Raw genomic sequence first — 54596 nt, forward strand, 5'->3', positions numbered from 1 at the left:
TGAACAATTGCTCGCCGGGGATCGATGAGGCCCAGGCCAACGGTTTGAAAACATGACTGCCAAGAACAAGTTCCAACGCCATGCGATCGCCGTCCATCTGGCACAGCAGCTCGCCGGACCGGCGCGGGCAATCTCAGGATTTCAGGAGTTGCTGACCGAACAGGTGCAGGATCTCGGTCTGGTCCACATGACACCGGATCTGGAGAAGGTCAGCGCCGCTGCTTGCGAATTGAATGGCCTGATCGACAGCTTGATCTATGGCAAAGCCGACAATCAGAACCGGGCAGGGGTCGAGATCGAGGCGAAACTGCGCCACGACTTGCGAACGCCGCTCAACGCGATCATCGGCTATTCCGAAATGATTCGTGAAGAAGCCGAAGAATTGCACGAATACGCGCTGGAAGAGGATGTCAGGGTGATGCTCGCCGCGGCGGCCGAGTTGTTGGCGCATGTCGATGCAATCGCCGGCCTCTCGCGCGCACCCGACAGCGAGGAACCGCGGACCACGGATCAGGCTGAGATCGATGCGGCAGGACTCGAACGGGCACTGATCAAGACGGAGCACCCCGTAAGCTCCGGCTGTGGCCGCATACTTGTCGTCGACGACATCAGCAGTAACCGCGGTCTCCTCTCCCGCCGCTTGCAACGTGACGGTCATCAGGTAGTCACTGCCGAGTCCGGTCTGTCAGCGCTGGCTCACCTTGCGGAACACGAGTTCGACCTGGTTCTGCTGGACCTCCTGATGCCGGACATGAACGGCATCGAGGTGCTCTCACGATTGAAAGCGGAGCGCCGATGGCGGCATATCCCTGTCATCATGATATCGGGGTTGGACGAAGTGGACGCAGTGGTCCGCTGCATCGAGGCGGGGGCCGACGACTACTTGCCTAAACCTTTCAATCCAGTCCTGCTGCGCGCCCGGATCAACTCGAGTTTGGAGAAGAAGCGTTGGCTTGACCGCGAGCACCAGTATCTTCAGCGCATCGAGGTGGAGAAGGGGCGGGCTGACTCGCTTCTTCATGCGATCCTGCCCGGTCAGATCGTGGCACGGCTGCATCGGGGCGAAGAGTTCATTGCCGACCGGTTCGATGAAGTGACCATTCTTTTTGCCGATATTGTCGGTTTCTCGAGCATAGCGGCAAGGTTGCCGCCGTCGGACCTGATCAAGCGCCTCGACAGGCTATTCGGCACGTTCGACGTCTTGGCGGAGAAGCATTCCGTCGAGAAAATCAAGACCATCGGAGACGCCTATATGGCTGCGAGCGGTGTTCCCGAACCGGCAGCTGACCATGCCGACAGGATCGTGGCACTCGGGAAATCCATGCTGGACGCGTTGAAGCCCTTAGCTTGGGGTAACGATAGCTTTCGGATCCGCATTGGCGTGCACACGGGACCGGTGATCGCGGGCCTGATCGGCCGGCATCGGTTCGTCTACGACCTCTGGGGCGAGACCGTGAATATTGCAAGCCGGCTCGAGTCCCAGGGCGTGGCCGACCGCATGCAAATCTCGGAGGCAACCAAGCAGGCCCTGCGCACCTCCTGGAAGCTCGAACCGCGCTGTAATCTAGAACTGGCAGGTGTCGGCAGGATCGAAACCTATCTCGTTCAACACTGATCGGAACAATGTCTGACTGCCCTTAGGGAAATTTCGCGAAGCGATGCTCTGGGTCGCAGGGATCGGCGGTGTGTGCTCGGACCGCCGGCGCTCCGCAGCGTGGCATCAAAAGCGGCCCCTGGCCAGTGCAATCACTAGGGTTAGCCCTGTGACGAGGGCTACATCGCCACACCTGCTACCCGAGATGAGATAGTGGGTTTGAGGAGCGCTACCGCCTTTCGGCTTCGGCTATTCCAACACGGCATGCGTTGACGGAAGGGAGAGTGTGAGTTTGAAGACGCAGACTTCTCAGTGGCACTCCGTCTGGCTTCAACCTGAAAATGTCTCAATCGATCAACGCTCAGCAGTGAGATTCGCGGCAAGTGGTCTCAAGACAGTCAACTGTCAGCGGCAAGCTGGGTCTCGAGATCGCCTTCTGAATTCGATATCAGGCGAGAGAACACTCGTTAGTCCGAATTGGCGGGCGCGGAGGAATACTGGTTTTTGCCTGTTGCCCTTGCTCGGCCCCGCCAATGCGATCCGTCGGGAAGTTTAGCCGATAATTCGCCTTGAGTCAGTGCGGCGACAAGTAGAGAGCAATCGAGTTCCTCAAGGAACGGAACCTTCAGGTCACTCTGAGCTGCCATCCGAAGCGATCTCAATCTTGCTGTCTTTTCGCTACGTTCGGCATGCTCAGCCTCGGCAATGACTTTCGCGGAGCGGATAAGCTTTCTATTTTCCAGCCAACACATGTGTTCGATCCTGCGAAATTTCTTCTTGGACCTTGCCGCAGCTTTTCCGCGCGGATTTGCGCGGCGATCAGCCCAGTTCGGATCCAATCCCGTTTTTCTGCTCGCCAAGCCTTCTCTGGCGCCAATACGTCGTCTTGCCCTCTCTCTTCGAGGTTGTCGCCCTTCATTGTAATGACTCCGGTTGATTGGTGATGGTGCCGCTCCCGCCAAACGGCGCGGGCCGTCGGCTGGCAATAGCGGTCGGGCCTAATCGAAGTCTCGCAGACAGTTCCTATTCGCGCTAAATGATACGAAAGATCTTCAGCCCGGATTGAGCCTCGCTCACCGGAGGCCGCAATTCTAGCTGTTGACGAACGCCATCAGCAATTCCGGTTCGGGTACGGGCGCCCGTACTACATTCAATTGACCTCGGTACCGCCGTTCGCCGGCCCCGATTACAAAGCCGCTGGCGATCGGTACTTCGCCGTTGGCGTCGAGTTGGGCAAAAATGTCGGCGACAGGGAGATCCAGCGCCAGCTTGAGATCTAGTCGTGCATCATTGTTTGGTCCGATCGGCAACTGACGCTTGACGAATTGCTGGAACGAAGCATTGAAAGTCAGGATCTTCTTCGATGACGCCAAGGCAAAAGCGGGCGAGGGGCAGGCAAGCAATATGGCATTGATCGTCCTGATCGATGCAAGCTTCCGCAGGGCCATGTTTTCATCCGTCAGCCCGTGTATGCAAGCCACCCGAATCGCCGATGTCAGGTTACCAGTCTTGGTCGGGCTGTCGGCGATCTCCTCGATCAGCATGCCGATTGTGCATTTCCTACTTTCAGCCATCTGCTTCAGAGATATCCAGAAAGCCTTTTCCAGACGAATGCCGCGGCGTATGCCGCCACGCGCGACGACCCGGAATTCCAGCCCGAAATCCTCTTTTGTGATCGTTAGAAGCAGCCGATCACGATTGATGGGAGGAGAGGTGGCGCTAGCGCTCACTCATGGTCTCCTGACGCGCCTTGTTGATCGGCTTTAAAAGGTAACTCAGAATCGCCTTGCGTCTTGATGTCTACTGAGCACATTATGCCCGGGATGGTTGAATAAGTCTCGCCATCCCTCGCGAGCGTCGATTTGTCCGCCGCGACACGAACCTGGTAAAAGGCTCCCCCGTTTTTCTGATCGACCAAACTGTCGGCGATCATGCTAGAGACCTTGCCTTCGATGCCGCCGAAGATCGAGAAGTCATAAGTGGTGACCTTTATCAGCGCCTCGCGGTGGTCGGGACGAATAGACGACATCGCGTAGCGAGACCCACACTTCGATCAGCAAGGTTTCGTGGGTTGGCACGATGTCAGCCACGAGCAGCAGGCTGGACGAAGGCACCGACGTCCACCCGACAAAAACGACGAAAAGCGCTCCCAGAACGAATATGGACGCCGACGCTCAAAGCGGCGGACGATCTTCTCTGGCAAGCATTCTCCACGCCCCCTTACCCCGCTTCTAATCGATCTTGCGGTAATAGACCTTGCCGTCAGGCTGCTCTATGCGCCGGTAGGAGGAGCTTGGGGCAGGGGGCACCGCTGCTGCGATCTTCCTTTTGGGCGGGCGTGGTGCTTCGACGATACTGCGTTCGGTCGCTTCTTCACCACCGAGATCGCTGACCGGCTCCGCCGTGGCGCTGGTCGTCTCAACAAAAGGCTCCGCCACGGTAGAAACGTCGTCGTTGACCAGCGGCAAGTTCTGTTCTATCCGAGCAATGCTGCCGTTGATCTGGCTGAAGCTACCCTGCAGTTGATTGTCCAGTTTTTCGAACCGGCTTTGAAAGCCGTTATTGACCATGTCGAGCCGGGCCGCAATCCGTTGCTCGAACGATCCGAGCTGTTCCAGCCTCCCTTCGACAGAGCGCAGGTCGTTGATGCCGCGGAAGAGATAGACCGCGGCTATTAAATTTGCGGCTGTGATCAGCAAGGTGCCTGCAGCAACAACCCCGATCATCCTGGCATTGCTCGGTTTCCCAGCGACAGCTTGCTCTATAGCTTGGGTCGCCGGCCCAATGCCGATCGCCGGCATGTCCGGGTCGCTAATCATCGTCATTGGACCACCACCTTTGCACCGACCGAGACGCGCCTGAAAAGATCGATCACATCGGTGTTGGTAAGACGAAAGCATCCCGATGTGCCGTCGAAGCCAACGCCTGAAGGGTCGTTGGTGCCGTGTATGCGATAAAGCGTGTCGTGCCCGTCTCGGGATAAGTAGAGCGCCCGTGCGCCGAGCGGATTGTAGGGACCGGCCGGCACCATCTCCGGCAGCTCCGGCTGGCGCGCGCGCATTTCTCTCGGTGGGCGCCATTCCGGCCATTCGGTCTTCGCCCCCACTTCCACGGTGCCGGTCCAGCCAAATCCGTCACGCCCGACGCTGATTTGATAGCGCAGCGCCTCACCCTCTCGGGTCACAAGATAGAGCGCCTTCTCCTGCTTGCGGATAATGATCGTGCCCGGCTGTTCCGCGGTTTGGAAAAAAACGAACTTGCGCAGGCTGGGGCCCATGGCTGGCAGCGGCGGCTGGTCCGATAGCCCGGATCGGGCATGGGCGCAGTCCCAGGACGATGCCGCCAATGCCAGGCCCATGATGCAGGCGCCCGCAAGCGTTGGAACGAAGCGATATCTACCGGGCAGTGTCATCGAGCCGCTCTTTGAACATCCGCTTCAGATCCTTGTTGAAGCGTGCCCGCCCGTCCACTTCGGAAGGCATGATGGCTCGGTTCAGCGCATCGGTCAGCAGCGCATTGTCCAAGGCAACCGATTTGATGTGCGGTGCCTTGAATATCTTTTCGAGTTCGCCGCGCGAAAAGTGATTGCCGAACCATTTGCTCTTGTGCTTGTTGGCGACCAGCGTGATGTTCACCGAATTGCCGCGCAAATCGCGGATCTTCTTGTAGAGCCGCTTGCCCTGCCGCAGCGAGGCGACGTTGAGCTCGAACACGATGAAGATCGCGTCGCTCGTGGAAAGCACAGGATTCTGCCAGGGAGTTTCGATGTTGGGCAGGTCGATGACGATGTCATCGAAGCGATAGGCGACGAGGTCCAGCAGCCGGAACACGAAATCTGCGCCCTGCGGCTCGAATGGCAGTTGCGGCCTTTCGAAGGCGTACAGCGTCAGGCCGGACGGGCGCGAGAGCTTGATGACATCCATCAGTTCGACATCGAGCCGTTCCGGCTGGCCGATGATGCCGGCAAGGTCGAACTGGTTGAAGAGGTTGAGATAGGCGCCACAATTGGCGCTTTGGAAATCGAGGTCGACGAGGCAGGTCGAAGCTGCACGTTCGGTGGATTTCGAGGCCAGGAACTCCGCCGCTGATAAAGCGAGCGTCGTAGCGCCGGCGCCGCCGCTAGCGCCGATAAAGGTGATGATGCGGCTCTTGGTGCCCTGGTTGCCGGTGTCGTGGAAGGTGACCGCGTTCAGAAGCTCCTTGGCATCAAGTGGTTTGTGCAGCCAGTCCGAGGCGTTCATTCGCACCAGGATGCGCGTCTGTTCAGAGGTCAGTTCGTCGGAAACCGCAATCAGCGGCACGGCCGCCCACAGGGCGCGCCCTTCGATAATGCCAGGCTTGCCAAGCAGCTCGCCATTGGCAAGGTCGAGGATTACGATGCCCGGCCGCGTGTCGGGGGTCGGGCCTTTGAGAAAATCATCCGTTTCGGAAATCCGGACGTCATAGATCGCCAGCGCATCGAGCCGCGTCGCCACGTCATGCTTGAACTGCGAATCAGACGAGAACAGGGCGACCTGCTTTCGTTTGGTTGGGAGAACCTTCGTGTTGATGGCGTTCATGGTGATGTGCTCTTCAGGTCTTCGCCCGTAACCGTGCTTAGCATGGACGGCATGGTGAGGTTCGCAAAGCCCATCAGCCCTTGCAGAAAGAAGAACTGAAAGGTCACGTTTTGAAGACTTACGGTGATTGTTGGCACCGGTCCGCCCAGCCGGGTCTGATAGCTCAAGCCAGTGGCGCTGTAGGTGACCACCACGTTATCGCGGCGCAAGCGCGGAAAGAAATGGCACATCCCGGGCCGTTGATTTGCTGCGAGTGGGGGACAGGCATCATCGTTGGTGTTTGCCGTGTCCCCGCGGAAGATACGGCTGAAGTTGGCGGCATTGAATGTGCCGCCGTTGGTGCAAGCTCCTGTGCCAGCAGTATATCTGCAGACGAAGGGGCCATATGCCGCGGCAACGACTGGCGCACCCGGCGTCGTCGTCGGCGCCGCAGTTGCAAGGGCCGTCGCAATTGGGTCTGAAATCGAGGCCAGCCGGGCGCCGAGTTGGACCGCCTTGGTAGCAGCGTTCCATTGGTAGAAGGCGTGACCGAAATCGATGAAACCGAGGACAAGGGCAAACAGCAGCGTCGAAACGATGGTCATTTCGACCATCGCCGCGCCGTCGTCCGAATCCGCAAAACGCTTGAACATGGTCAGAACCGGATCAGCCGCTCCTCGTGAGAGCCGTTCAACGTGATCGGGCCGATGCCGATGATCGATAGCATGCCGACCCCGCCGTACGCCAAGGTACCCGCAGCCCTGACGATACAGACCTGCGCGGTGGTTGATCGATATTGCGCGACGCCGGCAACCACAGCGTCATGGCAGGAACCGGAGGCGGCGATTGTCACCGTCACATTCGATTTCTGCCAGCCGCTGACGCGTGCACTGCCTGTTCCCGCGGCATTGCCGAACACAGCGATGTTTGCAGCGATGTCGGCGCAGTTGATCGCCGCAAGCCCCGCTTGTGTATACAATTGGCTGTTGCAGCGCGCGGCGAAGCGGCTTGCATCTGAAAGTCCGGCCTCCATCAAGAGTTTTTCGTGAATCAGATTGCCGAACTCGAACACGCCACCCGCCAAAATCAGCATCAGCGGCGTGATCAGCGTCATTTCGATGAGCACTGCACCGCGTTGATCGCATCGAAATCTATCGAGATGACGCAATAGCATTCCAATCATCGCCATCACCGGTAAAGCTGAGCTTCGTCGCGGAGGAAATTGTCTAGCGTGCCCTGGCCGCCACCCCCAGTAACGTCTACCAATTCAACCATCACGGATGCGTCTTCCGATGGCGACGCAACCGGTTCAGTCAGTAAAAAGCTTCCAAAAGCTTCCACCGGCAGATCCGTGCTGTGGCCGGACAGATCGCTGCCGGCAGCTTGGAGTGCATTGCAGTTCAGGATCGCACCGTAAATCAACCGACGGTCAACCGTCGTGACAGGGGGTTGGCAAGCTGCCGACGGGGTTCCGATCTCTCCACCAGTCGACGCCATGCCTACCAACCCGGCCGATATCTCGTAACGGTAGACCTGATAGCGCGTCGGCTTGGTCGTATTCCATGAAGATGGGTAGGCAGCGGAACCAAAGTTGGTGCTCCAGTAACCAGAGAAATTCCAATTTCCATCGCCCATTCGGCCGCCGAGGTATGGAGTGGTCGCGTCGCGTGGAAGGCCCATTGTTCCAGCTTGGGTGAATGAAAGTTGATTCATGGAAGGACATTGGTTTGCGCTTCCTCGGGTCTTGATTGCCCCTTTGCGGACGTTCGCGGCTGGACCGTATTCAGCACTATTGAAATGGTTGCCGCTGGCTGCAATGCCGAAACGAACATTGAAGGCGTCTTGCACTGGGCCGGCGTTCTGGCCAGTTTTCGTGCTAACGTTGGCGGAACTGTAGCAACCAATCGGCCTTGATGTTGCAATCGTCTGAGCGAGGGCTTGAGCACCGTTCCCCACACCGGCCGGAGGTTCGAGGAAGCCGAAGTTACCAGGGCCAGCGGCAGCCCCATTTCCGACCTTCCTCAGTTCGATCAGTCGACGATGTACAGCCGGGTTGGAGACGGCCTGCTCAAGTGTGAATCCGCCCGCTGCATTCGTGCCGTTCACCGTCTCGTAAGGGTTGCACATAAAAACCGGCGTGAAATCGCACACGCCGGAAGTGAAGCCCGCCACAGCGACTGCGCCGACATTGAAATTGTTGCTGGCGCTGGATGACAAGAAGGAAGCCGGGAAGATTGCAGCAAACCCGACCGGGGCTACAGTGACTTCAACAAAACGGGCAAGTTTGGCGTCATTCAGCTCGTCGGTGATCACATTGGCCGGCACAATCGGGAGATTGTCGGTGGCCGGCAATGAGCGAAGATATCGGCGGGTCACTCCGGCGGAAGCGAGCGTTTGAGGAGGGCCGGCGGTCGAGAAGGTGTATCGATTGCGTACCAGCGTGGCGATCGCCCTATCAGCACGGCTGATGGAGTCCGACGTCCCATCCAGCTCAGCCGCGCCTGCCAGGGCAAACGCATCAGCCCCCTTCTGCAGATCGTTATGCAGATTGTTGAGCCGGCTCATGTCGATCACCAGCAGAGAAAATCCGATGATCGCCGGCAGCATGACGCTTACCAGTATCAGCGCTATTCCCCTCTGATCGTGCCAGAACGCGCGAATAATACGCAGCATGGCCTTGCTCTTTTTGCTCCTGGACGCCAGGATTCCTTGTTTACCTGACGCGCTGATCCTTCTGTTCAATCCGCCGTGTCTTGCGGCGTCCCGACATTGACCGTGATGGCCGGCGGCGGCGGTGGTGGCGGTGGGAACTTGTAACTCTGGGCAAGAGCAGCAGCGCGCGCGCCATCCCCTTCAATAGCGGTCTTTTTCGACGCCGGATTGAGCGGATCGACTGTCTGCAGAAGCGAATTGTATTTCTGGGTGTCGCCTGCGGCCAGTGTCACCGTGTCGTAGCGGTTTAGATAGTCGGCGCAGCCCGTCAGCCCGCTGGCACACAAAAGCATGATCAACATCCTATTTCTTGACATAGATCATTTTGTCCTTGGATTTCAGGTCGAGCATGTGGCCATAGGGGCCGACGACGCCTTCGCCCAGTTCATATTTGCGCACCATGTCCTTGGTTACTTCCAGTTGGCCGAGCACGAAAAATTCCGGGTCGTTGGCCGGCCGTGTCTTGTCGAATGGGGTCGCCAGTTGCTCGCCGGGTTTCACCGGGCGCACGATGTGCGGGGTGACGATGACGACCAGTTCGGTCTCTTCCTTCTGATTGCTTGAATTGTGGAACAGCGCGCCGACGATCGGCACTTGGCCCAGCCATGGCACCTGCCTCTGGATTTTGGTATTCTTGCTGGACAAGAGCCCGCCGACGGCGAAACTCTGGCCGTCGCGCAACTCGACGACGGTCGCCAGCTTGCGGGTGGTGAAGATCGGGTCGCCAGCCGGCGTGAAGCCGTTCAGGTCGCTTACCTCCGGCGCTAGCTTGATATGGATCTTGTCGTCGTTGAGCACGATCGGCGTGAACTGCAGATTCACGCCGAACTGCTTGTACACAATGTTGATCTGGCCGTCGCTGTCGAGGCTGCGGATGGGCACTTCACCGCCGGCGTTGAAGCTGGCCGGCTCGCCGGAAAGCGTGGTGAGATTGGGCTCGGCCAACATGCGCACGACACCCTTTGCCTCAAGCGCCTCGATGATCAGATCGACCTTGATGTTGCTGTCGATGACGCGAGTGATCAGCGCCGCGAACGGATTGGTGTTCGAGAGCAGGCCAGTGAGCAGACCGCCCGGTCCGAGCACAACGTTATCTTCATCGACGGCGGCAATGCCCGTTCCAGTTCGGGTCGTTCCGCTGTTGTTCGTGCTCCTGATCGACACACCAAGGTCGCGACCGGCATTGCGCTTGGCCTCGAGCACGCGCACTTCCAGATTCACTTGCTGGCTGTCATCAACGGTAACGGCATTGATAATCGCGTCGGGACCGTATTGCTGGGCCACTTCCAGGATCGACGCCAGCGTCGCGCCGTCTTTCACATGCCCGCCGAGCCGGACCTTGCCATTGACCGAGCCGATATCGATCCGCGATCTGGGCGCTACCTGCCGAATTGCCTGCGCCATATCGTTGACGTCGACGCCGACCTCGATCTGGATTACGCCAAGCGAGCGCTTGTCTTCGGAAAAGAGATTGACGGTTGTGGTACCGGCGCCCTTGGCAATGACGTAGAGCGTCTTGTCCGTCATCGGCTGGGCATCTGCGATCTTCTCGTCGGCGACGACGATATCGCCAAGAGTGGCATTCACCTCAATCGTCAGCGATTGCGACATGGGCAGGAAGACACGATGGACCTTGGGGTTCGACACGTCGATACGGCGATCGGCTGCCGTAGCCTCAAGGCCGATCGGCAGTAATATCACCGAACAGGCCAGCGCGGCGGCTGCCAGTGTTTCCCGGACCGTTCGCATCTACATTCCCCCCTTTGGCGGCTCTTCGGACGCTCTTTATCTCAACATACCAGAGTTATCTTTGTCGCGGTACGTCATATTTTTCGAGCTTCACGCCCCGAAAAACGCCGATAGTCGCACGGGCTGACGGCTCCGGCTGCACATATTTGATCACTTCCTTAACGACCTCTTGCGCTTCGGGTGCCGAGGTCACGGCCGGAGCAGGCTTTGCTTTGCTCAAGTCGTCGAGCCGGTTTCCGACCTGTTCGACGGCCCGAGTCAGGCCATTGATCTTGTCGTCCGCGCGCTTGCGCTCGGCTGCCGCAGCAGCATCGGCCGTCGCCTGCCTGGCGAGTTCGGCCTGCCTGGCTGCGACATCGGCCGGCGTTTCGCCGGTCAGGTCTGAAAGCGTGATGCGTTGGGTGATCTCGTCCTTGCCGGCGGCTGCCTGGCGAAGCGCCAGCGACAACTGGCCGGCGCCGGCGGCCAGCGTCAGCTTCTGGGCGTCCTTGATGCTAGCCTCGACGGTCACCGATTTCACCACCGTCGGGCTGTCCGTGCTTTCATCGGCGACCTGGTCGACGGCGAGTACCTTCATGCTCTGCAACAGCACGTCGACGAAACTCTGGTCCGCACCTCCAGGATTGTGCACGGTGCGCGTCAGGAGCACATCGACCCGATCCCCTGGGAAAACGAATCCTGCGACGCCGAGCACATCGTTGACTCTGATGGAAACAGCTTTCATGCCTTCGCCGAGCACCGCCGAAAGCGTGGCGCGCTGGCCGGGGCCGGTAATCTTGGTGGCGAGAACGGGTTCATTAGCGCCGATCGCCTGCAGCGCCTGCTTTGTGCCTTCGCCAGCGAGTAGATCTTTTGTCGTCTTGAAGGCACCGGCCGGAACCGCGCCCGCCGGCCATGTGATTTCACGCAGCTTGTCGGCCGACAGCGTGTCGCCGAATTTCAAAGATACGGCCGCCACCACGACGGTATCGCGCGGCACGTCCGTCTTCGCCATAGCGCTGCGTTGGCTGGTCAGCCAGATATTGGCGAGAACCACTGCGAGCACGCCGAATACGCCGGCGAGAACGATCATGATGACAGTGTTTGCACGCACTTTCTTTTCCCGCCAGACTCCGTTCACCCACCACCTGGATCGACGCCGGGGACCTCCCCGGCGTCGATGATAGGACTAAGCTATCACGGCAACAACGCGTAAAGCCCCGTCCATTGGGTGCTGACCCAGCCACCGACAAGAATGATCGTGGCGATCACCGCCACGGTGATGATGCCGAGCAGGATGGTATATTCGACCATGGCGGCGCCGTGTTCGTCGTCGCGGAACTGCCGGGTCATCGTCATGAGCTTTTTCATGCCAATTTCTCCCTTTGGAGGTTCAAACCCTGACGAGACGAGCCAAGGATGAAATCGCATACCTGAGCATCCTCCGTCGACCTAATCCTAGGGGCCGATAAAAAGCAGAGTCAAATATGTTAGTGGTTCTTTAACTTATTTATACCTGTGCTATGCCTGAAATGGTAATATCGTTTCGAGGTCTCTCTGCAGCAAGACGTTGATTCTGCCTGCTTTTCGCCCGTCTTTAACCATCCGTTCACAATTTCGCCGCGTCTGTGGCAGAAGCGAGGCGATATTAGCAGATAGGCATATGCCATTATATCCAAGGGCTTGCCAGAGCCCGTAAGGGCCATCGTGGCCAAAAAGACGCAGGGCGATGTTTTGGCAGGCCCTTGTATATTTACGGTCGGACGCCTCGTTCGAATAGATGAGATGTTTTTTCGACCTGGATGTTAAATATGCACGAAGTATTGAGTTCGGGAACGTGCTCGGTGCCTGCTGTCTTGCGGGGGTATTCCCCCCAAGGCGTGTCCAAAGGGGTAGCGCAAAATGCTGGGCCGATTCACGAAAGGGCCAAGCGAGTCGCGGGTCGAGCCGAAGCTTGATCCGATCGTGCCGGCAGTCCCCGTACTGTCCCGTTCTGCGGAATTCGAATCGCCGGGGGATGATTTCCTTACGCTCAAGGTCGAGCTCCACCGCCACTTGATTGATCGCTTCAACCTGACGGCCCTTGAAAGTGCGTCCAAGGAGGAAATCCTGAACGAGATCCGCCCCATCGTGCGGGAATTCGTTCGTGCTCGCAACGTGCCGCTTAACGCCCGCGAACTTGACCAATTGACCAGCGACACCGCTGACGAGATGCTCGGGCTGGGTCCGATCGAGCCTTTGCTCAAGGATGATTCGATTTCCGATATTCTGATCAACACCCACAAGCGAGTCTTCATCGAGCGGCGTGGAGTCATAGAGGAGACGGCGATCCGCTTTCGCGATGAAGCCCATCTGCTACGTGTCATCAACAAGATCGTCTCGGCTATCGGCCGGCGTGTCGATGAATCGGCGCCAATGGTCGATGCGCGGCTGGAAGATGGGTCGCGAGTCAATATAGCTGTGCGGCCGATCTCGGTGGATGGCCCGCTGGTCTCGATTCGCAAGTTCTCCAAGAACCCCTATTCGCTCGAACGTCTGATGGCGTTTAATTCGATCCGGCAACCGATGGTCGACCTGTTGCGCATTGCCGTGCAGGCCCGCAAGTCGATCCTGGTTTCGGGCGGCACAGGCAGCGGCAAGACGACCCTGCTCAATGCCCTGTCGAGCTACATCCCAGCCAGGGAGCGCCTGATCACCATTGAGGACGCAGCGGAACTGCAACTGCAGCAGCCGCATGTGGGCCGTCTCGAGACGCGTCCGCCCAATGTTGAGGGAAAGGGCGAAGTTCGCCAGCGCGAATTGCTAAAAAATGCGCTTCGCATGCGGCCGGATCGCATCATCGTCGGCGAGGTGCGAGGCGAGGAAGCCTTCGACATGCTGCAGGCTATGAACACCGGCCATGAAGGTTCAATGACCACCATTCATGCCAACACGCCCCGAGATGCGATATCGCGATTGGAACAGATGGTCGGTATGGCCGGCATGCCGATGAGCCACGATTCAATACGGGCTCAGATTGCCTCGGCCATCGACATCATTGTGCAGACGCAACGGCTTTCCGATGGTGGAAGGCGGGTTGTTTCCATATCAGAACTCACCGGTATGGAAGGCAATGTCGTACAGGTTCAGGAACTTTACCATTTCGTCCGCCGCGATGTGACTGCCGAGGGCCAGATCGTTGGTGAATTTCGGGCGACCGGCATTCGTCCGCGCTTTGCCCAGGAAGCGGCGACCCTTGGCCATCAGTTCGCCAAGGACGCGTTCAACCCACAGGTCCCCCTCTAATGTTGACCGGCCAGACATTGCTCTACTTCATCTATGTACTGGCGGCTGCGTCGCTCATCCTCGCGGCCGAGGCTCTGTATGTGACTTACTCCAAGCGGCGCTCAACGGTCAGCACGATCAACCGTCGACTGAAGCGGCTCGCCGACGACGCTCCGGCCGAACAGACCTTGCAGCGATTGCTGCAAGAACGCGGGCTTACCAGCTCGGGCGACTTTCTTTTCAATGCGGTTGGCCTGAACAGGCTGTACACGCAATCCGGCGTTACCGGAAATCCGCTGTCGTTCGTCGCGACATTTGCTCTCGGTGGACTGGCCCTGGCACTGGTATTTGCGTTCCTGCTGCACTTCTCCGCCGTGGCTTCGTTTATCATCTTTCTGCTCATCGTATTCCTCCTGCCGTTTCTGGTTCTCCGCCGCGCGCGCGCCAGGCGAATCCAGAAATTCGCCAAGCAATTGCCGGATGCCCTTGAGATGATCGTGCGTTCGCTGCGTGCCGGTCATCCGACTTCCGTGGCTATAAGCCTTGTCGCACGAGAAATGCCTGATCCGCTGGGCACCGAATTCGGCATTGTTTCCGACGAGATCACCTTTGGCCTCAGCCTTGAAAACGCGGTGCGAAAACTCTCGCAGCGCGTCGGTTTCGAAGGTCTGCATTTGCTGTCGGTGTCGCTGTCGATTCAGGCCAAGACCGGCGGCAACCTTACCGAAATTCTGTCGAATCTCTCAGTGGTGCTGCGCGAAAGGCAGAAACTCAGGTTGAAGATTAGGGCGCTCTCTGCCGAGGGGCGAATGTCCGCGTGGATCATTTCCCTGTTTCCTCTTTTGATGCTCGCCATCCTCACGGGCCTAGCCCCCAGCTACTACGGTGATGTATGGGGCAGCCCGTTGATCATGCCGGTGTTCTTGGTTTTCGGGTTCTGGGCGCTGCTCGGCGACTTCATCATGTACCGTATGGTCAATTTCGATTTTTGAGCGATCGGAGCTATAGAAGTTGTGACCCAGGATCTGAGCCTTCTGGTGTCCATCGCCGTCTTCCTGGCGGCCGTAGCGCTGTTTCTGGTGGGCGCGCTCGTCGTCTTGCCGGCGCTGCAGACGAGGAAACTGGTTGCGCAAAGCCTGCTGGCAGAGGGCATTCCCAACCGCCGCTCGCTTTTGGGCCAGGAAGAACTGGCCAAGATTTCAGCACAGCGGCCGGTCGACGCCTATTTCAGATCGATCGAAAAGGAACGTGACGAGCCCAGCGCGCTGGACGCAAAACTCTTTCGCGCCGGCTTCTATCAGTCAAGCGCGCCATTGATCTATACTCTGTCACGCCTTGGCGCGGTCTGTCTTGGCTTTTCCGTGACGTATGCGCTCCTGTCGCGGATGTTGCCACCCGAACTTCCCGGTCTTGTCGCCTTTGCAGGCTCTGCCCTGCTTGGGCTGGGATGCATCGTGATTCCGAGCATCGCTCTTGATCGGTTCGAAAAGGGACAAAAACAGATATACCGTCGCGGCTTTCCGGATTTCATGGACATGATGATCACCTGTGCCGATGCCGGCATGAGCCTCGAAGCGGCTGTCGAGCGTGTCGGCAGCGAACTGGCTGGCACCCATAGATGGCTCGGCATCCAACTCGCAATCATGAATCTTCAGTTGCGCGCGGGCAAGCCGTTGCGCGAGGCCCTGCGCGAATTATCCGACCGCGTTGGACTGGAGGAGGCGCGCGCGCTGGCTGTGCTGTTCCGTCAATCGGAAGAGCTCGGTACCAGTTTGACGGACGCCTTGCGCGTCTACAGCGACGAAATGCGGGGACAAAGAATTCTCTTCGCCGAGGAACGCGCCAATGCTTTGCCTGTCAAGATGATGATACCGCTGGGGCTATGCATCTTTCCTGTTGTGATGATGGTCGTGATGCTTCCGGTGATCATTCGAATGAAGGGCATTTTCTTCTAGACAGGGATGTGCTTTGGTCAGGGGACGGGATCGGCAAGATCCCTGGGGGATAAAATGAAAAGGCCAATGTGCCTCGTTGCCGCTGCCAGTTTGCTGGTTGTCGTGCTTTCCGGTTGTCAGTCGACTGCGACGGACCCAACGGGGGTCGTCCGCACTAACGAGCCGGCGAAAGTGGAGCTTACTGCCTTCGGCGACGCCTTCGACGGACTGAAGACGGTCAGCGACGTCGAATATTATGCCTCCGACCAAGCCGTTGCCGAAGCCAAGAACCAGTTCCGCTCGGAAAATTATGGCAATGCGGGCGCCCTGTTCTACAAGGCGACGCAACTCGCCCCCAACGACGGTGCCGCATGGCTGGGCCTCGCCGCCTGCAGCGACCGCATCCACCGCTTCGATCTCGCCGACAGGGCCTATGGCCAGGCCTTCCGGCTCATTGGGCCAACGCCCGAATATTACAACAATGTCGGCTATTCCTATCTGCTGCGCGGCAAGCTGCAGGACGCGCGCAGTAATTTCCTCAAAGCATACGAACTGGCTCCCAATGACCCGACCGTCGGCAACAATTTGCGACTCCTGTCGTCCAGCGTGAAGAATCTCGAACGGTAAGGCGCTAGCATGTTGCTTGCCGGAGCGCTGCTGATGAAGGGGCTAGCGGTTCCTTTGCTGGCAAGGATTGCATGGCTCGACTTCACGACCCAAAAAATATCTAACCGTGACGTGCTGCTGCTTTTGTGTCTTGGGCTGGGTTCGCTGCAGGTTATGTCGATCCTCAGCGGGTCGTGGTGGGACATGGGCCTGAGCGCGGTTGCCGGCCTACTGCTGTTCGTGGCGCTTTTCTTGTTGTGGGCCATGCGCAAGGTCGGCGCTGGCGATGTCAAACTGATGGCGGTGGTTTCGTTTCTAATCGGCGGCGGCGGGCTCCTGGTGTTTTCCGTGCTGTTGCTGGTCTTCGCCTTTGCGACCGCGTTAGTCGTGAAGAATCCCTTGATGCTGCCCGAAGGGGCCTTCCGCGTCTACGTTCAGCATCTGGACCGCAAAGGCGTCGTCCCCTTCGGCGTGCCGATCTCGATCGCTGCTATCTGCACGCTGGCGCTACAGATCTATGGCAACGCACGGTTCTAGTGGTTAAGATCTAACGATTGGTACCCGATCGTAAGCGCGGCCACATCGCGAGCGCCTCCGTCTTCCTATCGGAAGAAAGGTCTGACGCCATCTTGCCGCAAATGTTATATCTAGCGATCCGTCCTCGATCGAAGAAGGATCGCATCAATGGACGATTGGAGAATCGGGAATATCTGGGTAACCAGAATTCTGGAGATGTGCGACCCTCTGCGGACGCCGTCGGAATGGTTCCCCGACTGCACCGACGAAGCACTCGAACCGCATCTTCATTGGCTCACGCCCCGATTGATATCGCCGGCAACCGGCCGGCTTATTCTTCCCATCCAGAGTTTTCTGGTTCGTACCGGCCACCACACCATTCTGGTCGACAGTTGCGTCGGCAACGACAAGACGTGCGCATACTTCCGGCATTGGCATCGCCGCAATGACGGCACCTTTTTGGCGCGCCTGGCGAATGCAGGTGTTGCTCCCGAGCAGATCGACTATGTGCTGTGCACCCATCTTCATATCGACCATTGCGGCTGGAACACACGATTGGTGGACGGGCGTTGGACACCGACATTCCCGAACGCCCGCTACATCATGGCGCGGCGCGAGTTCGAGGCCGCACAGGCCGCCTCCGGCGATGCCGACGAACGGACCTATGAGGACAATGTGCTGCCAATCGTCGAGGCTGGTCGGGCTGTGCTTGTCGATATGGATTATGAACTCGATGGCGAAGTGTGGCTGGAGCCGACGCCGGGCCACACCCCGGGGCACGTAGCCATCGGCCTGAGATCTCGAGGCGTAGGGGCAGTGTTTTCCGGCGATCTCATGCATTGGCCGATGCAATGCATATACCCCGACTGGAGCTTTCGTTACGACACGGACCCTGACCAGGCACGTCGGACGCGGTGGGCATTCCTGGAGGCTTGCTCGGACAATAGACGTATCGTCATGACATCGCATTTTCCCTTGCCGTCGGTGGGAACTATCTCGCGACGCCAGTCATCATTCTGGTTCGAGGATCATCAGCCGCCGTAATCGCCGAGGACGCCGACCACGCGCTCGGACCCGAGGTGGCCGAGCGCGTGGTGGCGCTGACGCTTGTCAATCTGCCGGACGAGACGACGCACTGGACCGCCGACATGATGGCGCAAGCGGCTGGCATCAGCGCAAGCGCTGTGCGTCGCATCTGGAAGGCGCACGGGCTGCAGCCCAACCGCTGGCGCCAGTTCAAGCTCTCCAACTATCCCCAGTTCGTCAACAAGCTGCGCGACGTCGTCGGCCTCTATGTCGATCCGCCGGCTCACGCAATCGTGCTGTCGGTCGACGAGAAGAGCCAGATCCAGGCGCTCGACCGCACCGGTGGCTCAACGCGGTCGAGGGTTTCTTCGCCAAGTTGTCGAAGCGTCGCCTCAAGCGCGGCGTCTTCCATTCCGTTCTCGACCTCCAAGCGGCAATCAACCGCTTCGTAGAGCACAACCAGCAACCCCAACCCTTCTCTTGGATCGCCGACCCCGACAAGATCATTGCCGCCGTCAAACGCGGGCACCAAGTGTTAGATTCCATCCACTAGGCAGGCTCTCAGCCTGACATGTTTGGCACGCAAATTACCTTTTCAACTAATCTCCGAGAACCATTAGCTTGCGCTCAAATTGGCGAAGTGCTTGGATTGCGTCTTGCCGGCGGGACGCCGTATGGACATTCTGAATATCAAAGCGCTCTTAATTGCGGTTCTGATCTTCGTTCCGATCGAATACCTGTTCGCTCTGCGCCCCCATCAAAAGATACTCAGGAAAGCCTTTTTCAACGATCTCATCTATGCGCTGTTTAATGGCATCCCGATAAGCCTTGGCCTGATCGCGGCTATCACGCTAGCAACGAGTACGGTGGGGCGGCTGGTGCCGGCCTATGTCGGCAGCGCAGTATCATCGCAACCTGTTTGGCTCCAGGTATCAGAGATCATTGTCATTGCGGACGTTGGCTTTTACCTGGCCCACCGCACCTTTCACGCCGTTCCCTTTTTGTGGCGCTTCCATTCGATTCATCATAGCATTGAAGAACTGGACTGGTTGGCGGCGCACAGGATTCATCCTATTGACCAGGCTCTGACAAAGAGCGCGTCGCTCGTGCCTGTATATCTGCTGGGTTTCAGCAGTCCGGCGATCGCCCTGTTTGCAATAATTTTTCACGTCCACGGACTTTTGCTGCACGCCAACGTCAGGCTGAACATCGGCCCGCTTCGGTGGTTGATCGCGTCACCCCAGTTCCATCATTGGCATCACGCTCACGAGCGCGCGGCATACGACAAGAACTTCGCAGGTCAACTTTCATTGATCGATGCGCTCCTCGGAACCATGTACCTGCCCGGTAACGCTGTCCCGGAGCGCTATGGCGTCGATGATCCGATTCCATCAACTTACGTCGAGCAACTCGCCTATCCAGTGATCCCGAAGGGCAGAATCAATGAAGCTCCCTCCACCAGAGATACGTGATTTCGTCGGGCGTGCAACGATGACACTCTACTTCACGTTCTGCGCGACTTTGAAGGCCGAAACGTTCTTGGTAGCTCTTGCCGGCGCAGAATGGACAGTGGCGTGGATTATCGATCTCACCGCAGATGTCGCCGCTGCCGGCTTTCTCGTGCTCATCGTTGGAATGACAGTGGCGCGTCTTCCGCCCCTGGGAACAGCGCAGGGAATTGAACCGCGAATCTCCGCGCTCATCGGATGCTTTGCCACCGCAACTTTGATCGCGGTCCCTCGCATCCAGGCAACTCCGCAGATCGAGTTTGTTGCGGACCTGACCACCATAGTTGGTTTCGCGCTTTGCATCTTGTGCCTGTGGTGGCTCGGCAGATCCTTCAGCATCACTGCGCAGGCCAGACGGCTCGTCACGGCAGGCCCTTACCAGATCGTGCGCCACCCGCTCTATGTCTGCGAAGCGATCGTCCTGCTCGGCATTCTTCTCGGCAATGCGACATGGGCGACCGTCGCAATCTGCGCCATTGCCCTCGCTTTCCAATATCGGCGGCTCGTGAACGAGGAGAGGGTCTTGCGAGCGGTGTTCCCCGAATACGACGCGTATGGGCAGACCACGCCAATGCTCATTCCATCTTTATCCTCATTGTACTGGTGGCAGTGACTGTGCCCCATGCTGATCCCCAGTCTACTCGAAACCACTTAGTAATTATTGCCTTGGTTACAGCTCTTTTCGGGTTGATTGACATTTTGTGGCTGCCACTTTCTACAGTCGATTTTTCACCGAGGAACTGGATTGACATAGGCAAGGTGGCCCTTGTCCTCAGTGCATCTTGGATGGCATCGGCAATTGCGCTCCACAGAGTGCGATCTGACACAAGCCCAATTGCGAGCGTAATCAAATATCTTTGTGGCTGCCTGAGAATTGTGGTCGTTTCCGCAGCAGCTTTCATTCCGCTCGCCATCACCACGACCGTGTTCATGTACCTGGCGTCGGCCACCTCAAGGCCTCTGGCGGACCCGGTTCTAGCTTCTATCGATTCCGCCCTCGGTTTCGACTGGCAGTGGTTCCTCGCCACGACCAACAAGCCAATTACAGCGTCCGTCCTGGTTTTTGCTTATCACGCGCTCGCGTTCCAAATGCCGTTCGTTCTGTTATTCCTCGCGGTGAGAAACCAACGAGAACGAGCACTGGAGTTTGTCGCTCTTCTAGCGGTTGCTTCGGTCTTCACGGGCGCGATGATGGCTTTGGCGCCAGCAGAAGGCGCTTATGCCTATTTCAAGCCGGCGCCGGGGCAATTTTCGAACTTCACCACTAATGCCGGAATGTGGCACCATCATGTGCTTATGGCGCTGCGATCAGGCGAGCCGTTTGATCTGATTATGACTAAAGGCACAGGGCTCGTAACGTTCCCGTCGTTCCACACGGCACTTGGATTGGCGGTGGTCTATGCCGCGCGGAACATCCGGCCACTCTTTGTCGTGTTGGCTATGGTGAATGCCGCCATGATCGTGGCCACTCTGCCTGAAGGCGGTCATCATTTAATAGATGTAATCGCCGGCGTAGTCATCGGCATTCTCTCCATCATTGCAGTCAAGATGCCTAGCTATGCGCGCGGAAAGGTCGACCGCGTTGCGAGATCAGCCGTGGGATCGGACGCGGACTACTGAGTTGGCCACGGCCGTTGCCCTCCGGCTGCCTGGCAATGACGTGGCGGCGGCGAGACACAAGGAGGAGGAGCGCCGCCCTGCGGCGGCATCTGCATGCACAGGAAGAAGATCAACATCTCCACCGTGCTCGCCGGCCAGAGGCTCGGAATCACGAAGTCGACGACGGCATTTGGCTCGTCTCCTTCATGCACTATGATCTCAGATATATCGACTTGGAACAGAGGACCTTGCAGACCTACGACAACCCCTTCGGCACGAGTCACCCATGTCTTAGGCACAACTGTTACCCATGTCTCCGGGCCGCACGGTTTGAAGATGGTAGCGGAAGGCCGCTACATCGCAAGACGCCCCCATTGAGAAGGCATTCTTTTGCTATCGTCGCCAAGCGGCCTGACAGCAAATCGAGATCGAGCACCACGAACTCGGAAGCGAGTCGGGACGATGATGGACTGGGCGGAAACAAATAATTACCGAGCGATGTGCACATGCCGTGCACACGGGTTTGCACCTTTTCTTTTGTTTCTGTTTCGTCGAAACACCGAGCCAAAGCGTGATGAGCACTCGATGATTGCCGCAGTAGGTGCCCCGTCACAGCCGCATGGCCAATTGACCACGCAGCACCACTTCATACTGCGACGGCGAGTAAACTTGTCCGGGGGCGTGTGCAGAGAGGGCGCAACCGGCGGGGCTTGGAGCATTCGCTAAATTGTAAGCCTCTCCTCGGCGCACCTGCATCTGGTGCGAACAGAAAGGAGAAAACATGTCACGATCAGACACCTTCCCCCTCGTCTGCTCAAGACGGAGGAGGCCGCCAAACTTGTCGGCCTTTCCCCCGGACGCTTGAAAAGCATCGCACGTACGGCACCGGACCTGCCTATCCAAAGTTGGGTGGTCGCGTGGTCTATGCCCCGCAAATCCCCAAGAATGGGCCGACAGGGGGTTGAAGTCATCGGCCTCTGATCCGGGTGTCGGCCGCGTTTATCCGGCCAAGCCTACAGGTCGAGTGAAGTCCAGGAGGGGATAGCTTGTGCAACCTGCGGTGGAGCATGACACTGCACTCGCAGGCGCCAGCGCCCGACATCGAGGGCGAGAGCTGCCCTCCGAAGGCAGAGGTCACAGGTGATGCGCCTGCCCACAGTAGCGATGATCGCCACCAAGGATGGCGTCGGGAACGTCGCGCTCTCAATCCGAATTGTGTTACTCGGGCCGTTCGGCAATAAAGAGAGTATCGGGGAGAAGCCCAAGACGCTCGCGATCGGCGGCAGGTATATGGTCTGAATTTATTCGAGCAACCGTAAAACCCACGTCCTCGATACGCTCCTTGATATCGGGACCGTAGGCTCGCACGTGATCTGATCCGCCGAAGCGTTCGTCGCGCTCGCTCCGTGACATGGATGGCATCGCTTCGAGCGTTTGACGATAGATAAGCGGTACTTGGATCCAGACCTGTCCTCGAGGCTTAAGGGATGACCAAACTTGCCGAAAAACATGCCGATCGTCAGGTACGTGCTCCATGACATGACACAAGACGACAATATCGAGATCGCTGATGCCGTTCATATTCATCAGGTCAACCTGCACGGTATCGGGGCCGTACCGTCCGGGCTCGATATCGCCTTTAATAAGGTTGCCCGCCTGAGATAGTCTCTTTGAAAGCCCCTTCTCGCTCGGCGCAATCTGGAGAATTCTAAGCGGTCCCGCCGGTAGCCTGAGAAGCTTACGGTCTAGAGCACAAATCAAAAACCGCTCACGATCCAGGGCATGACAAAGCGGGCAAATAAGCGTGTATCGCCCGAAACGGTAAAAACCCGCCACACCGCGATCGCAAGCATTGCAGTGATGAGCCTTCCTTGTCGGGAGGAGCGTCAGGGTGAGGGCTCTCAGCCAATCTCCGTATGAATCAAGTTTGCGTGTGACCCGCCGCGTTGTGATACGATCAGCATAGCTGCGAAAAAGAGATAGAAGTCGGCTTTCTCGAACGTTGTTCCACGATGGTTTCAGCATGTCGCTCTTCTAAGGTTGTTCACCCGAGGACCAATAATTAGCGCCCGCTGATAAAACGTCGAGTTAGCGGAAGCAGCAGGAGATTCGCCCCTTCACGGTATCGACCGTGATGTCGAGCAAACCGGCGATCTCAGTCAGCGGCTCGTCAAGCACATCCTTCAGGATAATGACGCTGCGCTGGAGGATCGGGAGTTCCGTAGAGCGAGACACCCCAGTTTGTATCGCTTCCTGGCGCATCAAAATCTTCACGGGGTCCGGAGCGGCGTCGACAACGAGTTCAAGGGCCGCCTCGATAGGCTCTGCTGCGCGCATCGCACGGCTGCGCAGCAGGTCCAGCGCACGGGTATGGGCAATCCGGAAGAACCAGGGTCGCAGCTGCGGAATCTTGCGCAACTGGTCGAGCGCAACGAGGGTTCGAGCAAAGATCCTCCACAACGTCTTCGCCGTCGATGACCGACCCCATGAGACGCGAGCAATAGCGGTGCAGTTCAGGCTCTAACGAGACGGCAAGGGTGAGGAACCCGGCGAGGAACTCCTCCCGACGGTCGCGGTCCATGGTAGATCCTGCATCGATCAAGGCGTCGCCACCCTGTGCCTCCGTCATCACCACCGCTTCGACGACAAGAGATTCGTGCGCGACGATATGCAGGGCCGGTGAGGTCGCAATCGAACTCTCAAGCCGCGACACCCTCCATAAACCGGGACGCCCGCATCGCCGTCGAGGCACGACGCCTTCGGCATATTGCGGGTGGTGGGACAAGCCCAGCGATCGTGCGCCGGCTTGCGGTCGAGCTCGGATTACGTGAGCGGAACACACGACCGAACGGGTTTATGCGGAACATCGAAACGGGTGTTGACAAATCGCTCTCTATGCAGTGGCGGTTACAACCTAAAGCGAGCTGCTCTTGGCCAGGAACAGCCTGGCGGTTCGGTCTCGCCGCTGCGTTGCGCTTCAAGCGTAGAGATTCCTGAACTGATGCTCGGCTGGCGGCAACTTTCTCGCCAACCGAGTTGGTCGTGGTCGGCCGAGACCAGCCAGCCACACGCCCGTGATTCCAACCTGAGCCGATGTGCCAATCAGCAACCTTCGCCGGTCTTTTTCACCTGGCCCGGCGCGGCGGTGTTGGCTGCCGTGTTCTGCTGACTAGGCGCCGCCTGCTACGCGCTGCCAGTCTGCTGGCCGGGCGCGCAGTCCCTGGCCGAGTTCGGATTTGTGGTGCCGCGGGTGGTCGTCTTGTCGGTGCCCTGATCGCCGGACATGTTGGTCCCGCTGTTCGTCGTGCCGGTGCCCTGATCCGTCGTGCTGGGCATGGTTGTCGTGGTCGAGCTTCCGCTCGTCGAGGTTCTTCGGTGCGCGAGGTCGATGAGGAAGTGAGACGGACGCGACCGCGTAGAAAGACGTCCACGTTTGCCCATAATCTACCGCGAACAGCTCCTTTGCCGGGGCGCGGGCCCGATTGCGTGCTGGGCCTGCGCCGGTCTGCTATCTGCCAACAGGGGTCGGCCCGTCGTTTCCGCCGACTGCCGTGGTGCCTATGTTGGGAACCAGCGGCGCCTCCGCTTCTTCATCAAACGGCAAGATTTGAGTTCGTCGATCTGGTAATCGCGCTGCGAGATGCGGCCCCGGAGGTTAGTGATGCGCTCGGTCAAAAAAGTGCCGAGCCCATTTAGTAGCGTGACCTGCCAGGTCGTTCACAACGGGGTCCGCGCTAGCCTACTGAACGGCTCTTTTGTGCAAGAGGTCAGTGGAGAAGTACCCAACTCCCGAGCTTGCGAATCTTGATTGGGCATACTCGTTCGATGTCGATATCACTGAGGGTACCGGCGCCTATTATAATCCGCGGTCCGCAATCAATGGTGCTCCGGGAGTTCTAACGGATGGGCCCTACACGGCTGTGTTGAGCGATTCGCATGTTCTGAAAATATTCAAGTGAAGGTGGCGTGCTGTAAACAATGAAACTATCGCGGGCGTTTGGGCCCCACTCGTTGTGCTTCCTGATCGCGGGCACTACGGCTGCCGAGGCGGAGTTGGCGTACAGTTTTGCGGTATTATGGCGCAACCGCCACAAGAATTGACCCCGATCTTGGCCTACCTTTTGGCCATGGATCACAAACCAGCGCTCTAGGCGCTAATCCGCCTTCACGGTGAGATCGGCGCGAAAATCAGGCGCAACGAGAAGCAGGCCGCGAAGCTCATTGAAGAGATGAAGCATGTCGAGGCGGTCTTGCATCTGTTGGAACCTGGCTTCAATGCCCCGCGCCATCTCCGTCAAGCGTCGCAACAATCCAAACCCGCTGTTCAAGCGCGGCTATATCATGCGTGCCGCCGTCGACGTTCTGAGGACCGCCACGGCGCCAATGAGTGCTGAGGAGATAGCGCTGGTCCTACTCCGCGCAAAGGGCATCGAAGCGCCCACAAAAGCGGAAACGCATTTGATGTATGGTGCGGTGAGCGCATCGCTTAAGATCAACAAAGATGTGACCTTGCATGATGGGCGTCCGCGCGTTGGACCCTTGTCTAAACCCTGGATTTCCGCCATCCCGCTTTGCGCGCGGCTTCCTCCGAGCAAAACCAGCGCTCGCCTTTCAGCAGATTGATGCGCGTCTCCCAATAATATTCCTGTCCCGGAACGTGATAGATTTTCTCGCCAGTGTTGTAGCTGATGTTGCCCTTGATGCCGCAGCCTACAGCGGCGGAACCAAATTCAAAGGCAAGCAGGCCAGCCAGGATCGTGCCGCCAGTCGCGATCTTTGCCCATAACGGCGTGTCACGCGAACGATGGCGCCTGCCATACCTTCGGCGATTGTACTCATTGTCTTGATAGCGACGTTTGCCCACGCCCCTCTCCCCAAGGGGAGAATGCGACCGTAGCAAATTTAAGTCCAGCCATTTTGGCAGTCGTACCGGCGAGGAAACCGCCGCCTCAAGGAAAGCTACCCCGAAGGCGGCGGGCCGACAGGTTATGCGGTTGGACGCGGCAACCGGTTGCCGGTTTTCTTGAACAATTGAAGTTGCGTCTTCGCGAACTTGTCTGCGTCTGGCCGACGTGGACCGCCACTTTTGTAACCAGGAAAGACTGGAAATTCGTACTGTGCGACGAGTTCCTTCAGCTTTTCCAGAAGCCGCAGCATCGATACCTGCTTGCCTTGGATCGCCATGCCTTCGGCATAGAGCAGCCAAGCCTCTCCTATGAGTTCCATCTTGCGGAGTTCATCCGGGGAACAATAGTTCTTAGCAATCGTCACATCCGCAGCTGTCGGCTTGCGGTTGCCTAGGGCTGTCAGGCCCATGTTTTGGCTTGGTCGCGTCGGCTCTTGACATGATAATTTGGACAGCTGTCTGCTCAGAAACCGCGAAATGAAAACTGTCCTGGCTGGTTGCGAAGAAAGTCCGCGCCGCCGGATCATCCTGATCGTAGTCTATAGAGCACTCCGCGAATGTCTCGCGAACCTGGGTGTAAAGGTTCGTTTCGGAAGTCCGGATGGCCCGGACCTCTCGGGCCAACTTCAGAAGCGCCCTCGGATCGCTATTCAGCCGCTTTCCGTTAAGCGCGTAACCGTCCTGAATGTAACCCTTGAGAACGGTGGCCGACCACTTTCGGAACTCCGCCGCCTTCTTGCTGTTGACCTTGTAGCCCACCGCAATGATGGCATTGAGATCATAGAGGCTCGTTAGATAGGCCTTCCCGTCTGCCGCAGTTATCCGGGATTTCCGGAGAACTGTTTCTTCGGACAACTCGCCCGACTTGAAGAGGTTCTGGAGGTGTTCGCTAATTGTCTTCAGCGAAACACCAAAAAGCTCAGCCATTTGCGCCTGAGAGGAAAGGACCTCCCAAATATCCGCCAAGTGATCACGACGCCCACCGCTAGGTGGTGAAATTAGGCCCGGATGTGCGCTAACACGTCCGGGCCGCCCAATGTCTACCGACGCTATTTCCGGTACAACTGGAGTAGGGTCTGGAGTAGGGTATGGTCTGCAATGGCGATCGATGATCCATCACGACCGTCATCACGCCGCTTATGTGAATGCAATCAACTCGTGCCGCTTTGGCCCGAGCTCGCCAGCACGCCGATGGACGCTATTCTGGCAGATCTGGGCAAGGTCGCCACAGCGGGCATGCTGTCCAGCATCTCGGTCAGTTCAGTGCTGATGCGACGTTCAATCATCCTTGCAATTATGGAGTATAGTTCCAGTTTTGCAAGGACACCCGCAGCCTAGCGGGCAAGACGCGCAGAGGCAAGGAGCTAAAAGCGCCGACGCCTGGGTGAGGCCGCTGTGGGCTATGGCCAGATCTCAGTACTGACTCAGGCTGAGCAATCCAACCCTCCTTACAAGAGCAATACTGAAAACACCGTGCATGGCCGCACTCGTTTCGGAATGGTTGGCCGCAAGGCCAACCGTTCCCGAAACGAGTGCTGCTGTGTCTACTCCAGTATTGGAGGCTCCAATTGGTGGGGGAATCTTGTCCGTATCTTTGCATGATGTGCTTGCCAATGGCACTACCAAGATTTGGCGAGTGACAGCACGGGTCAGTCGCACGCATCATCGCCCAGTGCCATGCTGAGGAGATGATGCGGTGACACAGACAAGCACACCGAGATCCGGCCAGCAGACACATTCGAGCAACATCAAAAACGAGACTGTCGCATGGCCTCTGGTGGTAGGAGTCGGTCGGGCACACGCCCACCACGGGGAATTCCTCCAAGGCGTCTTTGAAGCGGACAAGGGACGGCTTTGTCGCGGACTCGTCACGCTTCCGCTGACGTCGCAAGGGTCGCTAGCGACCTTCTGGCCGGATGAACAAGATGGCATTCGGCCGCGACCCGCAAACCGGATCAAAGCGGCGCGCGCGGCGGCCCTCACGCTCGAGCATGTCGGGGTAGCTGGAAGAGGGGGAGAATTGACGATCGAAAGCTCTATCCCGGTAGGGCACGGCTACGGTTCCTCCACGGCAGACGTCATTGCCTCGATCCGCGCGGTCGCGGCTTCGGCGCACGTCACGCTGCGCCAGTCAACTGTTGCGCGACTGGCCGTTGCCGCGGAAAGCGCAAGCGACGCCATCGCTTACTGCGATCAAGCTCTCCTCTTCGCTCACCGGGAAGGCCGTACAATCGAACATTTCGGAGGCGAGTTCCCGCCCTTTCTCGTGGTGGGTTTCAGGGACAGCAATGCCCGGCCAATCGACACGCTAGGCATGCGACGAGCACGCTACGATAGTGAGGAAATCGGGCTGTTCCGTGTTCTGCGCGGATTGGCGTATCGCTCAATCCGGCAACAAGATCCCCGCTTGCTTGGACGTGTCGCGACCATCAGCGCCAGTATCAGTCAGAAGCACCTGCCGAAGGCATCCTTCAACACCGTTTTGGATATAGCGCGGGCGCATGACGCGTGCGGTGTGCAGGTGGCCCACAGTGGCACGTTGATCGGCATCCTTCTGGATGCGACTGCGCCCAGGGCGGCCATGCGCGCTGCTGAGCTCGCAAGGCAGGTGAGCGGCACAGGTCTCCAAGGCGTCCATACGTTTGCCCTTAATGCCGAAACGAGGCTAATCCAGTGAGCGCGGCGCAAGACTATTTACGCGCCTACGAGACGCCGCGTTTTGCCCAACTCGCACCTAACCTCAACGCCGCCTGCTTTTCCCTTATGAAGCTGATGCCCGCCCGATTCATGGTCGATCAGGCGGAAGCGTCAGGGCGCCTCAGGCGGGAAGGTCACATCATCGAAACGACGTCGGGCACGTTCGGCCTGGCCATCGCCATGCTGGCTGCCGCCCGTGGCTATGGGCTTACGCTCGTCACGGCCTCCAGCCTCATCGACCTGAAACTCAGGCGACGACTGGAACAGCTTGGTGCCAAAGTCATGGCCATCGACGATCCTCAAGGAGACGGCAATCAGCGCGGTCGGCTCCAGTATCTTCAGCAGACGCTGCAAGATAGCCCGGGCACGTATTGGCCTCGGCAATACGACAGTCCGGAAAACCGCCTGGCATACGCGCGCCTGGCCGACCTCGTTGTTCGATCATTCGGCCGTATCGATTGCCTCGTCGGCTGCGTGGGCACTGGGGGATCGCTTTGTGGAACCGGAGGCTTCCTTCGTGAGCTCTTTCCTGATCTCAGGATGATTGCAGTCGATACCCACAGAAGCATGCTCTTTGGCCAGCCTGTCGGACGTCGCATGTTGCGCGGGCTGGGCAACAGTGTTTTGCCGGAAAATGTTCGTCATGAGATGATCGACGATATTCATTGGGTGGGCGCATTGCCGGCCTACGCAATGGCGCATGGGCTGTTTCGCGATCACGGGCTGTTCATGGGGCCGACCAGCGGCGCCGCAGCCTTGGTCGGCGCCTGGTTCGCCAGGCACAATCCGGAAGCCTCCACCGTCGTGATAATGCCAGATGAAGGGCATCGTCATTCAGATACAGTCTACAACCCCGACTGGCTCGCCGGTTTGAAGGATTGGCCAATTTCAATTCCTCTTGAACCAACTGTTCTCACGCAAATTCATCCGGCCGAAGAGACGGCATGGACGAGATTCCCTTGGAACCGCAGAACTTTAAGCGGCGTTCTCGCAGAGTTTGAGGGCCCGTCCCCTGCGGAGCGACAGGTCTGAATTCGGAGCCTTGACGCGACAAGGCAGCGCTGGCCAACACTCAGACGGGGTGCATAACCCGATGAAGAAAGTCCTTAGTGCGTTCGTGTCTCGGATTTCGAAGCAGTTCCTTGGCCGGACCTTGCTCAACGATCCGGCCGCCGTCGAGAAAGAGGACGCTGTCGGAAACCTCGCGGGCGAACTGAATTTCGTGCGTAACCACGAGCATGGTCATGTTCTCGTATGCGAGCGCGCGCATGACCTGCAGGACCTCGCCGACCGTTTCCGGGTCAAGTGCGGAGGTGGGCTCGTCGAAAAGAATGGCCTGTGGGCGCATCGCCAGGGCACGGGCGATGGCCACGCGCTGCTGTTGACCCCCCGACAATGACGCGGGATAGGCATTCGTCTTGTCGGCCAACCCGACGCGATTGAGCAATGCCGTGGCCCGCTCCCGGACCTGGTTCCTATTTTCCTTCAGCACGTAGAGCGGCCCTTCCATGACATTTTCCAGGGCTGTGCGGTGCGGAAACAGGTTGAAACGTTGGAAAACCATGGAAACGCGGGTGCAGATGGCGTGAACCTGGGGCGAGGCGGCATCGACTACGGTGCCGTCGATACTGATGCGACCGCGCTGATAGGTCTCAAGCCCGTTCACACATCGCAGAAGCGTCGATTTGCCGGAACCCGAGGGCCCAATCAGACATACGACCTGTCCTTTGGCGATCTCGGCGTTGATTCCCTTGAGGACTTCGTGGGAGCCGAAGGACTTGTGCACGTTTTCAAAGGTGATCATCCCGCCGCCCCAAGATAGCTTTCGATTCTACGCATAAACAGGTTCAGCGGAACCGTCAGGCACAGGTAAAGCAGTGCCACCAAGGTAAAAACTGTCATGTTGTCGAATGTGGACGACGCAAGCATTTTGCCCTGCATGGTCAACTCCTGAACCGAAATCACCGAGACAAGCGAGGAGTCCTTCAGCAGCATGACCATATTGTTGGCGTAAGGCGGCAGGATGATCTTGAATGCCTGCGGCAGCACGACGCGGCGCATCATCAACGGACGCTTCATGCCGATCGATTTTGCCGCTTCGACCTGACCCTTATCGACCGCCTCGATGCCAGCCCGGAAGGTTTCCCCGAGATAGCAGGAGTGCGCCAGCCCCAGCCCGATCGTGCCAGCCTGGAGCGCAGTCAGGTTGATGCCGATCTCGGGCGCGACGAAGTAGATATAAAAGAGAACCACCAACAATGGTATGCCGCGCACGAAGTCGACAAGGAGCCGCGTCGGCACGGCGAGACAGCGTATCCCCGATGTCCTGAACAGCGCCCAGACAAGGCCGAGCGCCGTCGCAAGACACAGCGCAAGAAGGGTTATCATGACGGTCAGCCAAACGCCGTTAAGAAGAAGCGGCAGATATTCCGTTGCATGCGCGATGAATTTGGTCATGGCCGGCTTCCTCTTGGCACGTACCCCGGCCGTCAAAGCCGGTCATTCCGATGCGATCCTTTGGTCCTGCCAGCCGGCGCTTCTGTCGAGGTCAGTGCGGGTCGGCCTCAAAGGCCATATTTGGCAAATATTCGGCTTAATTCGCCGCTTTCCTTCAGCTTGGCGATGGAGGCATTCACCTTTTCGAGAAGCAGTGGATTTTCCTTGGCAACTGCCAACGCGACCTCGCCTTTTTTCATCGGCTGATAACCGTCGACGAGGCGAACACCCAGGCCGGGATTCTTTGAAAGCTGATATGCGACGATCGGGGCGTCACCGAAACCGGCCTTGATGCGGCCCAGAACCACATCGCGCATCATGTCAGCGATTGAGTCGTAGAGCTTGACTTGACCGAAGACGCCAAGCGCTTCCAGAGCATCAGCGTAGGTCGAGCCGATCTGCGCCCCGACGGTCGCACCTCTGAGTTCCTCGATCGTGTAGTTTTTGCTATCGCCGGCAGCAACAAACATCGCCTCGCCATAGGCGTAAACCGGCGTGCTGAAATCGATTACCTGCTTTCGTTTGTCCGTTATGAACATGCTGGCGGAAATCAGATTGATTTTGTCGGTCGTCAGTGCCGGGATCAGGGCTGGAAAAGCGTTTATTTGAAAATCGGCGGTCGTGCCAAGGCTCGCGGCAATCGCACTTGCCAGATCGACCATCGCGCCTGTCGGCTTTTGGGTTGCGGTGTCGACAAACGTGAACGGCACTCCGGTTGGCGTGACGCCGACTCTGAGCGTTTCCTCAGCCATCGTCTGAGTTGCCATTGCGACACTGAGGGCTGCGAGCCAGCCGATGAGCGTTTTCCGAAGCATGAACATTCCCCTTACATCATGTTTGAATCGAGATTCCGCTCGCTAAGCGAGTTGAATTTGCCTCTCCTGGATAGCTTTTAGAAAAGTCGCAATACCGTCCAATGGTGGACGAGATCATCAATCGATCAGAAAAAAATCGCATCCGTTCATGATCGCCTCTATCTTCTCTTCAGGACATCTTGGTCGCGCGCCGTTCAAGTGAGGGCGTGAAATAGTCACGGCCCTCGGCAACGTATTCCCACGCTTCGGCAACTGACTGAAACGATGGTTGTGCTTTGTTCGGACCGGTCGAACGATCCAAATCCTTGAGGCCGCTCGCTGTCACGATGGCAACGACGCTGTCCGACCGCGCGATGGTGCCTTCTCGCCTCAAGGATTCGATAGCTGCAAATGGCGTCACCGAGGCTAGCTCGGCAAAAACACCCTCGGTGGCCGCAAGCTGCTGCTGCATCGCTATCAAGCCGATATTGCCGACCGGCATTGCCGTGCCGCCAGATTCACGCAGGGCGTTGAGCGCCTGAAACGTGCTTCGTGTGGTGCCGATCGAGATGGCAAGCGTGTCGAAGCTTGCGGGGACTTCGGCAACCAGATCTCCCTTGCCGGCAAGGGCTCTGGCCAAAGATCCATGCACTTCCGCCGCCACGAGTCTCGGCAACCGCTCGATCTTGCCTTGGCTGAGAAGATCCTTGAATCCGGCCCACAGCCCGGCAAGCGCGTCCCCGTAGCAAACAGGCAAGGCGCACCAGTCCGGCACTGCACCGTGCATTTGTTCCACGATTTCGTAAGCCAGGGTCTTGTAGCCCTCGATCCCGACAGGATGACTGCCCACCACGGGGCTGTGAAACGGTGATGTTGCAAACCATCCGAGGCGCTCGGTACCAGCGGCAAGCAATGGCCAGCGATGGGACTTGTCGGCCAGGGATATGACGCTTGCGCCGTATTTGCGGATCTGCGCCAACATTGCGCCGGCGGTGCCTGAGAATGTGACAACGACGCATTTCAGGCCCGCCCGTGCAGCATAGGCGGCAAGTGAGGCCCCGGCGTTCCCCGACGAAGCAGTCGCCACCACGCGTGCGCCACTCAAACGTGCCATCGACACCGCCACCGTCGAGAAGCGGTCCTTGTGGGACCAGGTAGGGTTTGCGCCCTCGTCCTTGATAAGCAGCTTGGGGACGCCGAGCTGCTTTCCCAGCTTCTCGGCGCTCAGCAACGGCGTCAGGCCCTCGCCCAAGGAGATTGCATCGCTCAGTCCACAAGGAAGCATGTCGGCATAGCGCCAGAGCGAGGGCAGGGCGGCACCCGCTGCGGAAGCGGCCGATGTAGCTCCGGACGGATCGTAGACGACCTTAAGATTGGCCGGTGCTTCGGCACAGCATTTCGGGCAGCCGCGCGAGTCGATCTTGGTATCGATCCGGAACGAGGCGCCGCATCGAATACAGGAAAACCCTGCCGCGCGGCTCATAACGGCACCCGGGTGATTGCATCGTGCGTCTGCGTCAGCCGCTCCACTCCGCGCTCGCGAACAACCACCATGTCCTCCACCTGGAGTCCCCAGCGGCCGATTTCGTAGTAAGGGGTCTCCACGCACAGCACCATTCCTTCTTCAAGGATGTCTGTACTGCGCGCCGAGAGCGTCGGCGCATCATAACCATCAAGGCCGATGCCATGTCCGACGTGATCGCGCTCGTAGTGGGCAATTCCTTCGCGCCTCACCACACGCACGACCGTCTCGAAGAGCTGTGCTGCTGCCATGCCCGGACGGATAATGTCGCACGCATGCTGAACGCCGCGCAGCAGCGCCTGCTGAAGTCGATGCGCCTGCGGCGGCGGCTCGCCCAGCGTGGCGATGCGGGCAATGTCGGCGCGGTAGTGCCGGAACCGGCCACCGACGTCGAAGCGGATGATTTCTCCAGCGCGCAACCTGCGGTCAGACGGCTGGACGTTCATGAGCGCGCTGCGCTCGCCAAAGCCGATGCATCCCAGTACGGGCAGGGCGCCTTCCTCGACCGTCCTGACATGAAAAGCGCGCGCCAGATCTGCTTCGGTGGCGCCTTCCTGAGCAACGCTGAGTGCTGCTTGAATGGAGCGTTCGGCAATCTGGGCAACTTGGCCGAGCCGTTCGATTTCATCTGCCGTTTTTACGGCACGAACCTCGCGAAGCAATGCGGTGGCTGGTAGGAACGACGCATTGGGAAAATGGGCTCTGAGGGTTTCCTGGTATCCTGGTGCGAGCCCGGCCTCGTCTATGCCGATCCGCCCACGGCCGAGCTGAGCTTCTTCCAATGCGGCGACCAAAGCCGCGATGGCATCGCCATGCCTCGGCAGGTCTCGAAGCTGGAGGTGCCGTTCATTGGCGAGGTCCACGGCGGTCGAGGAACCGACATCGGCATAAAAATCGCCATAGCGCCGAACCTTCCTTACCCACAGTTCCTGATCGGCAACGAGGTCGAGGGTGCTGGAGCTGGCGATGATTTCAGGCGTGCCCTTGTCAGGAGCCGGCCACACCACATAAGCCTGCGGGCCGCGACGGATCCATTGCGGCAGAGCCCAGAAGCCGCTCATGTAAGTCACGTTTTCCGGGGCAGTCGCTATAATTGCGTCAAGCCCGGCTGCCGTCATGCATTGTTTCAGGCGCGCTTCGTTAAGCAGCATGATGGGAATCCCGAGCCTGTTTTGCTTCCAGAAAGCCGAGGCCGGCGGAAATGCGCGCCGCAGCCGCCATTACTGCCTCTCCAATTTCAGCGATCTCCACATGCGGTCCCACTGACCGGGGGTAGGCCGCACTTATGGCCGCGATGATTGTGCCTGATGCATCGCGAAGCGGTGCGCCGACCGCAATCAGCCCGGTAAAGTTCTCGTCCAGGGATGTTGTGTAACCAATGGGCTCGGACGCTCTGATTTGAGCAACGAGCTTGTGCGGATCGGTGACTGTGCGTACGGCAACCTGCTCCAGTGGACCTCGTCCAAGAATCGCAATGACCGCCTCGCCGCTCAGCTCCATCAGGAGCGCCTTGCCCAACGCGGTGGAATGCAAGGGGAAGGTCTCGCCAGGTGAAGAACGAATGACGACCGGACTCTTGCTTTGCACGGTCAGGAGATAAATTCCGCAGCTGCCCCGCCTGATCCCGAGGAATGCGTTGAAGCACCCTTCGGCGGCCAGCGCCTGCAGTTCGATTTCAGCCAAACCAACCAGGCGATCTCTGCCCAGGACCTTCCGCGCCAGCGCCAGCACGGAGTGACCCAGCCGGTAGCGCCGCGAGTCAGGCGACTGCTCGACATAGCCCTGCTCTGCCAGAGTATTCAGAATTCGCTGCACGGCGGGAGCACTCTGCTCAAGCCGGCGGGCGAGTTCGCGCACCCCGACAGCTTCGTCCGCTTCCTTGAGGACATTGAGAACCGCAAGCCCACGTTCCAACGAAAGATTTCCTGTCACTGGTGTTCCTTATTTCGGAATGGCGTTCCTTAATATGATGAGGAAAGCAGCAATGGCCGCGCCTGTCAATGACGAATGTTCATTATAGTGTGTCGTCCTAAAGTGTGCCCAGCGACGACCATGCCGTCATGGACCTACGGTTGGTTGTCGGCCTCAACGTACAGAGGATTCGGCGCGCACAGGCCCTCTCTCAAGAGGAACTGTCGTTCCGTTCAGGATTCACGCGCGCCTATCTGAGTGGTCTCGAGGCCGGCCGTCGCAATCCCACACTCCTGTCGCTCGCAAAGCTTGCCACCGCTTTGAGCGTCGACATCGAGGAGCTGACGAAACGGCCCGGCAAAAACGCCCGAGCCCTAGCTGGTGACCGTGCTGTGGCGCCGCGTGAGCGGCGCAAGGGAAAATCCTGATGCTCTCGGCGGCCTGCTGACCAGCGCATCACGGCGAGTTTCGACGGATGAGCTGCTCCACGTCAACTTGCAATGCCAACGCCAGTACCTCCAGCGTGTCGACGGTCGGTGAGTTTTCCTCCCGCTCCAGCTTGCCGACATAGTTGCGGTCGAGGCCGGCAAGGTCCGCGAGCTGCTGCTGCGACAAGCCGGTGCCCTGGCGAAGCAACCTCAGATTGCGAGCAAAAACAGACCTCAGCCTCATGCGGCGAGGCAGTCAGAACGCGCCCTTTAGTGCCACCTACTATAGTAGTCAAAAGTCATGACGGACGTTGCGGTCGGACCTAAGTTATTTATTTTGTTTTCTTTGTCTCAGTACATTGAAAGGGCCTACAATGGCGGCGGTTCACGGGGGCGTCTTACAGGACCAGCTAATACAAATCTTTGAAGCAACCGCGCAGATTGACCGTGCAACCAGCGCCCCCGAGATCATTCGGCAACTGCGCAAGAGCATCGAATGTCACGGCTACGCAGCCTGTCTCGTCACCGAATTGCCACGCCAGGACACCGGATCACTGGATGGACACATCCTTGTCAACGGTTGGCCGCAGGAATGGTACGATCGCTATATGGCTGCCGGACACTATCGCCATGACCCTTGTGTTGCTGTGTGCCGTGGCGCGATCGGGCCCTTCCTCTGGCGGGACGTCCATCATGGCTTGACGGACCGAAATGCCAGGAGGGTGATGGATGAAGCGAAAGAGTTTGGGCTTTGCGACGGGATCTGTATCCCGATCCAGCCTGCGTTTGGCGATCCGGCCTGTGTAACGGTTGCCGGAAATGAAATTGATTTGGCGCCGACGGTGCGCTGCACCATTCATGCCCTTGCGCGCCATGCCTATTCGGCTGCCGAACGCCTCGTTGGCAACTCGCGCAGGCGGCCGAGACAAAAGCTTTCCCAACGAGAGCGTGAAATCCTGCAGTGGGTCGCGGGAGGAAAGACCGCATGGGAGGTTTCCCGCATACTTGGCATCTCGGAAAACACTGTGACGACCCACCTGCGCAACATCAAGCAGAAGCTCAGTACCGCCAACGTTGTGCACGCGATCGTCGAGGCGTTTCGCAGGCACGAAATCGAACTTTGATCCATCCCCAGATCTGGGTATTTCCCGGGCAATCGTCGCGTGGTCGGATGGGGTTCCATCTCGAGGAACCGCAATGATTCAGGTCCATGTCGTCGACGCGTCAAACAGCTTTGCCTATCGAGGGGATCTCGACAGCTACTTCCGCCTGCGGCATGAAATCTATGTCGATGAACGTGGATGGCAGGACCTGAGACGCCCCGACGGTCGCGAGATCGACGCGTTCGATACTCCAGAAGCGATTCATCTGCTCGGCATCCAGCCAGGAAGAGGCGTCGTTGCCGGATCCCGTTTCGTGCCGAGCCTTCGGCCCCATCTGATGAGCGAAACCTTTCCGCAACTCGCCGAGGGCGGCGTTCCGCGCCGACCCAATATCTTTGAATGGACCAGGTTCTTCGTGGCGCGGGATCTTCGTGAGCCCGGCCGACCTTGCCAGGCAGCCGGCGTGATCTACTGCGGAATTTTGGAATTCTGTATCCAGCGACATATCAGCAATCTGACAATCGTGTGCGAGGAGTACTGGTTCGACCGCCTCGCATCGATTGGCTGGAATCCGAAGCAGCTTGGGCCTGCGCTCGCACATGGTGATATGACGATCATCGGTCTGATGGTTGATGTCAGCCCGTCAGCCTTGATCGCGACGCGACAATTCTACCGCATAACCGAGCCTGTGCTTTGGGCCGAAACGCCATTCAAGCGGCTGGCCTGACCGCGGGCCGTCCGCTTTTGGGCGTCACGCCTCGAACGAACATGCTGCCTGACACTCGCAGAGGGCGGCGATGTACTATCGCGTGCAAATCGGCTGTCTGCCTCGCGCCATAACAGCCATTCAAAGGCGGAGGTGTCCAAGACGGGCGCGCGCTGAGGCGGGGCAAGCGTACCAGCCTTGGCATCGAAATCGAAGAAGAAGGTCGGGGAAAAGGACACACCGGATCTTGGAGAGTACGACTTCTCCTTCGATCCAATTCCTTTTTTTGGGCAGTTCACGCCCGAGAGCCTGGTGAAGGCGACGGACACAATTCTTGAGGGCCTGGCCAAATTTCCCGATGCGTCGCTGTTATCGTGCGGGCTGGCTTGGGACCCACTGGCCGCATCCTCGCAGGCCTCCACGTGACCGCCAAGGGTCGCGGTGCGGCAGTGCTCGATCGCCATGATGGACAACACAGACATCAAGGCAGGTGAAGTCAAGATCGGCGAGCTGAAGGGCAACATGGACGCGATCAACGCAGCCCGACGAAAGGGCGGCTGTGTTGCCGGCACTCTGTAAGCCGCTCCAACGTTAAAATTGTCGGCTTGCTTCCCGCCCTCGCGACTGCGGAGTGATCGTTCCATCGATTGACTCGCGTAATGCACAGGCAGTTAATCTCCCCGCAAGGGCAAAAGAGGGGCTATGAAACTGGGAGAAAACGATGACTGTCCAAAAAGAAGACTATCGAACCAACAGAGCCGACTTCGCCATAGCTGCCATGCATAGCCGAGCGACCCCTGAGGGCGATCGTGACGATTTGGTGGCGAGGAAAAAGGCCCTGTGGGTAACAGATCGGCGATCTGCAAAATTGGCTGCAAACCCGTCCGAAAGCTCGCCAGAACCCAAGGCAAAAGCGCGCGGTAAGTGAATCGTGCCAGTCAATTTCTTACTGCCGAGTACCTCGTTCACATTGTTCGATTACATTACATTTATCTAATGTACTAACCAGCCAGTCGGGCATTCCCGAAGGCTCGCTGGTCAGGCTCAGCGGCCCCCCTAACCCAAGCTGCTGGGCCGCCTGCTAAGGAAGTGCGTATATCGCTGATACGGTCGTCGGTGACCCCCTCCGTACCGCGGCCGGGATCGCAACCACGTCACCGACCGGACTGGGCGCTCAGCCGCGACGGTTTTTTGGCGCTGGCCGGCCCAGGGGTGGCGCCCTGCCGGCGGCGGAACAAAAAAACCGGGAAGGCGGGGGGCTGGAAACAGCGTAGTTGAAGCCGATGTTCGGGACGATATTGAGGACGAGCTTCTGGCTGAGGAGTTTGCCGAGATCGATGCTGTCTTGGCACGCTCATCAAAGATCCTCAGCGGCGCAGACGTGCCTGGTCGAAAGGAGGAAACGTCAAGACGTGACCGGCCGGAGCCGCAAAACGGCCTGATCTACGATCTCGACTGGAATAAAGAAGAACGGCTGGCCGAATGGCAGGCCGTGATTGCCGGGACGAGCGATCAGCCCATCGTTCTGCGCGGCGCAATCCTGCTTAAGGCCTGGTCCGACAACATCGAGGTGCTGCAGCATGCCGCATGGCTTGGGCCACTGCTGATTGCCGCGCTGCTGCGCCAGGAAGGTCTTGCCGCCAACCATCTCGCCTGCCAGCATCTCGGTGCCAAAAACATTCCGCGCGAGCGTCGGCGAGCACACAATCGCAGTGACCGGTTGCTGGCCTGCCTCGATGCGATCCATGACGCCGCACTCGTGGGGCTGAAGGAGCACAACCGGCTGGTGATGGCGAAAAGCCAGATGGAGCGGCGGCTCAAACAACGGCGCGCCAGCTCGAAACTGCCCGACTTGATCGAACTGGTGCTGTCGCGGCCACTTGTCTCGACAGGCCTTATCCAGGACAGCCTGAACGTGACAAAACAGGGGGCGCTCAATCTTGTCGGCGAGCTCGGCCTGCGCGAGATGACGGGCAGGGGAAGGTTTCGCGCCTGGGGGATTGTTTAGTCCGCTTCCATGATTTTACGAAATTATCGAACTTGACGAACTTGCGCTCTGTAACCATATTGGTGACAGCAGGAGGTTCTCATCATGGCCGCTCCAAAACGCATCAATCATAGCGGGACCGCATCGCATGCGGGAGTCGCCGCCCTGAGCTTCACCACAAAGCTGCCGGCACAGGCAGACTTCAAGAAGGTATTGCTCGAACGCTATCAGGAAGCGATCGCACGCAGCCGCAAGATCGGCCACCGCGTATCGTTCCGGGTAGAGGTCGATCCGGCGGCTGATGCGCAGACGATCACGCCGGTCGAAGAGCAACCGATCGCTTCGGATGTGTTTCCCCTCGAGGATACAGGCAAGCCCGATGCCGAACTCGAGGCGGCTCTTGCCGGAGCGCGCGCGCGTGGCCACAAGCGTGTCGCCGAAATTGTCGCCGGCGAGGAGATGCTGAGCGCTGAAGCCTTCGCCAAGTTGCTTGGCACCTCGCGCGTGACAGTCAACGCCAGGCGGCAGAGTGGGCAGGTGCTCGGCATCGATGGCGCCAAACGCGGCTTCCGCTTTCCTGTCTGGCAACTCGACAAGGACGGTCGTCCGTTCGGGGCATTGCAGGCGCTGCATGCCATGTTGGGCAACAGTGCCTGGGCCGTCTACCGGTTTCTGGTGTCGCGCCATGGCGCCCTCGATGGCCGGACCGGCCTTCGAGCCCTTCAGCAAGGCGATGACGCCTCGGTTTTGGCCGCGGCGGAAGGCATGGCCAGGGGCGATTTCGACTGAATGCCCGGCGTTCCACCTCCAGCGGCCTTCTTCATTGCATGTCCTCAAACTTGCACCGGCAGATGATCGGACCATACGCGGCAAGATGAAAGATGGTTGCGGTATTTTCCAATGATATGTTTAACCTCCGTGCTGGGCGGCTTCAGGGCGACATGCGAAAGCACCTGTGGGATCACTGTCAGGGTCGATGGAATATATCCTCATTACCTTGTTATGGACCGGCCCCACCAGGAACTCTTTGGATAAGTGGCCGTTTCCTCGACATACGGAAAAGCCTATCGGAGGTTCACATGTTTATACGAATAGTAAGCGCGTCGGCGCTCGTCCTTGCTTTCGCGTCGCCGGGCTTTGCCGACTGCGGCCAAGAGTTGAAAGTGCTTGAGCCGAACGTCATCACCGCCGAAACGGGCGCGAGCCCAAATAAATCAGGCATCCCGGCGACGAAGCACCAAGAGGAGGTCATGGCCGGCAAGCAGCAGGGGGGTAATCCTGAAATCACCGGATCAACGGCGGGAAATGTGAAGCCAACCACACCTCATCAGGAGCAAGTGACTGGCAACCGTAGCGCCCAGAATGCCGAACATCCTAGCCAGCTAATGGCGGAAGCTCACAAGATGTCCCAAGCTGGCGACGAGCAAGGCTGCATGAAAAAATTGGCAGAACTCAAGGACGCCCTTGGCGTCAAGTGAACGCCAGATTGCCGGATGTTTCGAAGGCAGACACCGCCAGGATCGCTCGCTTGAAAGCCTGATGGAGTCGACACCGCGGAGCAAGCGCCATCGGCCACCCTTCGATTTGAAACTGCTCGCATTTCTACGGCGGCAGCTGCCGTCTTCTGGTCGCTGCATCGACCAGTTCGCGAGCGTGATTTAGACGATTTTGCGAGTATCAACTTCGCGACGCCTTTCGCCAAAAGACGCCGCGCGGTGACCGCCTCGTGGAAGGCAAGGTCAGATCGGCATAACGCGCGTCCACGGTTCCGGCCCGAACGGGCACGGCTGGGCGAGACCTTTGAGTTTCGGGTGCACGGACGGGTGTCAGGTGCGGGTGGATGGCGAAACCTGCGCAACAAGCGAGGCCAGCGCCAACGCCCCGGCTGCGGTGTTCACGATGACTGCGGAAGGCGTTGTGTTGGGCCAGCGCTACCTGACGGCCTCGCAATCGCCTCGACCAGATCGACCTGCGGCGGCAGGCTTTTTGCCGGATCTTTGAACCATTTCTGAAGCCGCGCGAGTGCTTGTGCGAGGGTGCCGTGAATAAGGGGCCGACGCTCGGTGTCGTAGCTGTCAGGCAGGGCAGAGCCCGCTTCTCGACGGATGACCATGGCAAGCTTCCACGCGAGATTTTGAGCATCATGAATGCCTGAATTGCCGCCGAACGCCCCGTCGGAGGCGTCAGATACGCCGCGTCGCGCCATGTAAGTTCCCTCGTTGGGCTGGGCTGACTGGAACGCTGACTGGAACGCTGACAGGAACCTCTCCTCGTCGCTGGTGCGCCTTGCCGCTGTCGGGACGAACTTTCTTCCATCCGGCTTGGCGCTGCCGGTGCCTGCGCACGCACTGCTCAGTGATCAGGGAGAGTGTTCTCGGGCATTCCGCTATCGCGACCTCGTTTCGAACGTTTTAACACGCCCCCTCAAGCTTGATCCCGCCGAGCGCTGCACTAGCCCTTCCGATCTTGGCTATTGCCAATGCGTGTTCGACCAGGCTTGCGCAGACGAACGCTTCAACTCTCAAAGTCACGACGCCGCAATATTTGCATCACTCGTCGTAGCAATTTCTGGAAATGCGCAACTCGACAACCGCCTGCTACAGCCAGGCGTGTTCGTCGTCCAGCCTTCACCAAGGGGACGCGCTGGCGGACGAATCCCCATCACCCAGTTCACGATGACTGCGTCCCACCCGCTCACCGCTTGGCGCTGTCACTGTCGGCTTCGGCCCGAACAAGGAACTGCTCGGTCGTGGAGGGAAGACGGGATTTCAGCCAATCCGCCATCGCGACTTCCTCTCGCAGATTCTCTTCGCAAGCCCGAAGTACCTCGCTTTCGCCGAGCGATCGAGCAGCGGCAATCAGGATCGTGTAGGAGGCGATTTCCATGTGCTCGAACGTGTAGCTCGCGAGCGATCCTTTCATCACCTCGTCTCCAGCGAAGACGCCGCTCAGCGATTGCGCCATCGCCGTCAGCTTACCGCCAGCATCCTTCATCGTGGATGAACCCTCGTCCATCTGATCGAGACAAGTCTTCAGCCGGGCAGCCTGCTGCTTGGTCTCGTCGAGGTGCTGTCGGATCCGGTCGCTCAGTTCGGGATAATTCTCGATACGGCTCAACTGCCCGTTCAACATCGTTTCTGCCTGCTCTTCCATGGCATGAGCGTCTCTAAGCCATTGGACAAACCATTCCCGGCTTTCTGACATTTCGAATCTCCTTTGCTATTTAAGGAAAAACTTTCAGAAGAAGACATTGTTCCGGAGCAAAGCCGCGGGACAGGCTTGATCCTGCCAGAGGATCCGCGCCGTCGGCGGATCTCAATTCACCTCTCGAAATCCTCAGCAATGCGGGTGAGGGCCAAGATCGCGGAAGATCGGCGCCAGGAAAACGGGCCATGGACGCGAGACGCGCCGATCAACCACACGTGCTCCCCGCTGCGCGTTCCATTACAAAGTCCAACTGGCACTGTGAGGGCGAAGGATCTAGCCTGTCAGTTTTGTGAAGTCGTGGCGCCGCGCGCGAACATGTGCCAGCAAATTCGTTTCGTTTACGACCCCTGATTGAAAGAGATTCAGCGTGGTCGAGGCCAGAATCTGACCGTCTATCGGGGTGCTGTACCATTTGGCGTCGGCGGTTACCTGGTCGACAACCCGCTGGCAGATCGCCCGATCTTTAGGTCTAAGGAACTGATTTTTCAGTGCTCGTAGCATCTCGACGCCTTGAAACCGAGAGTCACCTGTCTCCCGCGCGATACCCATGCGTGGTCTCCGAGCATGGACCCTAAACGCATTCAGACAGAAAATTGCCATTCGTTTGAGTGGTACCGATGTCGCGTGGATAAGCGGCGGTCCGCGAGCTAATCCACCATGTCGCGCAGCGGCTTCTTGCGCTTTGGCGTCCTGTACTTCTCGACCCGCCTGACCTTGTCGATGTCGATCGTCACCAGCGGTCCCAGATCGACAGTCACCCTGCCGCCTTCCTCGTCTACGCGTGTGATCTCTCCGGTAAGCTCGATCTGCTGCCCCTTCTTCACCTTGGTATGATCGATGATCGAATGCGGAAAGCTATAGCTCGGAATCGAGACGTTTACGCAGTGCTGGGTGACCCGTTTGCGAAGGCGGCCGGGATCGCCACCTCGTCACGAATGGAAATTCCGGGCGCCGTTCCATGAGTCTGGTGCGCTCGGCGCCTTACTCAAGATATTGCTAATTATGGATGAGCCCGCTTCCTCCAATCGATGGATGAAGCCGATCGTGGGCCGGTGCTACTTTGATGCATCGCGCGCCTTACCCGACAAGAGCTGGCTCCAGGGGCAAAATATGAGCAAGACGACTCTCATTGCTATCGCAATCCTCGCGATCAGTGTCGGCTGTGCCGAAGCCAAGGACCGTAAGGTCGAAACGGCGACCCACCGTAAGGTCGAAACCGCGACCCTCGGCACGTATGCCAATTCGAAGAACCTGCCGGTTTGTACAGCGGCAAGCTCACTCTTCGAAGTCCTCGGTGATAAATGTTTTCTCGTCACAGGTTCGATGATCTATGGCGACATCGCCGAACTCTCCCGGACAATCACTTTGAGTTGGTAGCCGAGGCAACAACCTCCCAGCGCATTCTCCGGTATGAAGCTGCGTCGCAGGGGCTGCCTTCGCCCAGATATCGACCCAGTCTTCGCGCGTCGTCAATACCGGCGCAATCCCCAGTCACCACGGGCCTCTCCAAAATTCTTATGCCGTCCGCACCTGCGGTCGAGCGTGTCGCGCCAACACAGCAGCGCCTCTGCATCGTTTGGGCAACCCAACCATAGCTTCCGGTCCGGAAACTCGCTTACGCGTCTCATCGTCCATTCGGCAGTGGAAAATTAGGCCGATTTGGCAGTGCTCAGAATCGCGTAGCTGTCCTGCGATCCGCTCGGAGAGGATGGCGAGTGGTTGCGGCAACTGCGCCTCAAGCTGGCTGGCGACCGCCGTCTGCAGCCCGCTGCTGCGGAGCAGCGCTGACGCTGCGTTCGTCCGGACCGTCGCAAGACCGCTTGATTGTATCCGGCCTGGAGACAGACAAACGCCGGCGCAACCTCACCCTGAAACAAAAGACAATATCGATGACCTTCAACAGCTATGCTCCGAAGGGTTCAAGCGCCTGCAAACATTCACCGTGCCAATTTCGCCATCGCCGCTTCGATAATGACGGCGCCATCAATTTCATGGAGCAAGCTTTGCCGCCAAGGGGTTCTGCCCGATGGCGGCGATCAGGCTCGTGCATACCTCGATCACCATCACCAAGATCCTGCGAGACGCAGAAGAGGCGAGCCGCTTCATGAAGCGGCTAGAAGACCCCAAACCCAAAAGCCGCTGATCGATTTGAGCCGCAGTAACGAAGTGTAACCGGGTTCCCACTACAAGAAGCTCAAACCGCGCAAGACCGCTGATCGATACGGCCACGATCTTCAACGGTCTTGCCCTAACGGAAGCCGCCCCAATGGAAATCGCCACGAACGGCCAAACGACTAGCCATCTGATGACGTCACGGCGCTTTGCACCTCTCTTCTGGACGCAGTTCCTTTCCGCCTTCAACGACAATTTCCTCAAGAACACGCTGGTGTTCCTTATTCTGTTCACCCTGGCGGCGGACAAGGCTGCATCACTGGTCACGCTGGCGGGTGCCGTCTTCATGGCTCCTTTCCTGCTCCTGTCCGCCGTTGGTGGCGAGATCGCCGACCGGTTCGACAAGGCGCTCATCGCCCGTCGGCTGAAATTCACCGAGATCGCCGCTGCGGCTGTCGCTGTCGTTGGAATCACCCTGTCGTCGATCCCGGTGCTGATGATCGCGTTGCTCATGTTCGGCATCATCTCGGCGCTGTTCGGACCGATCAAGTACGGCATCCTGCCGGATCATCTCGAGCGCAAGGAATTGCCCCGCGCCAATGCCTGGATCGAATCGGCAACCTTCGCCGCCATCCTCGGCGGCACTATCGCCGGAGGCGTCGTCTCGGCCGATGGCATTGGCGTCTCGGTGTTCGGGCCGATCATGATGATCCTTGCCGTGGCCTGTTGGTTTGTCAGCCGCTACATCCCGTCCACCGGTTCTGCGGCTCCCGACCTAGTCATCGACAAAAACATCTTTCGCTCGACCTGGCGACAGGTGAACGGTTTGCGTGCCGACAAGCGGATCTGGCGCGCCGGACTGATGACGTCGTGGTTCTGGCTGATCGGGGCCATTGTCCTTTCGATCCTGCCTACATTGGTCAAGGATTCGCTCGGTGGCGGAGAAATCGCTGTCACCGCCTATCTAGCGGTGTTCGCCGTGTCGATCGCCATTGGCTCTGCCATAGCCGCATGGATGTCGCAGGGCCGCATCGTGCTCTTGCCAGCCCCGGTTGGCACTGCGTTGATGGCACTGTTCGGCTTGGACCTGGCCTGGACCATCTGGAGCATGCAGCCTTCGATCGGGGCCGAAACGCTCGCAATTTTCTTCGCCGGGCCAAACACGGTCCATGTTGCGGTCGACCTTGCCGGCATGGCTATTGCCAGCGCCTTTCTTGTCGTACCAACCTTCGCCGCCGTACAAGCCTGGGCGCCCGAAGCCAGCCGCGCTCGCGTCGTCGCGGCGGTGAGCATAGTCAATGCAGGCTTTATGACGGTGGGCGGCATACTTGTCGCCGCGATTCAAGCAGTGGGCGTCTCCACTGGAGGTATCCTGTTCGGCCTCGCCGCGCTCAACGTGGTCGCCGCCTGGCTGATGCTGAGATATCTGCCAACCAACGCCTTCCGCGACTTCGTTTCCATTCTGTTCCGAGCCTTCCATCGTCTGGAGGTGGAGGGGCTGGAAAACCTTAAGGCGGCCGGCCCGGCACCCATCCTGGCGCTCAACCATGTCAGTTTCCTCGACGGCCCATTGGCTTTGACGCTGACGGATGAGGAGCCGGTGTTTGCCATCGACTACACCATCGCCCAAGCCTGGTGGATGAAGCCGTTCATGAAACTTGCGCGCGCCCTGCCGCTCAATCCGGCCAAGCCGATGTCGACCCGCACGCTTATCAAGGCCGTGCAAGGCGGCAATCCGCTTGTCATCTTCCCCGAAGGCCGGATCACCGTGACCGGCGGCCTGATGAAGGTCTATGACGGTGGCGCCATGGTGGCCGACAAGACCGGCTCGATGATCGTGCCAGTGCGCATCGACGGCCTGGAGAAGAGCTATTTTTCGCGGCTGAGTTCGCTGCATGTGCGCCGCCAGCTGTTCCCAAAGGTCAAGGTGACGATACTAGAACCGGCCAAACTTGAAGTACCGCCGGATCTCAAGGGCCGGAAGCGCCGCGCAGCGGCGGGTGCTGCCCTCTACCAGGTCATGTCGGATCTCGTCTTCCGCACCCAGGACATCGACAAGACTGTGCTGGAGAAGATCATCCAGACGGCGAGCGAACGCGGCATGAAGCAACTGGCTGTGCAGGACCCCGTCACCGGTTCGCTGAGCTACGGCAAGCTGCTGACAGCCGCCGCCGTGCTTGGAGAGAAATTCAAGAACCTCTATGCCGGCCAGCAGACGCTCGGCATCATGCTGCCCAATGCCAACGGCGCCTGTGCGACGCTGCTCGGCGTCATGTCCGCCGGCAAGGTTCCGGCGATGATGAACTTCACTGCCGGTGCGGCCAACATCCTCTCCGCTTGCAAGGCCGCCGAGGTGCGCACCGTGCTGACTTCACGCGCCTTTGTCGAACAAGCGAAACTTGGCGCCGTGGTCGAGGAACTCGGCCGCTCGGTCGATATTGTGTGGCTTGATGATCTGAGGGCCACCATTGGCCTCAAGGACAAGCTGCTCGGCCTATTGCGCAAAAATACACCCCGGGTCGCCCGCAAGCCCGGCCAACCGGCGGTGATCCTGTTCACCTCAGGTTCTGAAGGCATGCCTAAGGGCGTGGTGCTCACCCATCGCAACATCCTGGCTAATGCCGCCCAGGCCGCCTCGCGTATCGACTTCCATTCGGGCGACAAGGTCTTCAACGTGCTGCCGATCTTCCACTCGTTCGGCATGACAGCAGGTACGGTGCTGCCGCTGATATCGGGCGTGCCGGTCTATTTCTATCCCTCCCCGCTGCACTATCGCATGGTGCCGGAGTTGGTCTACGCATCGAACGCGACGATCATCTTCGGCACCGATACGTTCCTCAGCGGCTATGCGCGTACGGCACACCCTTACGACTTCCGCTCAGTGCGCTATTGCTTTGCCGGCGCGGAACCCGTCAAGGCTTCTACGCGCGCGACCTACATGGAAAAGTTCGGCCTGCGCATCCTTGAAGGCTATGGCGTGACCGAAACCGCGCCCGTGATCTCCATCAACACGCCGATGTACAACCGCTCCGGCAGTGTCGGCAAAATCATGCCGGGTATGGAGTACCGCCTGGACCCGGTGCCTGGCGTCGAGGATGGCGGACGGCTTTTCGTGCGCGGGCCCAATGTCATGGCGGGCTATCTGCGCACCGAGAAGCCGGGCGTGCTCGAGCCGCTCGAAGACGGCTGGCATGACACCGGTGACGTGGTCGCCGTCGACGACGTCGGCTTCATCACCATTCGAGGCCGCGCGAAGCGCTTTGCCAAGATCGGTGGCGAGATGGTTTCGCTGGCCGCCGTCGAGGCACTGGCGGGCGAATTGTGGAAAGGCTCGCTCTCGGCAGTCGCTGCCGTGCCAGATGCGCGCAAGGGCGAAAAGCTGGTCCTCATTACCGAGGCTGTCAACGCCACGCGTGCCGAATTCCTGGCCTTCGCCAGGGCCAACGGCGCCATGGACCTGATGGTGCCGGCCGAAGTGCGCGTCGTTGCGAAAGTGCCTGTCCTCGGCTCAGGCAAGCTCGATTTCTCCGCTGTGATCAAAATGGTGAGCGGCGAAGACATGAAAACCCAAGCGGCTTGAACGACTCGCTTTTACGGGTAACTTTTGTGTATCTCGGTTGAGAACACGGGACCGCCGCGAAAGTTCGGTGCACGCAGCGCCATGCGAACGAGCTGCAGCTGGCGAAAACGATGGTGCAGGGTCGATGCGCTCATTTGCACATGCCGCGAGCTCGTCGATGCTGAACTGTCGAGGCGGCGGTCATAGAACTGGCAAGCGAGGACCATTGGCTTGTCCGACTATCGTTGCGCCTTCAGCAGACGCTCGAGCGTTGAAAAGTCACTCATGTCGCGGTAGGGCGTCAGGTCAAGATCCTTGGGGATCTTCTTGAGCTTCTCTTCGGAGATCGGTTTTTCGTTCTTTTTGTTGAAGGCCTGGTAAGCGGACCAGCCAACACCCGCCGCCTTCACTGCATCGCGTTCGGCTCGAAGAGCGATTTGATGCGCGTGCAGATAATGAAGCCCGAGTTCGTCTAGGAGCGCCTTTTCAACGATTTCGTGCGTTAGCAGAAATGGGGCAAGCCGGACCTTGGCCGATTTCCAATCCATAGTGCGAGGCATATGGCGATCGATATAAATCGTTCTGCCATCTTTGCTGTATCCAGCAATGTAGGGGATATCGAAATCATGAACGATCTTCACCCGACGATGCAGCGCCCGCACAGCGTCACTCAGTACATCATCGTCCAAGTCTTCGGAAACGTGGCGGACTTCATCTTCAAGCTTCATTTTTTCCACACTGACACCAGCGGCGCTTTGCTCCCATAGACCCGATCCTTGCGTTGACGGCCAACGTGGGAATCGTTCGTAATGCCCGCTCATGTTCCTGGGCTGTCGTGCATTCGTCATAAGCGTCGGATGCGGGAAAAGCGCCGACCACCAGGAAACCAGCAGACTCGGAGAAACATTGGTGACCGGTGCCGGCCGGAAGAACTGCCATATCGCCGGCCTTCCAGGACAATGTACGGCCCCTGTTGCCCCCGAACCGAACCTTGCCGGTGCCGCCCGCAACCCCAAGCACTTCATTTTTGCGGGAATGGTAATGGACGTAGTGGTAGATGCCGTCCCGCCAGCCGCTACTCCAGCCATTGGCCTCGAAAAGCTCTTCCAGCACGGCTGCGGAATCAAATTGTTCCACCGACCTTACGGCGCCGCGACAGACGACAAACGGCCAGAAGGGGTGGTTCGGCACGAGGCCGTCATCCTTGAACCGAAATTCGAGTGGCTTCTTCATCTTCACGAATTCGGCGAGTTCTTGCTTTCTCGGTCGCGCGATACCCGTCGCCTGCTCGGTAGCTTTCTTCAGGCTCTCGAGAATGCCCACGGCGAATCCTTGCGCTGGATGAGACAGCGGCGAAAGCCTCCGCTCTGGTCTCAACAAATCTCAACCAGCGACACCGCACTTTGTTCCTTTTGTCGAATGGCCGCTATTAAACTGCGGCCCGCGAGGAGAACTGAAACTCAGAGAAGCGCCCGCATGTCGGCCGCTCAGTTGGTGCCTGCCGGAGTTGAACGAGAATTGTCTTGGCGGTACTGCGCCAGAAGGCATTCGCGTCCTCCAGGTTTTTGGATTCCAGGACCCGGGCGATACCTTCGACCTAATTTCCGCCGCCGATTCAGCGGAAACGCGCTTATGTTGAATGATCGATCACCTCACCCGGATCGCCCAAGCTTCGAAGGCCGCAACCTGTTGCTGATCGCTTTCCTGATTATCACCGTGCAAGGCAGCGACGTGCTGCAATTTATCTTCGGCAAGCTGTTCGGCCGGCATCTCCTGGCGCGGTGGCGGAAGCGAAACTCACCGCCGTGCCGTACTTTACCTGGGACAATCGCGACCCCGGCGAGATGCTGGTCTGGCTCAGAAGCGCGGGGTAGCTCTATCGCCATCTGAGCCGCGTTGCATGCCTTGAATTCGCCTGGGCGCGCGTCATCTAGCTTTGAGTGGCGCCAGTCACTTGAACGGGTGGAGGCAGATTGTGGCGCTCGAAGCTGTCGCGCGTCCGAACGCCGGTGGCCGCTTTATTGCGGTCGTGGTGGTGCCGCTGCTATTGGTCGTCGGTGGACTGGCCATTCGCTATGCGGCATTTGCCTCGATCTCGGCGGAACCAGGCTTCGCAGCCTATGCCCAGGCGCTCTGCCGGTGGGATTGCGCGTGGTATGTCGACATTTCCGAACACGGTTATGAGCGCTTTCCCATTCCAAACCAGAGCAATGTCGGACGCTGGGGCTTCTTTCCACTCTATCCGATGCTGGTGGCGGCAATCCGGTCTGTTTTCCCTTTGCCGACGATACTGCTCGCGTCGATCACATCGGTTGCGTGCAGCTACGCGGCCTGTCTGGTGGCGTGGCCGCTGCTCGAGAAGAACATGCGCGCTTATGTGCTATATTGCGCCTTTCTGCTCAGCGGCCCGTTCTCCTTTCACTTCACGACTTTCCTGACCGAACCTCTTTTCGTGCTCCTGACGTCGTGCGTTTTTCTGGCACTCAAACGCTCTAGCTATCTGACCGCGGGGCTGTCATCGGCTCTGCTGTCGGCAACCAGGCTCGTCGGAGTGCTTGTTGTATTTGCGACCGTCATTCAGATGTTCAGGGATTACCGCGCAAAGGGCGGATCGGCGCTTTCGTTCCCACGTTGGGTGCTTGGCCGACCGGATCTGCTCGTTGCAATTCTCATCTCGCCTGCCGGCTTGTTCGCCTACATCCTGTTCCTCTATCTGACGGTCGGGGACGGCTTTGCCTTCCTGCACGTCCAGCGTGCGTTTGGACGTGTGGCGGGCAATCCGCTCGCCTTCATATGGGATGGACTCTCGGCCGTTCCGACGACTGGGTGGCTGCCTACGGCGCCGCAATGGAGCGCGCTCGCCGCACTCATAGGACTGGCACTATCGGCGGTTCTGGCGGTTCGCAGGCAATATGGCGCCGCGTTGTTCTGCGCCTGCTGCATCATCCTGCCGCTGATCACGAACCTGGCCTCGATGGTCAGATACGTCATTGGGCTTGCGCCTCTGACAATGTTGCTGACCACGTTGTTGTCGGCGTCGAAGCTGACTTTTCTTGCGACTCTGGGTCTCTTCCTGGGCGCCTGCTATTTCATGACCGTCGCGTGGATCGGGGGCTATCTTGCCCTGGTCTAGCACTCCGGGCCCGCATCGGCGCGGGGCCTCGCTTGGCGGCTACACGCTGGCGGCGGTTCTGGCGGGGGCAGAAATCATCATCCTTGCGCTTGCTCTCAATCCAGACGTCAATTCCGACTATCGCGCCTATTACATCGGCCGGACGACTACCTGCCTCAATCGCGATGCGGTCGGCAGCTACACACTTGGCGAGACGGTGTCGTTCCGGTCCGACGGAGCCAAAAAGGCAACCGGCATGATGGTCTGTGGCTGGTCGGGGCCGGTAGCCGACGGCACCCATTCGCTGGGCGAGACCTCGCGGCTTCGCCTGGACATACCGCAGCTTCGCGACGGCCTGACCGCCACGCTGCAAATGGCCGCCGTCATTCGTCCGCCCCAGATCATGCAAAGGGTTGTGATCTCGGTGAACGGCGTTCGGGTGCATGCGGTGACGCTGTCCGGCAAAGAGCCACGCACCGTCTCGTTCGTCATCCCACCGGCGGCTCTCGCCGAGGCCAAGACACTCGACATCGCCTTCGACTACCTCGACGGCATTCCGCAAACTCCTGCCGCCAGCAACATCTATAAGCGCTCCATCAAATTGTTGTCGCTCCGGCTCGATTCCATTGACGCGGATTAGGGCGGGCGATCACGCTGCTGGCCGCGTCTTCGCTGCGCAAAAACCCAGCGGTCGAGCATGAGGAGATTGACCGCTGGAACAAGCAAGCATGTAACCAGGATGGAAATTATCGGCGGCAGACTGAGTTTCGCAGTCAAAAGCGCCGGCGCCGCGTAAGCCACCGCGAAGCCGGTTGCCGTCAGCAAGAGAAAACGCGGAGCCTCCGATCGATGCGATCCGCTCGACGCGAAGGTCACGAACTTATGCGCGAGATAAGAAAACAGGGCGGCAGCGGTATAAGCTGCGAGCGAGGCACCGACCGGCGAGAGGCCGAACCGTTGCCATTCGACCAAAGCGGTGGCCATCACTGCATATAGGATCGTTGCAGCGATGCCGACCGACCCGAAGCGCGCCAGCAGCCTCAGCCCGTCGTCGCCGGTCGAACGGCGCTCAGACATGCGCACTGCACGCATACTGCGCTCCAAGCGGCAAAGGCGCGAATACGCGCTCGACTCTTCTGGCCAAGGGCCTTGCCGAGGGTAGCAGCAGAAAATGCTCGGAGCGGATGTCGCTGAAGCCTGTTTCCTGAAAGAGGGACCTTGCTCTGGCGGCTTTGAGCAGGACTGCGTCGTGATCGAACGGACACCGGAACACCGCAAGGCGCGTCATCGGATTGTAGGGATTGTGCTCGATGATGCAGGCGACCCCGCCTGGCCGCACGACGCGCCGCATTTTCAGGAAGAAATCGAGCCAGGAGGAGGGCGGAACGTGATGGACGACGCAACTGGCGAAAGCCAGATCGAACGTGCCGTCCTCATAAGGCAGCCCCTGCGTGCTGCAGGTCCTGTAGGCCACACGCGGATTGTGTTGGCTGGCGCGCAAAATCGAGTCTTGCGAGACGTCGCAGCCATCGAGGCTGTCGAAAGCGCCGTCGAGGTAGCGGTGGAGCGAACCGACGCCGCAGCCGACATCCAGCGCCCTTACAGCCGACCCATCCTGCCGAAGCTTTCGCTCGACCACCAGACGCCGCAGCAGGTCCGCCTTGGCGACAAGGAAGAAGTCGTGCCTGAGTCCGGAAAACCGGATGGACCCTTCGACCGCCTCGCCATAGTTGGAATTATAGCTGTCGAAGAGTTCGGCCATTGGCGGGGACTCCACTCCTGGGCTTGTGAAACGATAGGCGGCGCTCACCAGAGACGGTACGCATCGCCTCGTCGAAGCCGGTGAGCCGATTAATCACATAAAGCGGGCGGCGTTTCACCTCGGCGTGGATGCTGCCAACGTAGAGCCCGACCACACCGGTCATGAAAAGATTGATGCCGCACAGGAGCGACACGATCACCACTGTGGATGTCCACCCGGCAATGATGCCGGTTTCAAAAAACGAGGCAAAGATGGCATAGGCGCCAAAGACCACCGCAAGCGCGGAAATGGCCAATCCGCCCCAGAGCGCCAGGCGTAAGGGCTTCTCGGAGAAACTGACGATGCCGTGAACCGCAAGGTGCACCATCTTCCAGAATGGGTATTTGGTCTGGCCCAGGGTTCGCGCGTGGCGCTCAAATGGCACGGTCGTTTGCTTGAAGCCCATCCAGCCGAACATGCCCCTGACGAAGCGGTCATGTTCGGGCATACGCTTGAAGGTTTCCAGCGGCTTGCGGCCGACCAGGCGGAAGTCGCCGACGTCGCGCGGAATATCGACCGACGTCATTTTCTCCAGCAGGCGATAGAAAAGACTTGCCGTAAAGCGCTTGAACCAGGATTCGCCCTCGCGCTTGACCCGGCGGGCATAGACGATCTCGAAGCCTTCCTTCCACTTGGCCACCAGATCGAGAACGACTTCCGGCGGATCCTGCAGGTCGGCATCCATGACGATGACGGCATCGCCCGCAGCGGCGTCCATACCGGCGGTAATCGCCACTTGGTGGCCGAAATTGCGGGAAAATTCGATCAGCCGAAAGCGCGGCTCGGCGGCAACCACTTTTTGGAGGTATTCGACGCTTCCATCGAGGCTTCCATCATCGACGAAGATGGTCTCGGTTTCGCCGTCCAGCCGGTCGATAAGCGAACTGATCCGCTCGATCAGCCGAGGCAGCACCTGTTCTTCATTGTATATGGGCAGGACGAGCGAGTAGCGAGGCGGTGATCTGTTCACCGTCATTCCAGGGCCGTGGACCACAGAGTCTCGCATGCGGTTGAAAATGTAACGAAAGCTACAAAGTTCCAAAGGTGTGCAAGAAACTGCTAATTTAGCTAGTTCTTGATTAAATGCCGGTTCTCAGTGAGAGATGAGCGTCCGCGCCGAGGCGCGAACTCGATAGGTCGCCAGCGAGGTTCGTCTGGTGATACGCCAGCACAAAGCTGTTTGACCGCCCTGAAGATCGCTGCACGCCCTCCTTCGCGCGCTCCACGTAG

64 protein-coding genes and 5 pseudogenes (2 of these 69 running past the window's edge) are annotated in these 54596 nt (G+C 58.8%); 31 read left to right on the top strand and 38 right to left on the bottom strand.

From position 1 onward, the window contains the following. Positions 1-28: the 3' end of a response regulator gene (locus tag NKH90_RS11345; RefSeq protein ID WP_352542692.1), read on the top strand. It extends 344 nt beyond the left edge of the window; only the last 28 of its 372 coding nucleotides appear in the window; its start codon lies off the left edge, out of view; its stop codon occupies positions 26-28. Positions 29-52: 24 nt separating this feature from the next. Beyond that, entirely contained in the window at positions 53-1615 is a 1563-nt protein-coding gene (locus NKH90_RS11350) for an adenylate/guanylate cyclase domain-containing protein (protein WP_352819400.1), read from the top strand. 446 nt (positions 1616-2061) lie between these two features. On the opposite strand, the gene NKH90_RS11355 is transcribed toward NKH90_RS11350, so the two are convergent. The 13 genes from NKH90_RS11355 to NKH90_RS11415 all read right to left on the bottom strand — a co-directional run bounded on the left by NKH90_RS11355 (position 2062) and on the right by NKH90_RS11415 (position 11943). Further along, positions 2062-2454 carry a hypothetical protein gene (locus tag NKH90_RS11355; protein WP_352819402.1) on the bottom strand — a complete coding sequence of 131 codons (393 nt, stop codon included), beginning with the start codon at positions 2452-2454 and terminating at the stop codon, positions 2062-2064. A 231-nt stretch (positions 2455-2685) separates the two neighbouring features. Then, the gene (locus NKH90_RS11360) at positions 2686-3324 is read right to left on the bottom strand and encodes a ribbon-helix-helix domain-containing protein (RefSeq protein WP_352819403.1); all 639 of its coding nucleotides are present in this window, start codon (positions 3322-3324) and stop codon (positions 2686-2688) included. Beyond that, positions 3321-3623: a beta-barrel domain-containing protein gene (locus NKH90_RS11365; protein ID WP_352819405.1), complete on the bottom strand. Its 303-nt coding sequence runs from the start codon at positions 3621-3623 to the stop codon at positions 3321-3323. The genes NKH90_RS11360 and NKH90_RS11365 overlap by 4 nt, the downstream gene beginning before the upstream one ends. A gap of 202 nt (positions 3624-3825) precedes the next feature. Further along, a complete protein-coding gene (locus NKH90_RS11370; protein WP_352819407.1) occupies positions 3826-4419 on the bottom strand; it encodes a hypothetical protein in 594 nt (197 codons plus the stop codon). Continuing rightward, the gene (locus tag NKH90_RS11375) at positions 4416-5006 is read right to left on the bottom strand and encodes a L,D-transpeptidase (RefSeq protein WP_352473004.1); all 591 of its coding nucleotides are present in this window, start codon (positions 5004-5006) and stop codon (positions 4416-4418) included. Before NKH90_RS11375 ends, NKH90_RS11370 begins: the two co-directional genes overlap by 4 nt. Continuing rightward, a complete protein-coding gene (locus NKH90_RS11380) occupies positions 4990-6153 on the bottom strand; it encodes a CpaE/TadZ family protein (RefSeq protein WP_352542686.1) in 1164 nt (387 codons plus the stop codon). The genes NKH90_RS11375 and NKH90_RS11380 overlap by 17 nt, the downstream gene beginning before the upstream one ends. Beyond that, on the bottom strand, positions 6150-6785 hold the full coding sequence (locus tag NKH90_RS11385; protein WP_352473002.1) for a TadE/TadG family type IV pilus assembly protein: 636 nt from the start codon (positions 6783-6785) through the stop codon (positions 6150-6152). The genes NKH90_RS11380 and NKH90_RS11385 overlap by 4 nt, the downstream gene beginning before the upstream one ends. 2 nt (positions 6786-6787) lie before the next feature. Beyond that, positions 6788-7321: a TadE/TadG family type IV pilus assembly protein gene (locus tag NKH90_RS11390; RefSeq protein ID WP_352685437.1), complete on the bottom strand. Its 534-nt coding sequence runs from the start codon at positions 7319-7321 to the stop codon at positions 6788-6790. Continuing rightward, positions 7321-8874, bottom strand: coding sequence for a TadE/TadG family type IV pilus assembly protein (locus tag NKH90_RS11395; RefSeq protein ID WP_352819409.1), 1554 nt, complete (start codon positions 8872-8874; stop codon positions 7321-7323). The genes NKH90_RS11390 and NKH90_RS11395 overlap by 1 nt, the downstream gene beginning before the upstream one ends. Further along, complete coding sequence (locus NKH90_RS11400; protein ID WP_352542684.1) at positions 8871-9137, bottom strand: hypothetical protein; 267 nt, start codon at positions 9135-9137, stop codon at positions 8871-8873. Before NKH90_RS11400 ends, NKH90_RS11395 begins: the two co-directional genes overlap by 4 nt. A gap of 10 nt (positions 9138-9147) precedes the next feature. Continuing rightward, positions 9148-10593, bottom strand: coding sequence for a type II and III secretion system protein family protein (locus NKH90_RS11405; RefSeq protein WP_352542683.1), 1446 nt, complete (start codon positions 10591-10593; stop codon positions 9148-9150). A 55-nt stretch (positions 10594-10648) separates the two neighbouring features. Next, positions 10649-11686 (bottom strand): Flp pilus assembly protein CpaB, encoded by a 1038-nt coding sequence (gene cpaB / locus NKH90_RS11410; protein WP_352819412.1) that lies wholly within the window; start codon positions 11684-11686, stop codon positions 10649-10651. An 83-nt stretch (positions 11687-11769) separates the two neighbouring features. Continuing rightward, positions 11770-11943 carry a Flp family type IVb pilin gene (locus NKH90_RS11415; RefSeq protein ID WP_352472996.1) on the bottom strand — a complete coding sequence of 58 codons (174 nt, stop codon included), beginning with the start codon at positions 11941-11943 and terminating at the stop codon, positions 11770-11772. Positions 11944-12474: 531 nt separating this feature from the next. Between NKH90_RS11415 and NKH90_RS11420 the strand changes: the two genes are divergently transcribed. The 12 genes and pseudogenes from NKH90_RS11420 (at position 12475) to NKH90_RS11470 (ending at position 22070) form a co-directional block, all read left to right on the top strand. Continuing rightward, positions 12475-13857: a TadA family conjugal transfer-associated ATPase gene (locus NKH90_RS11420; RefSeq protein ID WP_352819413.1), complete on the top strand. Its 1383-nt coding sequence runs from the start codon at positions 12475-12477 to the stop codon at positions 13855-13857. Beyond that, a complete protein-coding gene (locus NKH90_RS11425; protein WP_352472993.1) occupies positions 13857-14828 on the top strand; it encodes a type II secretion system F family protein in 972 nt (323 codons plus the stop codon). Before NKH90_RS11420 ends, NKH90_RS11425 begins: the two co-directional genes overlap by 1 nt. 45 nt (positions 14829-14873) lie before the next feature. Then, positions 14874-15791 carry a type II secretion system F family protein gene (locus NKH90_RS11430; protein ID WP_502898822.1) on the top strand — a complete coding sequence of 306 codons (918 nt, stop codon included), beginning with the start codon at positions 14874-14876 and terminating at the stop codon, positions 15789-15791. Between the two features lie 54 nt (positions 15792-15845). Beyond that, positions 15846-16397 carry a tetratricopeptide repeat protein gene (locus NKH90_RS11435; RefSeq protein ID WP_352472992.1) on the top strand — a complete coding sequence of 184 codons (552 nt, stop codon included), beginning with the start codon at positions 15846-15848 and terminating at the stop codon, positions 16395-16397. Between the two features lie 9 nt (positions 16398-16406). Continuing rightward, positions 16407-16913: a prepilin peptidase gene (locus tag NKH90_RS11440; RefSeq protein ID WP_352770969.1), complete on the top strand. Its 507-nt coding sequence runs from the start codon at positions 16407-16409 to the stop codon at positions 16911-16913. A gap of 147 nt (positions 16914-17060) precedes the next feature. Next, positions 17061-17936, top strand: coding sequence for an MBL fold metallo-hydrolase (locus tag NKH90_RS11445; protein ID WP_352819415.1), 876 nt, complete (start codon positions 17061-17063; stop codon positions 17934-17936). A gap of 23 nt (positions 17937-17959) precedes the next feature. Then, a pseudogene (locus NKH90_RS11450) lies at positions 17960-18471 on the top strand (IS630 family transposase); the annotation flags it as partial. Between the two features lie 121 nt (positions 18472-18592). Next, on the top strand, positions 18593-19390 hold the full coding sequence (locus NKH90_RS11455; RefSeq protein ID WP_352472989.1) for a sterol desaturase family protein: 798 nt from the start codon (positions 18593-18595) through the stop codon (positions 19388-19390). Positions 19391-19409: 19 nt separating this feature from the next. Next, positions 19410-20039, top strand: coding sequence for a methyltransferase family protein (locus NKH90_RS11460; RefSeq protein ID WP_352819416.1), 630 nt, complete (start codon positions 19410-19412; stop codon positions 20037-20039). A gap of 263 nt (positions 20040-20302) precedes the next feature. Further along, positions 20303-21046, top strand: a complete 744-nt coding sequence (locus tag NKH90_RS11465) for a phosphatase PAP2 family protein (protein ID WP_352819418.1) — start codon at positions 20303-20305, stop codon at positions 21044-21046. A gap of 78 nt (positions 21047-21124) precedes the next feature. Further along, positions 21125-21303: pseudogene (locus NKH90_RS34835) on the top strand (transposase); the annotation flags it as partial. Positions 21304-21814: 511 nt separating this feature from the next. Beyond that, positions 21815-22070 (top strand): annotated as a pseudogene (locus tag NKH90_RS11470) (helix-turn-helix transcriptional regulator). A gap of 173 nt (positions 22071-22243) precedes the next feature. On the opposite strand, the gene NKH90_RS11475 reads toward NKH90_RS11470, so the two are convergent. The 7 genes from NKH90_RS11475 to rhuM (NKH90_RS11505) form a co-directional block, all read right to left on the bottom strand. After that, positions 22244-23050 (bottom strand): methyltransferase domain-containing protein, encoded by an 807-nt coding sequence (locus tag NKH90_RS11475; RefSeq protein ID WP_352819419.1) that lies wholly within the window; start codon positions 23048-23050, stop codon positions 22244-22246. Positions 23051-23113: 63 nt separating this feature from the next. Further along, positions 23114-23485, bottom strand: coding sequence for an RNA polymerase sigma factor (locus NKH90_RS11480; protein ID WP_352819421.1), 372 nt, complete (start codon positions 23483-23485; stop codon positions 23114-23116). Positions 23486-24208: 723 nt separating this feature from the next. Next, positions 24209-24361 carry a hypothetical protein gene (locus NKH90_RS11485; RefSeq protein ID WP_352819423.1) on the bottom strand — a complete coding sequence of 51 codons (153 nt, stop codon included), beginning with the start codon at positions 24359-24361 and terminating at the stop codon, positions 24209-24211. An 818-nt stretch (positions 24362-25179) separates the two neighbouring features. Next, positions 25180-25353, bottom strand: coding sequence for a hypothetical protein (locus tag NKH90_RS11490; protein ID WP_352819425.1), 174 nt, complete (start codon positions 25351-25353; stop codon positions 25180-25182). A 215-nt stretch (positions 25354-25568) separates the two neighbouring features. Further along, positions 25569-25889 carry a sunset domain-containing protein gene (locus NKH90_RS11495; RefSeq protein WP_352503919.1) on the bottom strand — a complete coding sequence of 107 codons (321 nt, stop codon included), beginning with the start codon at positions 25887-25889 and terminating at the stop codon, positions 25569-25571. Between the two features lie 122 nt (positions 25890-26011). Then, the gene (gene rhuM, locus NKH90_RS11500) at positions 26012-26341 is read right to left on the bottom strand and encodes a RhuM family protein (protein WP_352819427.1); all 330 of its coding nucleotides are present in this window, start codon (positions 26339-26341) and stop codon (positions 26012-26014) included. Continuing rightward, positions 26283-26858, bottom strand: coding sequence for a RhuM family protein (gene rhuM / locus NKH90_RS11505; protein ID WP_352819429.1), 576 nt, complete (start codon positions 26856-26858; stop codon positions 26283-26285). The genes rhuM (NKH90_RS11500) and rhuM (NKH90_RS11505) overlap by 59 nt, the downstream gene beginning before the upstream one ends. 171 nt (positions 26859-27029) lie before the next feature. Between rhuM (NKH90_RS11505) and NKH90_RS11510 the strand changes: the two genes are divergently transcribed. From NKH90_RS11510 to NKH90_RS11520, 3 genes are all read left to right on the top strand, one after another. Beyond that, positions 27030-27269: a hypothetical protein gene (locus tag NKH90_RS11510; protein ID WP_352503479.1), complete on the top strand. Its 240-nt coding sequence runs from the start codon at positions 27030-27032 to the stop codon at positions 27267-27269. 439 nt (positions 27270-27708) lie between these two features. Continuing rightward, entirely contained in the window at positions 27709-28608 is a 900-nt protein-coding gene (locus NKH90_RS11515) for a GHMP family kinase ATP-binding protein (protein ID WP_502898823.1), read from the top strand. Beyond that, entirely contained in the window at positions 28605-29660 is a 1056-nt protein-coding gene (locus NKH90_RS11520) for a cysteine synthase family protein (protein ID WP_352819433.1), read from the top strand. The genes NKH90_RS11515 and NKH90_RS11520 overlap by 4 nt, the downstream gene beginning before the upstream one ends. Positions 29661-29700: 40 nt before the next feature. Here NKH90_RS11520 and NKH90_RS11525 read toward each other — a convergent pair whose 3' ends face one another. The 6 genes from NKH90_RS11525 to NKH90_RS11550 form a co-directional block, all read right to left on the bottom strand. Then, positions 29701-30432 carry an amino acid ABC transporter ATP-binding protein gene (locus NKH90_RS11525; RefSeq protein WP_352819435.1) on the bottom strand — a complete coding sequence of 244 codons (732 nt, stop codon included), beginning with the start codon at positions 30430-30432 and terminating at the stop codon, positions 29701-29703. Continuing rightward, a complete protein-coding gene (locus NKH90_RS11530) occupies positions 30429-31085 on the bottom strand; it encodes an amino acid ABC transporter permease (protein ID WP_352542328.1) in 657 nt (218 codons plus the stop codon). Before NKH90_RS11530 ends, NKH90_RS11525 begins: the two co-directional genes overlap by 4 nt. Positions 31086-31192: 107 nt before the next feature. Further along, the gene (locus NKH90_RS11535; protein ID WP_352472981.1) at positions 31193-31939 is read right to left on the bottom strand and encodes a substrate-binding periplasmic protein; all 747 of its coding nucleotides are present in this window, start codon (positions 31937-31939) and stop codon (positions 31193-31195) included. A 169-nt stretch (positions 31940-32108) separates the two neighbouring features. Beyond that, positions 32109-33401, bottom strand: a complete 1293-nt coding sequence (locus tag NKH90_RS11540; RefSeq protein ID WP_352819438.1) for a threonine synthase — start codon at positions 33399-33401, stop codon at positions 32109-32111. Continuing rightward, positions 33398-34591, bottom strand: a complete 1194-nt coding sequence (locus NKH90_RS11545; protein WP_352819440.1) for a M24 family metallopeptidase — start codon at positions 34589-34591, stop codon at positions 33398-33400. The genes NKH90_RS11540 and NKH90_RS11545 overlap by 4 nt, the downstream gene beginning before the upstream one ends. Beyond that, positions 34581-35372 carry an IclR family transcriptional regulator gene (locus NKH90_RS11550; RefSeq protein WP_352819442.1) on the bottom strand — a complete coding sequence of 264 codons (792 nt, stop codon included), beginning with the start codon at positions 35370-35372 and terminating at the stop codon, positions 34581-34583. Before NKH90_RS11550 ends, NKH90_RS11545 begins: the two co-directional genes overlap by 11 nt. Before the next feature lie 128 nt (positions 35373-35500). Here NKH90_RS11550 and NKH90_RS11555 point away from each other — a divergent pair, with 128 nt between their 5' ends. Continuing rightward, on the top strand, positions 35501-35779 hold the full coding sequence (locus NKH90_RS11555; RefSeq protein WP_352819444.1) for a helix-turn-helix domain-containing protein: 279 nt from the start codon (positions 35501-35503) through the stop codon (positions 35777-35779). A 28-nt stretch (positions 35780-35807) separates the two neighbouring features. On the opposite strand, the gene NKH90_RS11560 is transcribed toward NKH90_RS11555, so the two are convergent. Continuing rightward, on the bottom strand, positions 35808-36023 hold the full coding sequence (locus NKH90_RS11560; protein ID WP_352819446.1) for a helix-turn-helix domain-containing protein: 216 nt from the start codon (positions 36021-36023) through the stop codon (positions 35808-35810). A gap of 130 nt (positions 36024-36153) precedes the next feature. On the opposite strand from NKH90_RS11560, the gene NKH90_RS11565 reads away from it, so the two are divergent. The 7 genes from NKH90_RS11565 (at position 36154) to NKH90_RS11595 (ending at position 41053) form a co-directional block, all read left to right on the top strand. Continuing rightward, positions 36154-36903 carry an autoinducer binding domain-containing protein gene (locus NKH90_RS11565; RefSeq protein ID WP_352819448.1) on the top strand — a complete coding sequence of 250 codons (750 nt, stop codon included), beginning with the start codon at positions 36154-36156 and terminating at the stop codon, positions 36901-36903. Between the two features lie 73 nt (positions 36904-36976). Beyond that, entirely contained in the window at positions 36977-37609 is a 633-nt protein-coding gene (locus tag NKH90_RS11570; RefSeq protein WP_352503485.1) for an acyl-homoserine-lactone synthase, read from the top strand. A 177-nt stretch (positions 37610-37786) separates the two neighbouring features. Further along, entirely contained in the window at positions 37787-38014 is a 228-nt protein-coding gene (locus NKH90_RS11575; protein WP_352772136.1) for a hypothetical protein, read from the top strand. A 295-nt stretch (positions 38015-38309) separates the two neighbouring features. Continuing rightward, a complete protein-coding gene (locus NKH90_RS11580) occupies positions 38310-38516 on the top strand; it encodes a hypothetical protein (RefSeq protein WP_352503486.1) in 207 nt (68 codons plus the stop codon). 405 nt (positions 38517-38921) lie between these two features. Then, a complete protein-coding gene (locus NKH90_RS11585; RefSeq protein WP_502898824.1) occupies positions 38922-39596 on the top strand; it encodes an RHE_PE00001 family protein in 675 nt (224 codons plus the stop codon). Between the two features lie 84 nt (positions 39597-39680). Beyond that, positions 39681-40364 carry an XRE family transcriptional regulator gene (locus NKH90_RS11590; protein WP_352472974.1) on the top strand — a complete coding sequence of 228 codons (684 nt, stop codon included), beginning with the start codon at positions 39681-39683 and terminating at the stop codon, positions 40362-40364. 290 nt (positions 40365-40654) lie between these two features. After that, complete coding sequence (locus NKH90_RS11595; RefSeq protein ID WP_352612663.1) at positions 40655-41053, top strand: hypothetical protein; 399 nt, start codon at positions 40655-40657, stop codon at positions 41051-41053. 416 nt (positions 41054-41469) lie between these two features. On the opposite strand, the gene NKH90_RS11600 is transcribed toward NKH90_RS11595, so the two are convergent. The 4 genes from NKH90_RS11600 to NKH90_RS11615 all read right to left on the bottom strand — a co-directional run bounded on the left by NKH90_RS11600 (position 41470) and on the right by NKH90_RS11615 (position 43606). Further along, positions 41470-41781 carry an FAD-dependent monooxygenase gene (locus tag NKH90_RS11600; RefSeq protein ID WP_352819450.1) on the bottom strand — a complete coding sequence of 104 codons (312 nt, stop codon included), beginning with the start codon at positions 41779-41781 and terminating at the stop codon, positions 41470-41472. Positions 41782-42269: 488 nt separating this feature from the next. Further along, positions 42270-42779, bottom strand: a complete 510-nt coding sequence (locus NKH90_RS11605) for a ferritin-like domain-containing protein (protein WP_352819452.1) — start codon at positions 42777-42779, stop codon at positions 42270-42272. A gap of 276 nt (positions 42780-43055) precedes the next feature. After that, positions 43056-43331 (bottom strand): hypothetical protein, encoded by a 276-nt coding sequence (locus NKH90_RS11610; RefSeq protein WP_352472968.1) that lies wholly within the window; start codon positions 43329-43331, stop codon positions 43056-43058. 98 nt (positions 43332-43429) lie between these two features. Further along, positions 43430-43606 (bottom strand): hypothetical protein, encoded by a 177-nt coding sequence (locus NKH90_RS11615; RefSeq protein WP_352819454.1) that lies wholly within the window; start codon positions 43604-43606, stop codon positions 43430-43432. A gap of 178 nt (positions 43607-43784) precedes the next feature. On the opposite strand from NKH90_RS11615, the gene NKH90_RS11620 reads away from it, so the two are divergent. After that, positions 43785-44159, top strand: coding sequence for a hypothetical protein (locus NKH90_RS11620; protein WP_352819456.1), 375 nt, complete (start codon positions 43785-43787; stop codon positions 44157-44159). A gap of 612 nt (positions 44160-44771) precedes the next feature. Here the strand turns inward: NKH90_RS11620 and NKH90_RS11625 are convergent. Continuing rightward, positions 44772-45020: a hypothetical protein gene (locus NKH90_RS11625; RefSeq protein ID WP_352472966.1), complete on the bottom strand. Its 249-nt coding sequence runs from the start codon at positions 45018-45020 to the stop codon at positions 44772-44774. Positions 45021-45048: 28 nt separating this feature from the next. On the opposite strand from NKH90_RS11625, the gene NKH90_RS11630 reads away from it, so the two are divergent. Continuing rightward, positions 45049-48474, top strand: coding sequence for an acyl-[ACP]--phospholipid O-acyltransferase (locus tag NKH90_RS11630; protein WP_352819458.1), 3426 nt, complete (start codon positions 45049-45051; stop codon positions 48472-48474). Positions 48475-48692: 218 nt separating this feature from the next. On the opposite strand, the gene NKH90_RS11635 is transcribed toward NKH90_RS11630, so the two are convergent. Then, positions 48693-49181 carry a hypothetical protein gene (locus NKH90_RS11635; RefSeq protein WP_352503494.1) on the bottom strand — a complete coding sequence of 163 codons (489 nt, stop codon included), beginning with the start codon at positions 49179-49181 and terminating at the stop codon, positions 48693-48695. Then, on the bottom strand, positions 49171-49776 hold the full coding sequence (locus NKH90_RS11640; RefSeq protein WP_352503495.1) for a cupin domain-containing protein: 606 nt from the start codon (positions 49774-49776) through the stop codon (positions 49171-49173). Before NKH90_RS11640 ends, NKH90_RS11635 begins: the two co-directional genes overlap by 11 nt. 336 nt (positions 49777-50112) lie before the next feature. Between NKH90_RS11640 and NKH90_RS11645 the strand changes: the two are divergent. The 4 genes and pseudogenes from NKH90_RS11645 to NKH90_RS11660 form a co-directional block, all read left to right on the top strand. Further along, positions 50113-50232: pseudogene (locus NKH90_RS11645) on the top strand (phosphatidate cytidylyltransferase); the annotation flags it as partial. A 26-nt stretch (positions 50233-50258) separates the two neighbouring features. Further along, positions 50259-50327: a hypothetical protein gene (locus NKH90_RS11650; RefSeq protein WP_352819499.1), complete on the top strand. Its 69-nt coding sequence runs from the start codon at positions 50259-50261 to the stop codon at positions 50325-50327. A gap of 101 nt (positions 50328-50428) precedes the next feature. Continuing rightward, a complete protein-coding gene (locus NKH90_RS11655; RefSeq protein ID WP_352819461.1) occupies positions 50429-51586 on the top strand; it encodes a putative hexosyltransferase in 1158 nt (385 codons plus the stop codon). Next, positions 51573-52205 carry a hypothetical protein gene (locus tag NKH90_RS11660; protein ID WP_352819463.1) on the top strand — a complete coding sequence of 211 codons (633 nt, stop codon included), beginning with the start codon at positions 51573-51575 and terminating at the stop codon, positions 52203-52205. The genes NKH90_RS11655 and NKH90_RS11660 overlap by 14 nt, the downstream gene beginning before the upstream one ends. On the opposite strand, the gene NKH90_RS11665 is transcribed toward NKH90_RS11660, so the two are convergent. From NKH90_RS11665 to NKH90_RS11680, 4 genes and pseudogenes are all read right to left on the bottom strand, one after another. Continuing rightward, positions 52202-52642, bottom strand: a complete 441-nt coding sequence (locus NKH90_RS11665) for a GtrA family protein (RefSeq protein WP_352819465.1) — start codon at positions 52640-52642, stop codon at positions 52202-52204. The genes NKH90_RS11660 and NKH90_RS11665 overlap by 4 nt on opposite strands. After that, a complete protein-coding gene (locus NKH90_RS11670) occupies positions 52635-53327 on the bottom strand; it encodes a class I SAM-dependent methyltransferase (RefSeq protein ID WP_352819466.1) in 693 nt (230 codons plus the stop codon). The genes NKH90_RS11665 and NKH90_RS11670 overlap by 8 nt, the downstream gene beginning before the upstream one ends. Further along, positions 53302-54372, bottom strand: a complete 1071-nt coding sequence (locus NKH90_RS11675; protein ID WP_502898817.1) for a glycosyltransferase family 2 protein — start codon at positions 54370-54372, stop codon at positions 53302-53304. The genes NKH90_RS11670 and NKH90_RS11675 overlap by 26 nt, the downstream gene beginning before the upstream one ends. A 202-nt stretch (positions 54373-54574) precedes the next feature. Further along, positions 54575-54596, bottom strand: a pseudogene (locus NKH90_RS11680) (elongation factor P); its annotated part runs 92 nt beyond the window's last position; the annotation flags it as partial.

This window comes from Mesorhizobium sp. M0898, from assembly GCF_040319695.1.
GTDB lineage: Bacteria > Pseudomonadota > Alphaproteobacteria > Rhizobiales > Rhizobiaceae > Mesorhizobium.

Bases quoted from the DNA above. Each gene is read 5' to 3' on its own strand.
- NKH90_RS11350 (WP_352819400.1), top strand. From the start codon at position 53: ATGACTGCCAAGAACAAGTTCCAACGCCATGCGATCGCCGTCCATCTG.
- NKH90_RS11365 (WP_352819405.1), bottom strand. From the start codon at position 3,623: ATGTCGTCTATTCGTCCCGACCACCGCGAGGCGCTGATAAAGGTCACC.
- NKH90_RS11370 (WP_352819407.1), bottom strand. From the start codon at position 4,419: ATGACGATGATTAGCGACCCGGACATGCCGGCGATCGGCATTGGGCCG.
- NKH90_RS11375 (WP_352473004.1), bottom strand. From the start codon at position 5,006: ATGACACTGCCCGGTAGATATCGCTTCGTTCCAACGCTTGCGGGCGCC.
- NKH90_RS11380 (WP_352542686.1), bottom strand. From the start codon at position 6,153: ATGAACGCCATCAACACGAAGGTTCTCCCAACCAAACGAAAGCAGGTC.
- NKH90_RS11385 (WP_352473002.1), bottom strand. From the start codon at position 6,785: ATGTTCAAGCGTTTTGCGGATTCGGACGACGGCGCGGCGATGGTCGAA.
- NKH90_RS11390 (WP_352685437.1), bottom strand. From the start codon at position 7,321: ATGGCGATGATTGGAATGCTATTGCGTCATCTCGATAGATTTCGATGC.
- NKH90_RS11400 (WP_352542684.1), bottom strand. From the start codon at position 9,137: ATGCTTTTGTGTGCCAGCGGGCTGACGGGCTGCGCCGACTATCTAAAC.
- NKH90_RS11405 (WP_352542683.1), bottom strand. From the start codon at position 10,593: ATGCGAACGGTCCGGGAAACACTGGCAGCCGCCGCGCTGGCCTGTTCG.
- NKH90_RS11415 (WP_352472996.1), bottom strand. From the start codon at position 11,943: ATGAAAAAGCTCATGACGATGACCCGGCAGTTCCGCGACGACGAACAC.
- NKH90_RS11420 (WP_352819413.1), top strand. From the start codon at position 12,475: ATGCTGGGCCGATTCACGAAAGGGCCAAGCGAGTCGCGGGTCGAGCCG.
- NKH90_RS11425 (WP_352472993.1), top strand. From the start codon at position 13,857: ATGTTGACCGGCCAGACATTGCTCTACTTCATCTATGTACTGGCGGCT.
- NKH90_RS11435 (WP_352472992.1), top strand. From the start codon at position 15,846: ATGAAAAGGCCAATGTGCCTCGTTGCCGCTGCCAGTTTGCTGGTTGTC.
- NKH90_RS11440 (WP_352770969.1), top strand. From the start codon at position 16,407: ATGTTGCTTGCCGGAGCGCTGCTGATGAAGGGGCTAGCGGTTCCTTTG.
- NKH90_RS11445 (WP_352819415.1), top strand. From the start codon at position 17,061: ATGGACGATTGGAGAATCGGGAATATCTGGGTAACCAGAATTCTGGAG.
- NKH90_RS11455 (WP_352472989.1), top strand. From the start codon at position 18,593: ATGGACATTCTGAATATCAAAGCGCTCTTAATTGCGGTTCTGATCTTC.
- NKH90_RS11460 (WP_352819416.1), top strand. From the start codon at position 19,410: ATGACACTCTACTTCACGTTCTGCGCGACTTTGAAGGCCGAAACGTTC.
- NKH90_RS11475 (WP_352819419.1), bottom strand. From the start codon at position 23,050: ATGCTGAAACCATCGTGGAACAACGTTCGAGAAAGCCGACTTCTATCT.
- NKH90_RS11485 (WP_352819423.1), bottom strand. From the start codon at position 24,361: ATGCCCAGCACGACGGATCAGGGCACCGGCACGACGAACAGCGGGACC.
- rhuM (WP_352819427.1), bottom strand. From the start codon at position 26,341: ATGGGCCTGACAGCCCTAGGCAACCGCAAGCCGACAGCTGCGGATGTG.
- rhuM (WP_352819429.1), bottom strand. From the start codon at position 26,858: ATGGCTGAGCTTTTTGGTGTTTCGCTGAAGACAATTAGCGAACACCTC.
- NKH90_RS11510 (WP_352503479.1), top strand. From the start codon at position 27,030: ATGGCGATCGATGATCCATCACGACCGTCATCACGCCGCTTATGTGAA.
- NKH90_RS11525 (WP_352819435.1), bottom strand. From the start codon at position 30,432: ATGATCACCTTTGAAAACGTGCACAAGTCCTTCGGCTCCCACGAAGTC.
- NKH90_RS11530 (WP_352542328.1), bottom strand. From the start codon at position 31,085: ATGACCAAATTCATCGCGCATGCAACGGAATATCTGCCGCTTCTTCTT.
- NKH90_RS11535 (WP_352472981.1), bottom strand. From the start codon at position 31,939: ATGCTTCGGAAAACGCTCATCGGCTGGCTCGCAGCCCTCAGTGTCGCA.
- NKH90_RS11540 (WP_352819438.1), bottom strand. From the start codon at position 33,401: ATGAGCCGCGCGGCAGGGTTTTCCTGTATTCGATGCGGCGCCTCGTTC.
- NKH90_RS11545 (WP_352819440.1), bottom strand. From the start codon at position 34,591: ATGCTGCTTAACGAAGCGCGCCTGAAACAATGCATGACGGCAGCCGGG.
- NKH90_RS11555 (WP_352819444.1), top strand. From the start codon at position 35,501: ATGGACCTACGGTTGGTTGTCGGCCTCAACGTACAGAGGATTCGGCGC.
- NKH90_RS11560 (WP_352819446.1), bottom strand. From the start codon at position 36,023: ATGAGGCTGAGGTCTGTTTTTGCTCGCAATCTGAGGTTGCTTCGCCAG.
- NKH90_RS11565 (WP_352819448.1), top strand. From the start codon at position 36,154: ATGGCGGCGGTTCACGGGGGCGTCTTACAGGACCAGCTAATACAAATC.
- NKH90_RS11570 (WP_352503485.1), top strand. From the start codon at position 36,977: ATGATTCAGGTCCATGTCGTCGACGCGTCAAACAGCTTTGCCTATCGA.
- NKH90_RS11580 (WP_352503486.1), top strand. From the start codon at position 38,310: ATGACTGTCCAAAAAGAAGACTATCGAACCAACAGAGCCGACTTCGCC.
- NKH90_RS11590 (WP_352472974.1), top strand. From the start codon at position 39,681: ATGGCCGCTCCAAAACGCATCAATCATAGCGGGACCGCATCGCATGCG.
- NKH90_RS11595 (WP_352612663.1), top strand. From the start codon at position 40,655: ATGTTTATACGAATAGTAAGCGCGTCGGCGCTCGTCCTTGCTTTCGCG.
- NKH90_RS11600 (WP_352819450.1), bottom strand. From the start codon at position 41,781: ATGGCGCGACGCGGCGTATCTGACGCCTCCGACGGGGCGTTCGGCGGC.
- NKH90_RS11605 (WP_352819452.1), bottom strand. From the start codon at position 42,779: ATGTCAGAAAGCCGGGAATGGTTTGTCCAATGGCTTAGAGACGCTCAT.
- NKH90_RS11610 (WP_352472968.1), bottom strand. From the start codon at position 43,331: ATGGGTATCGCGCGGGAGACAGGTGACTCTCGGTTTCAAGGCGTCGAG.
- NKH90_RS11620 (WP_352819456.1), top strand. From the start codon at position 43,785: ATGGATGAGCCCGCTTCCTCCAATCGATGGATGAAGCCGATCGTGGGC.
- NKH90_RS11630 (WP_352819458.1), top strand. From the start codon at position 45,049: ATGGAAATCGCCACGAACGGCCAAACGACTAGCCATCTGATGACGTCA.
- NKH90_RS11635 (WP_352503494.1), bottom strand. From the start codon at position 49,181: ATGAAGCTTGAAGATGAAGTCCGCCACGTTTCCGAAGACTTGGACGAT.
- NKH90_RS11665 (WP_352819465.1), bottom strand. From the start codon at position 52,642: ATGTCTGAGCGCCGTTCGACCGGCGACGACGGGCTGAGGCTGCTGGCG.
- NKH90_RS11670 (WP_352819466.1), bottom strand. From the start codon at position 53,327: ATGGCCGAACTCTTCGACAGCTATAATTCCAACTATGGCGAGGCGGTC.
- NKH90_RS11675 (WP_502898817.1), bottom strand. From the start codon at position 54,372: ATGCGAGACTCTGTGGTCCACGGCCCTGGAATGACGGTGAACAGATCA.